The organism is Flavonifractor sp. AGMB03687 (assembly GCF_017811815.1).
In the GTDB taxonomy this organism is placed as follows: Bacteria; Bacillota; Clostridia; order Oscillospirales; family Oscillospiraceae; genus Flavonifractor.
Genome location: NZ_JADKZI010000004.1, coordinates 227,920 through 283,164, shown reverse-complemented (window position 1 = coordinate 283,164; position 55,245 = coordinate 227,920). Strand labels below are relative to the sequence as shown.

57 protein-coding genes, 5 tRNA genes and 2 pseudogenes (2 of these 64 cut by a window edge) are annotated in these 55,245 nt (G+C 59.7%); 41 read left to right on the top strand and 23 right to left on the bottom strand.

Annotation, left to right across the window (positions count from 1 at the left end; genetic code table 11):
- Both J9789_RS10570 and J9789_RS10565 read right to left on the bottom strand, forming a co-directional pair.
- Positions 1 to 953, bottom strand: the 5' portion of a protein-coding gene (locus tag J9789_RS10570; RefSeq protein WP_209345153.1) for a HAMP domain-containing sensor histidine kinase. Its footprint begins 157 nt before the window's first position; 953 of the gene's 1,110 nt are visible here — the first part of the coding sequence; the start codon lies at positions 951 to 953; its stop codon lies off the left edge, out of view.
- Complete coding sequence (locus J9789_RS10565; RefSeq protein ID WP_209345151.1) at positions 947 to 1,612, bottom strand: response regulator transcription factor; 666 nt, start codon at positions 1,610 to 1,612, stop codon at positions 947 to 949. The genes J9789_RS10570 and J9789_RS10565 overlap by 7 nt, the downstream gene beginning before the upstream one ends.
- Positions 1,613 to 1,764: 152 nt before the next feature.
- Here J9789_RS10565 and J9789_RS10560 point away from each other — a divergent pair, with 152 nt between their 5' ends.
- The 11 genes from J9789_RS10560 to J9789_RS10510 all read left to right on the top strand — a co-directional run bounded on the left by J9789_RS10560 (position 1,765) and on the right by J9789_RS10510 (position 12,555).
- Positions 1,765 to 2,322: a TetR/AcrR family transcriptional regulator gene (locus tag J9789_RS10560; RefSeq protein ID WP_209345149.1), complete on the top strand. Its 558-nt coding sequence runs from the start codon at positions 1,765 to 1,767 to the stop codon at positions 2,320 to 2,322.
- Positions 2,323 to 2,391: 69 nt separating this feature from the next.
- A complete protein-coding gene (locus tag J9789_RS10555) occupies positions 2,392 to 2,832 on the top strand; it encodes a hypothetical protein (protein WP_209345147.1) in 441 nt (146 codons plus the stop codon).
- Positions 2,833 to 2,846: 14 nt separating this feature from the next.
- Positions 2,847 to 3,512: a hypothetical protein gene (locus J9789_RS10550; protein WP_209345145.1), complete on the top strand. Its 666-nt coding sequence runs from the start codon at positions 2,847 to 2,849 to the stop codon at positions 3,510 to 3,512.
- 13 nt (positions 3,513 to 3,525) lie between these two features.
- Positions 3,526 to 3,933 (top strand): DUF2871 domain-containing protein, encoded by a 408-nt coding sequence (locus J9789_RS10545; protein WP_209345143.1) that lies wholly within the window; start codon positions 3,526 to 3,528, stop codon positions 3,931 to 3,933.
- 128 nt (positions 3,934 to 4,061) lie between these two features.
- Positions 4,062 to 4,508 (top strand): helix-turn-helix domain-containing protein, encoded by a 447-nt coding sequence (locus tag J9789_RS10540; RefSeq protein WP_209345141.1) that lies wholly within the window; start codon positions 4,062 to 4,064, stop codon positions 4,506 to 4,508.
- Positions 4,495 to 5,559, top strand: coding sequence for an FUSC family protein (locus J9789_RS10535; RefSeq protein WP_209345139.1), 1,065 nt, complete (start codon positions 4,495 to 4,497; stop codon positions 5,557 to 5,559). Before J9789_RS10540 ends, J9789_RS10535 begins: the two co-directional genes overlap by 14 nt.
- A gap of 342 nt (positions 5,560 to 5,901) precedes the next feature.
- Positions 5,902 to 6,459 (top strand): LuxR C-terminal-related transcriptional regulator, encoded by a 558-nt coding sequence (locus tag J9789_RS10530; protein WP_209345137.1) that lies wholly within the window; start codon positions 5,902 to 5,904, stop codon positions 6,457 to 6,459.
- A 10-nt stretch (positions 6,460 to 6,469) separates the two neighbouring features.
- Positions 6,470 to 7,804 carry an MFS transporter gene (locus J9789_RS10525; protein ID WP_209345135.1) on the top strand — a complete coding sequence of 445 codons (1,335 nt, stop codon included), beginning with the start codon at positions 6,470 to 6,472 and terminating at the stop codon, positions 7,802 to 7,804.
- Entirely contained in the window at positions 7,801 to 9,324 is a 1,524-nt protein-coding gene (locus J9789_RS10520; RefSeq protein WP_209345133.1) for a carboxypeptidase M32, read from the top strand. Before J9789_RS10525 ends, J9789_RS10520 begins: the two co-directional genes overlap by 4 nt.
- A gap of 14 nt (positions 9,325 to 9,338) precedes the next feature.
- Positions 9,339 to 10,607: an MFS transporter gene (locus J9789_RS10515; RefSeq protein ID WP_209345131.1), complete on the top strand. Its 1,269-nt coding sequence runs from the start codon at positions 9,339 to 9,341 to the stop codon at positions 10,605 to 10,607.
- 25 nt (positions 10,608 to 10,632) lie between these two features.
- On the top strand, positions 10,633 to 12,555 hold the full coding sequence (locus J9789_RS10510; protein ID WP_209345129.1) for a Xaa-Pro dipeptidyl-peptidase: 1,923 nt from the start codon (positions 10,633 to 10,635) through the stop codon (positions 12,553 to 12,555).
- A gap of 120 nt (positions 12,556 to 12,675) precedes the next feature.
- Here J9789_RS10510 and J9789_RS10505 read toward each other — a convergent pair.
- A tRNA-Ser gene (locus J9789_RS10505) sits at positions 12,676 to 12,767 on the bottom strand.
- A 450-nt stretch (positions 12,768 to 13,217) separates the two neighbouring features.
- Here J9789_RS10505 and J9789_RS10500 point away from each other — a divergent pair.
- The 3 genes from J9789_RS10500 to J9789_RS10490 all read left to right on the top strand — a co-directional run bounded on the left by J9789_RS10500 (position 13,218) and on the right by J9789_RS10490 (position 14,378).
- On the top strand, positions 13,218 to 14,033 hold the full coding sequence (locus tag J9789_RS10500; RefSeq protein WP_209345127.1) for a cell wall hydrolase: 816 nt from the start codon (positions 13,218 to 13,220) through the stop codon (positions 14,031 to 14,033).
- Positions 14,034 to 14,169: 136 nt separating this feature from the next.
- A tRNA-Ser gene (locus J9789_RS10495) sits at positions 14,170 to 14,257 on the top strand.
- Between the two features lie 30 nt (positions 14,258 to 14,287).
- Positions 14,288 to 14,378: transfer RNA gene (locus tag J9789_RS10490), tRNA-Ser, on the top strand.
- A 39-nt stretch (positions 14,379 to 14,417) separates the two neighbouring features.
- Here J9789_RS10490 and J9789_RS10485 read toward each other — a convergent pair.
- From J9789_RS10485 to J9789_RS10460, 6 genes are all read right to left on the bottom strand, one after another.
- A complete protein-coding gene (locus J9789_RS10485; RefSeq protein ID WP_209345125.1) occupies positions 14,418 to 15,335 on the bottom strand; it encodes a hypothetical protein in 918 nt (305 codons plus the stop codon).
- Positions 15,310 to 15,552, bottom strand: coding sequence for a helix-turn-helix transcriptional regulator (locus J9789_RS10480; RefSeq protein ID WP_209345124.1), 243 nt, complete (start codon positions 15,550 to 15,552; stop codon positions 15,310 to 15,312). The genes J9789_RS10485 and J9789_RS10480 overlap by 26 nt, the downstream gene beginning before the upstream one ends.
- A gap of 9 nt (positions 15,553 to 15,561) precedes the next feature.
- Positions 15,562 to 16,530: a hypothetical protein gene (locus J9789_RS10475; RefSeq protein ID WP_209345122.1), complete on the bottom strand. Its 969-nt coding sequence runs from the start codon at positions 16,528 to 16,530 to the stop codon at positions 15,562 to 15,564.
- 130 nt (positions 16,531 to 16,660) lie between these two features.
- Positions 16,661 to 17,242 carry a hydrolase gene (locus tag J9789_RS10470; protein ID WP_209345120.1) on the bottom strand — a complete coding sequence of 194 codons (582 nt, stop codon included), beginning with the start codon at positions 17,240 to 17,242 and terminating at the stop codon, positions 16,661 to 16,663.
- A 100-nt stretch (positions 17,243 to 17,342) separates the two neighbouring features.
- The gene (locus J9789_RS10465; protein WP_209345118.1) at positions 17,343 to 17,570 is read right to left on the bottom strand and encodes a hypothetical protein; all 228 of its coding nucleotides are present in this window, start codon (positions 17,568 to 17,570) and stop codon (positions 17,343 to 17,345) included.
- Between the two features lie 68 nt (positions 17,571 to 17,638).
- Positions 17,639 to 19,039, bottom strand: coding sequence for a PLP-dependent aminotransferase family protein (locus tag J9789_RS10460; RefSeq protein ID WP_209345116.1), 1,401 nt, complete (start codon positions 19,037 to 19,039; stop codon positions 17,639 to 17,641).
- 185 nt (positions 19,040 to 19,224) lie between these two features.
- On the opposite strand from J9789_RS10460, the pseudogene J9789_RS10455 reads away from it, so the two are divergent.
- The 13 genes and pseudogenes from J9789_RS10455 to J9789_RS10400 form a co-directional block, all read left to right on the top strand.
- Positions 19,225 to 19,518 (top strand): annotated as a pseudogene (locus J9789_RS10455) (sigma-70 family RNA polymerase sigma factor); the annotation flags it as partial.
- A 126-nt stretch (positions 19,519 to 19,644) separates the two neighbouring features.
- Positions 19,645 to 20,847, top strand: coding sequence for an iron-containing alcohol dehydrogenase (locus J9789_RS10450; RefSeq protein ID WP_209345114.1), 1,203 nt, complete (start codon positions 19,645 to 19,647; stop codon positions 20,845 to 20,847).
- Between the two features lie 72 nt (positions 20,848 to 20,919).
- Positions 20,920 to 21,348 (top strand): 4Fe-4S binding protein, encoded by a 429-nt coding sequence (locus tag J9789_RS10445; protein WP_209345113.1) that lies wholly within the window; start codon positions 20,920 to 20,922, stop codon positions 21,346 to 21,348.
- On the top strand, positions 21,345 to 23,243 hold the full coding sequence (locus J9789_RS10440; protein WP_209345111.1) for an aldehyde ferredoxin oxidoreductase family protein: 1,899 nt from the start codon (positions 21,345 to 21,347) through the stop codon (positions 23,241 to 23,243). The genes J9789_RS10445 and J9789_RS10440 overlap by 4 nt, the downstream gene beginning before the upstream one ends.
- 1 nt (position 23,244) lies before the next feature.
- Positions 23,245 to 23,493, top strand: coding sequence for a MoaD/ThiS family protein (locus J9789_RS10435; RefSeq protein ID WP_209345109.1), 249 nt, complete (start codon positions 23,245 to 23,247; stop codon positions 23,491 to 23,493).
- Between the two features lie 9 nt (positions 23,494 to 23,502).
- Positions 23,503 to 24,219 carry a HesA/MoeB/ThiF family protein gene (locus J9789_RS10430; protein WP_209345107.1) on the top strand — a complete coding sequence of 239 codons (717 nt, stop codon included), beginning with the start codon at positions 23,503 to 23,505 and terminating at the stop codon, positions 24,217 to 24,219.
- A gap of 89 nt (positions 24,220 to 24,308) precedes the next feature.
- The gene (locus J9789_RS17305) at positions 24,309 to 24,434 is read left to right on the top strand and encodes a hypothetical protein (RefSeq protein ID WP_280842681.1); all 126 of its coding nucleotides are present in this window, start codon (positions 24,309 to 24,311) and stop codon (positions 24,432 to 24,434) included.
- A 76-nt stretch (positions 24,435 to 24,510) separates the two neighbouring features.
- A complete protein-coding gene (locus J9789_RS10425) occupies positions 24,511 to 25,908 on the top strand; it encodes a recombinase family protein (protein WP_209345106.1) in 1,398 nt (465 codons plus the stop codon).
- Between the two features lie 24 nt (positions 25,909 to 25,932).
- A pseudogene (locus J9789_RS10420) lies at positions 25,933 to 26,424 on the top strand (sigma-70 family RNA polymerase sigma factor); the annotation flags it as partial.
- 74 nt (positions 26,425 to 26,498) lie between these two features.
- Positions 26,499 to 27,581 (top strand): hypothetical protein, encoded by a 1,083-nt coding sequence (locus tag J9789_RS10415; RefSeq protein ID WP_209345104.1) that lies wholly within the window; start codon positions 26,499 to 26,501, stop codon positions 27,579 to 27,581.
- Between the two features lie 205 nt (positions 27,582 to 27,786).
- Positions 27,787 to 28,623, top strand: a complete 837-nt coding sequence (locus tag J9789_RS10410; RefSeq protein ID WP_209345102.1) for an N-acetylmuramoyl-L-alanine amidase — start codon at positions 27,787 to 27,789, stop codon at positions 28,621 to 28,623.
- Between the two features lie 94 nt (positions 28,624 to 28,717).
- Positions 28,718 to 29,038, top strand: coding sequence for a putative heavy metal-binding protein (locus tag J9789_RS10405; RefSeq protein WP_209345101.1), 321 nt, complete (start codon positions 28,718 to 28,720; stop codon positions 29,036 to 29,038).
- A gap of 77 nt (positions 29,039 to 29,115) precedes the next feature.
- Complete coding sequence (locus J9789_RS10400) at positions 29,116 to 29,556, top strand: GNAT family N-acetyltransferase (protein WP_209345099.1); 441 nt, start codon at positions 29,116 to 29,118, stop codon at positions 29,554 to 29,556.
- A gap of 63 nt (positions 29,557 to 29,619) precedes the next feature.
- On the opposite strand, the gene J9789_RS10395 is transcribed toward J9789_RS10400, so the two are convergent.
- Positions 29,620 to 30,648 carry a S66 peptidase family protein gene (locus J9789_RS10395; RefSeq protein ID WP_209345097.1) on the bottom strand — a complete coding sequence of 343 codons (1,029 nt, stop codon included), beginning with the start codon at positions 30,646 to 30,648 and terminating at the stop codon, positions 29,620 to 29,622.
- A 125-nt stretch (positions 30,649 to 30,773) separates the two neighbouring features.
- Positions 30,774 to 30,860, bottom strand: a tRNA-Leu gene (locus J9789_RS10390).
- A 153-nt stretch (positions 30,861 to 31,013) separates the two neighbouring features.
- Between J9789_RS10390 and J9789_RS10385 the strand changes: the two genes are divergently transcribed.
- The 11 genes from J9789_RS10385 (at position 31,014) to J9789_RS10335 (ending at position 41,460) form a co-directional block, all read left to right on the top strand.
- Positions 31,014 to 32,402: a hypothetical protein gene (locus J9789_RS10385; RefSeq protein ID WP_209345095.1), complete on the top strand. Its 1,389-nt coding sequence runs from the start codon at positions 31,014 to 31,016 to the stop codon at positions 32,400 to 32,402.
- Positions 32,403 to 32,428: 26 nt separating this feature from the next.
- Entirely contained in the window at positions 32,429 to 33,115 is a 687-nt protein-coding gene (locus J9789_RS10380) for a response regulator transcription factor (protein ID WP_209345093.1), read from the top strand.
- A 36-nt stretch (positions 33,116 to 33,151) separates the two neighbouring features.
- Entirely contained in the window at positions 33,152 to 34,570 is a 1,419-nt protein-coding gene (locus J9789_RS10375; protein ID WP_245185203.1) for a HAMP domain-containing sensor histidine kinase, read from the top strand.
- Positions 34,571 to 34,694: 124 nt separating this feature from the next.
- Complete coding sequence (locus J9789_RS10370) at positions 34,695 to 35,675, top strand: DUF1385 domain-containing protein (RefSeq protein WP_209345091.1); 981 nt, start codon at positions 34,695 to 34,697, stop codon at positions 35,673 to 35,675.
- Positions 35,676 to 35,730: 55 nt separating this feature from the next.
- Positions 35,731 to 36,594 carry a peptide chain release factor N(5)-glutamine methyltransferase gene (gene prmC, locus J9789_RS10365; RefSeq protein ID WP_209345089.1) on the top strand — a complete coding sequence of 288 codons (864 nt, stop codon included), beginning with the start codon at positions 35,731 to 35,733 and terminating at the stop codon, positions 36,592 to 36,594.
- 43 nt (positions 36,595 to 36,637) lie between these two features.
- On the top strand, positions 36,638 to 37,750 hold the full coding sequence (recA, locus tag J9789_RS10360) for a recombinase RecA (RefSeq protein ID WP_209345088.1): 1,113 nt from the start codon (positions 36,638 to 36,640) through the stop codon (positions 37,748 to 37,750).
- Positions 37,737 to 38,387 (top strand): regulatory protein RecX, encoded by a 651-nt coding sequence (locus tag J9789_RS10355; RefSeq protein ID WP_209345084.1) that lies wholly within the window; start codon positions 37,737 to 37,739, stop codon positions 38,385 to 38,387. Before recA ends, J9789_RS10355 begins: the two co-directional genes overlap by 14 nt.
- Positions 38,387 to 38,962, top strand: a complete 576-nt coding sequence (locus J9789_RS10350; RefSeq protein WP_209345082.1) for a nitroreductase family protein — start codon at positions 38,387 to 38,389, stop codon at positions 38,960 to 38,962. Before J9789_RS10355 ends, J9789_RS10350 begins: the two co-directional genes overlap by 1 nt.
- A 12-nt stretch (positions 38,963 to 38,974) precedes the next feature.
- Positions 38,975 to 40,294 carry a 30S ribosomal protein S12 methylthiotransferase RimO gene (gene rimO / locus J9789_RS10345; RefSeq protein ID WP_209345080.1) on the top strand — a complete coding sequence of 440 codons (1,320 nt, stop codon included), beginning with the start codon at positions 38,975 to 38,977 and terminating at the stop codon, positions 40,292 to 40,294.
- A gap of 6 nt (positions 40,295 to 40,300) precedes the next feature.
- Positions 40,301 to 40,828, top strand: a complete 528-nt coding sequence (pgsA, locus tag J9789_RS10340) for a CDP-diacylglycerol--glycerol-3-phosphate 3-phosphatidyltransferase (RefSeq protein ID WP_209345078.1) — start codon at positions 40,301 to 40,303, stop codon at positions 40,826 to 40,828.
- A complete protein-coding gene (locus J9789_RS10335; protein ID WP_209345076.1) occupies positions 40,828 to 41,460 on the top strand; it encodes a DapH/DapD/GlmU-related protein in 633 nt (210 codons plus the stop codon). The genes pgsA and J9789_RS10335 overlap by 1 nt, the downstream gene beginning before the upstream one ends.
- 54 nt (positions 41,461 to 41,514) lie before the next feature.
- Here the strand turns inward: J9789_RS10335 and J9789_RS10330 are convergent, their stop codons facing one another.
- The 9 genes from J9789_RS10330 to J9789_RS10290 form a co-directional block, all read right to left on the bottom strand.
- Positions 41,515 to 41,955, bottom strand: a complete 441-nt coding sequence (locus tag J9789_RS10330; protein ID WP_245185202.1) for a hypothetical protein — start codon at positions 41,953 to 41,955, stop codon at positions 41,515 to 41,517.
- A 1-nt stretch (position 41,956) separates the two neighbouring features.
- A complete protein-coding gene (locus J9789_RS10325; RefSeq protein ID WP_209345074.1) occupies positions 41,957 to 42,496 on the bottom strand; it encodes an FMN-binding protein in 540 nt (179 codons plus the stop codon).
- Positions 42,493 to 43,467 carry an RnfABCDGE type electron transport complex subunit D gene (locus J9789_RS10320; RefSeq protein WP_209345072.1) on the bottom strand — a complete coding sequence of 325 codons (975 nt, stop codon included), beginning with the start codon at positions 43,465 to 43,467 and terminating at the stop codon, positions 42,493 to 42,495. Before J9789_RS10320 ends, J9789_RS10325 begins: the two co-directional genes overlap by 4 nt.
- Positions 43,464 to 44,771 carry an electron transport complex subunit RsxC gene (gene rsxC, locus J9789_RS10315; RefSeq protein WP_209345070.1) on the bottom strand — a complete coding sequence of 436 codons (1,308 nt, stop codon included), beginning with the start codon at positions 44,769 to 44,771 and terminating at the stop codon, positions 43,464 to 43,466. Before rsxC ends, J9789_RS10320 begins: the two co-directional genes overlap by 4 nt.
- 31 nt (positions 44,772 to 44,802) lie before the next feature.
- Positions 44,803 to 45,837, bottom strand: a complete 1,035-nt coding sequence (locus J9789_RS10310) for an FAD:protein FMN transferase (RefSeq protein ID WP_209345068.1) — start codon at positions 45,835 to 45,837, stop codon at positions 44,803 to 44,805.
- A gap of 118 nt (positions 45,838 to 45,955) precedes the next feature.
- The gene (locus J9789_RS10305) at positions 45,956 to 47,029 is read right to left on the bottom strand and encodes a hypothetical protein (protein WP_209345067.1); all 1,074 of its coding nucleotides are present in this window, start codon (positions 47,027 to 47,029) and stop codon (positions 45,956 to 45,958) included.
- Positions 47,030 to 47,046: 17 nt separating this feature from the next.
- Positions 47,047 to 47,376, bottom strand: a complete 330-nt coding sequence (locus J9789_RS10300) for a DUF1622 domain-containing protein (RefSeq protein WP_209345065.1) — start codon at positions 47,374 to 47,376, stop codon at positions 47,047 to 47,049.
- A 55-nt stretch (positions 47,377 to 47,431) separates the two neighbouring features.
- Positions 47,432 to 47,914, bottom strand: a complete 483-nt coding sequence (locus J9789_RS10295) for a cytidylate kinase-like family protein (protein WP_209345063.1) — start codon at positions 47,912 to 47,914, stop codon at positions 47,432 to 47,434.
- A 136-nt stretch (positions 47,915 to 48,050) separates the two neighbouring features.
- The gene (locus J9789_RS10290) at positions 48,051 to 49,727 is read right to left on the bottom strand and encodes a HAMP domain-containing sensor histidine kinase (RefSeq protein WP_209345061.1); all 1,677 of its coding nucleotides are present in this window, start codon (positions 49,725 to 49,727) and stop codon (positions 48,051 to 48,053) included.
- Between the two features lie 169 nt (positions 49,728 to 49,896).
- On the opposite strand from J9789_RS10290, the gene J9789_RS10285 reads away from it, so the two are divergent.
- A complete protein-coding gene (locus J9789_RS10285; RefSeq protein ID WP_209345059.1) occupies positions 49,897 to 50,583 on the top strand; it encodes a response regulator transcription factor in 687 nt (228 codons plus the stop codon).
- 141 nt (positions 50,584 to 50,724) lie between these two features.
- Here J9789_RS10285 and J9789_RS10280 read toward each other — a convergent pair.
- Positions 50,725 to 50,801: transfer RNA gene (locus tag J9789_RS10280), tRNA-Pro, on the bottom strand.
- Between the two features lie 249 nt (positions 50,802 to 51,050).
- Here J9789_RS10280 and J9789_RS10275 point away from each other — a divergent pair.
- Both J9789_RS10275 and J9789_RS10270 read left to right on the top strand, forming a co-directional pair.
- A complete protein-coding gene (locus tag J9789_RS10275; protein WP_209345057.1) occupies positions 51,051 to 51,629 on the top strand; it encodes a sugar O-acetyltransferase in 579 nt (192 codons plus the stop codon).
- Positions 51,629 to 52,171, top strand: coding sequence for a flavodoxin family protein (locus tag J9789_RS10270; RefSeq protein ID WP_209345055.1), 543 nt, complete (start codon positions 51,629 to 51,631; stop codon positions 52,169 to 52,171). The genes J9789_RS10275 and J9789_RS10270 overlap by 1 nt, the downstream gene beginning before the upstream one ends.
- Positions 52,172 to 52,244: 73 nt before the next feature.
- Here J9789_RS10270 and J9789_RS10265 read toward each other — a convergent pair whose 3' ends face one another.
- Together J9789_RS10265 and J9789_RS10260 are read right to left on the bottom strand one after the other, a co-directional pair.
- Entirely contained in the window at positions 52,245 to 53,999 is a 1,755-nt protein-coding gene (locus tag J9789_RS10265; RefSeq protein WP_209345054.1) for an NADH-dependent [FeFe] hydrogenase, group A6, read from the bottom strand.
- Positions 54,000 to 54,013: 14 nt separating this feature from the next.
- Positions 54,014 to 55,245 carry the 3' portion of an NADH-quinone oxidoreductase subunit NuoF gene (locus tag J9789_RS10260; protein ID WP_209345052.1) on the bottom strand. It continues 571 nt past the right edge of the window, so the window shows 1,232 of its 1,803 coding nt (coding positions 572-1,803); its start codon lies beyond the right edge, outside the window; it ends in the stop codon at positions 54,014 to 54,016.

The following is a 55,245-nucleotide window of genomic DNA, read 5'->3' as shown; positions in this document are numbered from 1 at the left end:
GGTTCAAAAATGCTGCGCCGGAAGGCCTCCGGAATGCCTTCTCCCTGGTCGGCTACCTGCACCCGCACAGAGCCCGTCTCTTGTTTGGCTGAAAGGGTGACCTGTGTATGGGATGGACTGTACTCCACTGCATTTTCCAGCAGATTATAAAAGACCCGCTCCAGCAGACGGTCCTGCCCCAATACATAGCAGTCCGTGGGCTCAATCTGAATCTCTATTTCTTTTTCATCCGCTAAGCCGGAAAGTTCCTCGGCAATGTCACAGAACAGGGGAAAGAGGGGCACCGGCTCGGTTTTGTCCAGAGGCAGGTCCTGGCTGAAGCAAAGCAGATCTTCAATCAGTCTGGATAGGCGCTCCAGCTGTCGGCTCATGGCGTGGATCATGTCCCTGGTTTCCGGGTTTTCGGTTTGAGACAGGGAAAAGACGTCCAGTTTTGCCTGCATGATGGTAAGAGGGGTCCGCAGCTCATGGGCAGCATTGGCGGAAAACTCTTTTTGCAGCAGAAACGAATGCTGCAGATCGGCCATCATCTGGTTAAAGGATACCGTCAGCTGCCGGATCTCATCCGCACTTTGGGGGAGGGCAATGGGCTCCCCCAGGTTTTCTACGTTACGTCTCTGCACTTCACTGGATAAATCGCGGATGGGTTTTAAGACATACCCGGCGGCGAAGTAGGTAGCTACACTTCCAACCAGAATAATCAAAACCGTGGCTACTACAGTCTTCTGCTGAAAAACATGATAGTAGAGTTCATTGGCAGGCTCAGTGGGTGCGGCAGGCTCCAAATCCAGGATGGGAGTGGAAGTGCCCCCCATGGACGGCATAACCGTGACAGCTTCGATCATGTGAGCGGCCGACACATTGGAGAGCAGTGTTAATGTGACACAGGAGACCAGCAGAAACAAACTGGCCACCAGAGTAAACCGAATCCGCAGCGGGATTTTTTTCAGCATAACAGATAGCCCTCCCCGATTCTAGTTTGGATGGGGTCGTGCCCCAAAGCACCCTTCAGTTTTTTGCGCAATGCGGACAGATGTACCCGCACAGAGTTGCTGAACGGATCGGCGTCACCGTTCCAGACGTGTTCAATCAACTCCTGTTGGGTAATCAAACGGCCCTGATTCAAAAGGAAATACTCCAGAATAGAGCATTCCTTCGTCGTAAGAGCAACGGGCAGGCCGTTTACTTCCACGGTACGATTCAGGGTGTTCAGTGAAAGAGCCTCATAGGTCAGACAGTTGGATTGCTGAACAAATTTACGATTTAACAGGACCCGGATTCGAGCCTCCAGCTCCGCAAAGTGAAACGGTTTTGTCAGATAATCGCTGGCCCCCAATTCAAAGCCGGACAGTTTGCTGTCCAGTTCGGAATTGGCCGACAAAATCAAAACCTTTGTCTGAGGGCGTTCCTGCCGCAGTTCCTTCAAAAGAGAGAACCCGTCCATGCCGGGCAAATTCAAATCCAATACGATCAGGTCATAGGCCTCGTCAATGGCCATTTGACAGCCCAGGGTACCGTTGTCCGCCTGATCCACCGCATAGCCCTTCAACGTCAGGCCCTTGGCGATGTCCTGCAGGAGTTCCCGCTCATCCTCAACAATTAAAATCCGCATCGAAGTTGGTCCCCTTTGCTTCTAAGTCTCTCCATTATAGCAATTCCTCCGGATCTGTCTACCCCTGTTAAAACGCAATATGCCGGAAAACAGCACTTGACAAGTGAGCATAATGCTTTATAATGAACGATGTTCATATTGGGGGTGATTGGATGAATACCGTGGTCACATCAAAAGAGGAGATCCTGAAGGCCAGCCGGGAGCTGATCCAGCGGGAGGGCTGGTCGGCTGTCAATATCCGCTCGGTGGCGGCGGCCTGCGGGGTGTCTGTTGGCTCCATCTATAACTACTTCAATTCCAAGGCTGCCCTCATCGGCGCCGCGGTGGAAAGCGTCTGGTGTGAGATCTTCCACCGGCCGGAGGATGGAGCGGTGTTTCAGGACACCCAGGCCTGTCTTACCTGGCTGTATGGACGGATGGAGTACGGCTGCAAACAGTATCCTGGATTCTTTAGTCTCCACTCTCTGGGCTTCATGGGAGAGGACAAGGCGGACGGGAGAGAGAAGATGCAGCAGACCTGGCAGCACATTCTGGAGGGGCTGTGCGCCGTTCTGCGGCGGGACACCAAGGTGCGGCCTGACGCCTTCAACGACCAATTTACCGCGGAGAAATTTGCGGATCTTCTGTTCTCCCTGATGTTGTCCGCCCTGCTGCGGCAGGACTATGACCCCTCGGCGGTGCTGGAGATCGTCCGCAGGACCCTCTATTAAAATTCCCACACCATTGTGGGAATTTTATATCCCTGAAATTGAACATTGTTCATCAAAAGGAGGCAGATGATGAAAGTAAAACGAAATACCCTGCTGCTTCTGGCCTGTCTGGTGTGGAGCGCTGCGGGGTTCAATATCCTCCGCATTGGGCTGATGGCCTATCCGGCCTATGTGACGGTGCTGAATGTTCTGCTGTCTGTGCTGGTGTTTGCCGTGTTCCAGTATTTTATCTTTGGAAAACTGGTCAAGAAGCACACCACCAGAATCCATTCTTATCTGGAAGAGCGGCATTTCTTCCTGAAATTCTTTGATAAGAAAGCCTTTGCCATCATGGCGGTTATGATGACCGGCGGCATCGGCCTGCGGGCGAGCGGGCTTGCCCCGGAGCGGTTTATCGCCGTCTTCTACACCGGCCTGGGTGCCGCCCTTCTGCTGGCCGGGCTGCTGTTTGGCAGAAACTTTGGTAGGGCGGTCCTTGCAGTGGGCGCGGCCAAAAACAATATGGAGTAAAAGGAGCATAAACCATGCAGGCAATTATGGAAACGCTGTTTGACGCGGTCTATCTGTTCTCGGTCATTACCATCGGGGTCCTGATGATCCGGGGCAGCAAGGGAAACGGACAGTTCCGTCTGTTCGGTGTTATGGCGGTGGTGCTGGGTGCGGGCGACGCCTTCCATCTGATCCCCCGGGCCTATGCCCTGTGTACCACAGGCCTGGAACATTACACCGTTGCCCTGGGACTGGGAAAGTGGATCACCTCGGTCACCATGACCATTTTCTACGTGCTGCTCTACTATGTGTGGCGGAAGCGGTACGGTATCAGAGGCCAGGGCGGGCTTACTGCCGCGGTATATCTTCTGGCCGGTCTGCGGATTGTTCTGTGCATGCTGCCGCAGAATCAGTGGTTCAGCGATAACGCGCCCCTCTCCTGGGGGATCTACCGCAACATCCCCTTTGCTCTGCTGGGCCTGCTGGTGATCGTGCTCTTTTACCGCAGCGCCAGAAAACAGGGGGACCAGGCGTTCCGCTGGATGTGGCTGACCATTGTATTGAGCTTTGGTTTTTACATCCCGGTGGTACTGTGGGCGGATACCATCCCCATGATCGGGATGCTGATGATCCCCAAGACCTGCGCCTATGTGTGGACGGTACTCATCGGATATTTTGCCATGAAAAAAGAATGCAGATAAAGGAGAAAAAGCTATGAAACGTTATGTAAATACCGCGCTGCTATATGCCATCCTGGCCATGGTGGGCGGCGTGTTTTATCGGGAGTTTACCAAATTCAACGGCTTTACCGCCAAGACCACCCTCTCCGTGGTGCATACCCACTATTTCCTGCTGGGTATGGTGTTCTTCCTTCTGCTGCTTGTGCTGGAGAAGAACTTTTCCTTCGCCGGCCCCAAGACCGGGCGGGTGTTGGTCCTCTATCATGTGGGCCTAAACCTGACCGCCGCGATGCTGGTGGTGCGGGGTGTGTTCCAGGTGCTGGGTACCGCGCTCTCCTCCGACATGAGCGCAGCGATCTCCGGCATGGCTGGGATCGGCCATATCCTGCTGGGCATCAGCCTGGTCCTGCTGCTGGTCCAGATCAAGCGCAGCGTAAAGTAACGAAAAGGGTGGTACTGCAACGCGGTACCACCCTTTTTTGATCAAGTTGGTCTGTTCAACCTATTGACACACAAGGACTTTTGATATATACTTAACAAAGTTAAATAGTTGGAGGAATTTGTGCTAGTATGGAATGGACCGATATGATGCATTTTCAACAGCAGATGCAAAAGGTCATGCGCTCCCTGAAGCCGGTGGGCAAATCGGTGCTGACTGGCAGCGAGTGTGAGCTTCTGGCCCACCTGTATCTGAAGCCGGAGCAGAACACGCCCGTGCTGCTCAGCCAGGGCAGCGGCATGAAGATAGAGGCGGTGAGCCGCTGCCTGAAGTCGCTCTATGAAAAAAACTGCATCACAAAGCGGCGGCAGGCCGCCGACGAGCGCAGCTATCAGCTGTTTATGACAGAAATCGGCCTGGCCGAACTGAAGCGGGGCTATGAGCGCATTTTGCAGCCCTTCTACGACCTTTGGCGGAGCTCCAGTGAAGACTTTGAGGCATTTATGTATTACGCGGACCGGCTGGCCGCACACATTGAGAAAGGACAGGGAAAGACCCGTGACCATGAGATTTTATGACGCGCTGCAGATGGACCCCTCCGTGCTGAAACGGAAGAGCGCTGCCTGTGACACAAAGAAGGAGAAGGCCTATTACTGGACCGCCATCGCGGTGCGCTCGGTGCTCATCGTGGCCTTTGCCATTGTGTTTATCAGCCTGCTGTCCGGCGTGTTTGGTTCGGACAACACCCCGCTGGCGGTGGCGCTGTTCTGCATGATGCTGGGCATCCGGTTTGTCAACTTTGAATACTGCATCGGCGACTCCCTTATAACCCTGGCGGCGGTGCTGGCCATTCTGGTGCTGGTGCCCAGCGCGGCCGTGGTGGCCCCGCCGGTTTTGCTGATCCCACTGCACTTCGCCGCCTTTTTTGCCATCCTGTACATGACAACCCAGCGGCCGGAAATGGGCAACGGCGGCCTGTACAGCTTTGCGTATATCTATCTGACGGGCAATCCGGTGATGGGAGAGGCTCTGGTCCGCCGCGGCCTGATGGCGGTGGTGGGCTATCTGATCTGCGGCGCCATCCTGTTTGCCAAGCACCGCCATCAGCATAAAACCACCCGCTTCCATCATGTGATGCGGAAGTTTGACCTTTCGGGCCCGGTCCACCTGTGGCAGCTACGCATGGCCCTTGGTGTGAGCCTGGTGATGACCGCCGGGCAGCTGTTTGGCGTGGAGCGGTTTATGTGGATGGGTTTTGCCTGTGCGTCTCTGCTGTCCGAATATCCCTACTCTAGCAATACGGTGACCCGCTTCTGGCAGCGGCTGGTGGGTGCGGTGGCCGGTTCCTGTGCCTTCTTTGTGCTCTATCTGGTGACCCCCGAGGCCTTCCATCCGCTGATGGGACCACTGGGCGGCCTGTGCCTGGGCTTCTGCACCGACTACCGATATAAGACGGCCATGAACTGCTTCGGCGCGCTGATGCTGGGCGCTGGGATCTACGGTCTCCAGGGTGCGGTGATCCTGCGTGTTGTGGATACCTTCCTGGGTGTGGTATTCGGCCTGGTGTTTGCAACGGTATTCCACTACCTGGCAGCGGTAAGACTTCAGCCTGCTCTGAAAGAAAATTGAAGAGGTATATGATAAAACAGCGTCTCCGGGTAAGCCGGAGACGCTGTTTTTGTGCTGTTTATCGCTGTGCCGGCGTGGGCATGGTGGAAAACAGTGCGGGTTAGAGGTGGATAATAAGAAAAATTGTATATTATGACCAAAGACGAAAAAAGGGGCTTTCCGTTGTGTGGCAAGTGTTTGAGCGTGCGGGGTTGCCCACAGGAACGAAAAAACAGCAAAATGTTCAGCGTACTGCTGAAAATCTCTTTCTCTTTCATTACATATTGACATATAAACGATGAGACATTATCATTCATTTTGAAATAAACGTTTTTTAAAAATGATTAAAAACGGGGTGTAAATATGGCAGGAGGAGCGAAGGAAACCGGCAAAACTGAAATGCGGGATTTCAAGGAACTTTCGCTGGAGGAGCTGCGCCGTGGCTATGTGACCCAGGCGGACGGTACCCACACCTGTATCTTCTGCGGCGAGACCTTTGAGTCCGGCGTCATCTATCACAGCCATGGCCGGGATGTAACGGCCGAGCGGGCGGTCCGGGAGCACATGGAGGACGTCCACTCCGGCACATTCTGGCCCATGATCGAGCTGGAGAAGACCCTCAATGGTCTTACCGACGTGCAAAAGACCATGCTGGCCTGTCTCTATGAGGGAAAGAGCACCGACGAGATCGGCGAGCTGATGGGCATCAGCCCGGCCACCGTACGTGCTCACAAGTTCAATTTGCAGAAGGCAAAGCGGGAGGCCAAGATCCTTCTGGCGCTGCTGGAGCTCATTGAAGGAGATGAGCCGCCTATTCCCAGACCGGCAGGAGGCCAGGGAGAGAAGGCCCCCTCTCAGACGGACGACTTGTTCTCCCTGAATATGCTGCATCCGTTCTTTACACAATTCCGGTACAAGTAGGGGGGAGGACATGGAACGACCAAACCTAGGTCGGAGAAAGACCTGGAACATTACCATGTTCATCATCAGCTACGCCCTGAACAACCTGATCAGCGGCATCATCTATGATACCTATGTCAACTACATGCAGGAAATGGCCCGCTCGGTGGCCACGTCCTTCTGGGCGTTTTACGGCTATGCCACCTTTATCAGTGCCCTGCTGCTGCTTTTGGTCCCGAAGGTGGGCTACAAAAAGCTGCTGGTGTTTTGCTCGGGTTCCTGCGCGGTGGCGCTGCTGAGTGCGGTGTTTCTGCAGGCGGAGCCGGTCTTTTTTCTGACGACCCTCCTGGCTCTGGTTGGCATCCAGCTCCACTATGTCATGCTGGCGCCCTATGTGGCGGTGTTTACCGACCGGAGCAACAACATCAACTGGTACACGCGGGCCTATTATCTGGGCTACCTGGGATACTTCCTCACCACCTATCTTGGCGGTGTGCTGACGGTAAAGATGTTCTCCCTGCGGGCAGGAATGACCTATCAGGCGGCCAAGACCATGACCGAGCGCATCGAAGAGATGGCGCCCGGTGTGCGGGAGAGCTACCTGCAGGGCAACCGGGATGTGCTGCTGATCATGGCGGTGGTGGCACTGATCGGTCTGATTCCGGTGCTTCTGATCCGGGAGGAGCGGGAGGACCATTGCTTTGCCACGTCCGAGCATGTGCCCTGGCGGCAGCGGCTGCGCGAGATGGGCCAGGCGTTGATCCATCGGGACGCGGTGATCTACCTGGTCTACTGGGTGCTGATCTCCTTCGGTATGGGCCTGTTTACCTCCTATTATTCCATCTTCCTCAACCGGAACCTGCACATTGACCGGGCAACCTCCTCGCTGCTGGTATCCCTGTCCTACTTGGCCATTGTGATTTTCCTGCTGTTTACTCCGGCGGTGGTCCGGAAGTTCGGACAGATCGTTACACTGGGCGGTGTGGCCCTGCTGTCGGTTCCGTTTATGCTCCTCATCGCCAACGGCGACAAATTCGGCCAGTTCACCGTACCGGTGGTGGGTGTCGCTCTGTTTATGCGTTCCGGTCTGATCAACCTCAGCTCTCCCGTGGACAGTGCTCTGTCTATGGAACTGGTTCCGGACCGGCTGCGCCCGGCCTTTGCCTCGCTGATCAATCTGGCGGCGGGCGGGGTCAGCATCCTCAGCGGGTGGTTTACCGGCAACATCCTGTTTGTGGAGCAGGAGGGATACCGTACCGCCTACTATATCGCGTCCGCCATCTATGTTGTGGCCTGCGTTCTGCTGATGGCAGGCCTGTGGAAGTATAACCGCCCCACACAGAAGGAGGAGGTGCAGACACAGTGAAGAACGCTGCGGATACACAAAAGCTGGAACAGCTTCGGGCTCGCATCCGGGAGATCGAATACCTGAAGTACACCCTCAATTCCACCCTCTACTGGGATAAGTCCACCTATATGCCGGAAAAGGGACTGTCCTATCGCAGTGAGGTGATGTCCTTTCTGGGTGCCCAGCTCTATGAGCGCTTTAGTGCGCCGGAGCTGCGGCGGCTGGTGGACCATTTTGCCCGTCAGAAGGACGCTCCGCCGGAGATCGCTGCCATGGTGCGGCGGGTCCAGAGCAACTACATTTATATCAACAAGATCCCCCGGGAGGAGTACAGAGCTTATATTTCTCTCATAGCCAAGGCAGAGCAGGTCTGGGAGCAGGCCCGGGAAGCCAACGACTTTAAGCGCTTTGCACCTTACCTGGAGCAGATTGTGGATACCTTCCGGTCATTTGCCGACTATTGGGGGTATGAAGAGGACCCCTATGACGCGCTGATGAGCTTTTATGAGCCGGGGAGCACGGTGCGGCAGATGGACCGCCTGGCGGATGAGCTGCGAACCTTCGTTATTGACCTGCTTCAGGAGCTGCGCACCCACGGCAAGGCGTGCGGCGAGGCGCAGGAGGAGCACTTCGCGCTCCCGCTGGAGGAGCAGCGGGCTCTCTCCCGGTTTGTGCTGGAGACCGTCGGCTTCGACTTTGCAGCTGGCCGGCTGGATGAGGGGCCGCATCCCACCACGCTGGCGGCCTCGCCCGGGGATGTGCGGGTGATCACCACCTATCAGCCGGATGATTTCCGTTCCGGTCTATTCAATACCCTGCACGAGGGCGGCATGGGTCTCTATGAGCAGGATATCGACCCGGCCCTGCTGGGGATGCTCCTGGGGGAGGTGGCCTCCTTCGCCACGGAACTGGCGGAAGCTCGCCTCTATGAGAATATCATTGGCCGCAGCGCCGGTTTCTGGGCCTATCTGTTCCCCAGAATGAAGAAGATTTGCCCCTCGTTGGCGGTAAGGGACGGAGAGGCCATGTTCCAGGCCGTCAATCAGGTGAGCCCCTCGCTGATCCGGAACGACGCAGACGAGCTGACCTACATCCTTCACATCCTGATCCGCTATGAGGTGGAGAAGGATCTGATCGGCGGGAAACTGGCGGTGGCCGATCTGCCTGAGGTATGGCGGCAGAAATACACCGAGTATCTGGGGATCACCCCGCCCAATGACCGGGAGGGTGTCCTCCAGGATATCCAGTGGGCTGCCGGGTACATGGGATATTTCCCCGGTTATCTCACCTCCAATCTGATGGCGGCTCAGTTTGCCGCCGCGCTGGAGCGGGAGCTGGGCCCCCTCCGGGGTCTGCTGGCTGCCGGACGGTTTGAGGAGATCCATCAGTGGCTTGCCCAACATATCCACCGCTTCGGCGCCATTTATGAGCCCGGGGAGCTGGTCCGCCGGGCCACTGGAGAGCCCCTCCGGTCCACCTATTTTATCAACTATCTTCGGGACAAATATACCGAAGTTTATCAGTTGAAAAAGAGATAAGGAGAGTATGAAAGATGTCCAAACTGTTTTCCAAGCTTGGGATGGGAGAAAAAACCGCGCGGAACTTCATTACCATCCTGCTCATCGCCGCTGGCGGTGCCATCATCTACGGTCTGCCCTACTTCCGGTATGACTACTATGATGCCTATCTGGAGGTCTACAATCTGACCAACGTTCAGATGGGTGTGTTCGGTAGTATTTTTGGTGTGTTCGGTATGATCTCGTACCTGTTCGGCGGTTATCTGGCCGACCGGGTCAGTATCCGTATCCTGCTGACGGCCTCCCTGGTGGGAACCGGCCTGGGCGGCTTCCTGCACCTGCTGCCCCTGTCTTTCCCCATGCTGGTGGCTCTGTATGCCTTCTGGGGATTTACCTCTCTGTTTGCCTTCTGGCCTGCCTGTGTGAAGGCGGTCCGTGTCCTGTCCAGCCCTGAGGACAAGGGCAAGTCCTTCGGCTGGTTCGAGGGCGGCCGCGGTATAGCTGCTGCCGTTATGGCTCCTCTGGCCGTGGTGGCTTTCCGGATCGGCCTGAGTGCCAGCAACATGGACGACAAGGTCGGCATGCGCTACGTTATCGTGTTCTACTCTGTGCTCACCGTGCTCAGCGGTCTGCTGGTCTTCTGGAAGATGCGTGACGAGTCCTCCATCGAGAAGAGTGAGCAGATCACCTTCAAGGACCTGGGTAAGGTCCTTAGAATGCCGGCTATCTGGATCATCGGCCTGGTAACCTTCTGCAACTACGTCTTCACCCTGTCCCTGTACTACTTCACCCCCTACGGCACCTCCATCCTGGGCATGAGCGTTACCTTCGGCGCTATTCTGGCCGCCTGCAAGCGTTTCCTGTGCCCGGTCTCCAACGTGGGCGGCGGCTACCTGGCCGATAAGGTGGGCACCAGCTCTCTGCTGTTTACCTCCTTCATCGCCATGGCGGTGGGTACGGCGGCCATTCTCTTCCTGCCTCAGAACGCCGCTTCCGTCCTGCCCTTCGTGATCCTGTTCCTGGTTATCTACTTCTTCTACAACGTCAACTATGCCCTGACCTGGGCCATGATGGACGAGGGCAAGATCCCCGAGCAGTACTCCGGCACCGCTGCCGGTATCATTTCCACCGTGGGTTACCTGCCTGAGATCTTCTGCTCTCTGCTGGCTGGCGTGCTCATCGATGGCTATCCCGGTGCGACCGGTTACCGCTACTATTTCTCCTTCCTCATCGTGATGCTGCTCCTGGGCGCCGGCATCGTGCTGGTGTGGAAGCGCTTCCTGAAGAAATCCCAGAGTAAGTGAGCCCCTTGTGAAAGGAGTAGGTTCTGTGGAACAACATATACCCAGCATCGTGCTGAAGGACGGCCTGACACAGCCGGTCTTCGACTATCAGAAATGCCTGTTTGAAAAGGTCTATGTAGAGACACCGGTGGATACAGACGGGGACGGCAAGCTGGACCTGATCGCGGTGTACATCCGCCGCCCGCTGGAGACCACGCAGGGCATGAAAGTGCCGGCCATCTATGTGGCCAACCCCTATATGCTGGAGTGCAATGAGGGCTGGTATGTCCCCCATTCTGTGGACAAGGACGTGAAGCCCTACCCCCAGCAGCATATCTCTGAGGAGGACGTCACCTTTGATCCGGCCTCTGTGACCTTCCCGGCGCCCCGGTATCCCCGGGTCACCGCCGGGCTGGCCGATTGTGCGCCTACAGAGGAGATCCCTCTGGACTGCATCAGCGACTGGTACAGCTACTTTAATTCCCGCGGTTACGCCTCGGTCTTCTGCGGCGGCCTTGGTACCCGTGGCTCCCAGGGCTTCAACTGCTGTGGTTCTCCGGAGGAGACGGCGGCGTTCAAAGCGGTCATTGACTGGCTCAACGGCCGCTGCCGTGCCTTTACCAACCTCACCGACAACATCGAGATCCGGGCCGACTGGTGTACCGGCAAGGTGGCCATGTCGGGCAAGAGCTACCTGGGTACCATGTGTATTGCGGTGGCTTCCACCGGCGTGGAGGGCCTGGAGACCATCATTCCGGAGGCCGCTATCTCCAACTGGTACGACTATTACCGCTGCAATGGACTGAATCTGCCTGCCATCGGTTGGCAGGGCGACGACCTGGATATCCTGGCCAAATATTGCTTCAGCCGTGCCAAGGACCCGGAGGACTATGAGCCGGTCAAGGAGGCCTATGCCGCCTGGCTGGACCGCATGGAGGCCGATGAGGACCGTGACAGCGGCAATTACAGCCGCTGGTGGGATATGCGCAATTATCTGAAGTCTGCCGATGCGTTCAGGGCCTCGGTGTTCCTGGTGCACGGTCTGGCGGACTGGAATGTCAAGCCCACCCACTGTGCCAATCTCTTTGCCGCTATGGAGGCCCGGGGCATTCCCTGCAAGATGATGCTTCACCAGGGGGCCCATATCTACATCCATGATCTGCAGGGGAGTCGGTTCAATGAGATCCTCCACCTGTGGCTGGACCACTGGCTCTATGGCATCGACAACGGCGCTGTGGAGCGTATCCCCAACGTTCTGGTGCAGAGTAACCTGAATCAGGAGCTGTGGCAGGCATCGGATTCCTTCCCGACCGTAAAGGGGTATGAGTCGCTGGCCCTGACGCCTGCGCAGGAGAGCGGTCGCCTGGTGGACGATCTGTCCGCCACTGTCTACGACCGGACCAAGGACAATGCCGCCGAGTGGCTGTCTGAACTGGTGCTGAGTGAGAAGCACGGGCACTGCCTGCGCTACCTGGCTGCTCCTGTGGCGGAGGATACCAGAATCAGCGGTACCATCCGTGTGTCCTTCCGTGCGGCCTGTCAGGCGCCTACAGCCATCCTCAGCGCCATGCTGGTGGAGCTGGGCGAGGAATGCCGCCTTACCCCTGAGCAGGAGACGGTCCAGCCCGGCGGGCTGGTATGGGGCCTTAACACGCCTACAGGTGACTGGAAGCGCTTCCGGGTGGAAAATACCCCCTCGTCCTTTAAAGTGATCTCCCGGGGCTGGATGAACGCCCAGAACCGGCGGAACAACTACTGCAAGGACGAGATTGAGCCCGGCGTCTTCTACGACTATGCGTTTTCCATGGTGCCTATGGACCATACGGTGCCCGCAGGACGGCAGCTGTGCCTGATCCTGTACGGGACGGATGTGGAAGCCACCCAGCGGCCCTTCGCTGTGACAGAGCTTTGCGTGGAGCAGGACTCTGTCCGTGTGGAGGTGCCCATGATGCCTGTGGCCAATTCCTAATATTATAAGGTATAAGAAAATGGCGGCGCTTTTCAGACCATTCGGTCGAAAAGCGCCGCCGCTTTTATAAGCATGATGTTAAAAAAGAAAAACGGAGCAAGCATTGCGCTTGCTCCGTTTTGGCGGAGAGAGAGGGATTCGAACCCTCGAGACGCTATTAACGCCTACACGATTTCCAATCGTGCGCCTTCGACCAACTCAGCCATCTCTCCATGGTGAGTGCTCTACCGGGTTGCCGCTTGGGGCGAGCAACGGATTATATTATAGCAGGTTTTTCGCATACGTCAAGGGGTAAAACGAAAAAAATCAAAAAATTTTTCCGATGGCTTACGCCTAGGAAAACGGGCTACATAACTATCATAATAGGGTAAACCAGGGGCGGGAAAACAGGTGGTTGGAGAAAGGCCCCGAAGGAGAAAAAAGGAGAGGAGAGGGGCGCGGGACTTGTTTCTTTTTGTTATTATTTGTATCCAGTTATGTCGACAAAAACGGCAAAAAAGTTGCAATGACAAAAAATATTTTAAGGATAAAACCGTTGTGGCACAAGGGATTCAGGATATCATGCAAAATTTCCTATTGACTTTTTGAACGGAAAGAGGTTACAATACGGTTACAAAAAGATGACCAACAAGTAACAGTCTGTAACAGGAGGAATCCTAACAATGAAAAAACGAGCCCTTTGCGCGCTCGCGAGCCTGGTCCTTTGTGTGTCTCTGACCGGCCCCGCGTACGCTGCTGAGAGCGGCGTCAGCTTTGAAGTTAATGGTACGTCCCTGGTGACTGAGTTTGCCACCAAGGTAGAGAACGAAATGACGTACGTGTCTTATTGGCCCATCGTGCAGGCCCTCTATCCCGAGGCTGTCGCCGTGTGGAGCAACGGCCAGGCGGTCGTGACCGCCAACGGTCTGAAGCTCGAGATGAAGCCCGGTGCCAAGTATATCGTGGCCAACGGCCGCTACCTGTATGTGCCCAACGGCGTGAAGCTGCAGGACGGCGTGGTGCTGGTGCCTGTGCGTACCCTGTGCCAGGCCCTGGGCGCCCAGGTCACCTGGAACGGCGCTGAAGGCGTGATCTCCATCACCTCCGGCAGCGGCCCCATCACTTCCGGTGACAGCTTCTACGATCAGGAGGATCTGTACTGGCTCTCCCGCATCATCTACTGCGAGAGCGGCAATCAGTCCCTGGAGGGCAAGATCGCCGTGGGCAATGTGGTGCTCAACCGTGTGGTCAGCCCCCAGTTCCCCAACACCGTGTACAGCGTGATCTTCCAGCGCAACCAGTTCACCCCGGCCTCCAACGGCCGGATCCAGCGGACACCCCCCGCTGACTGTGTGGTTGCCGCCAAGCTGGCCATGGAGGGTGTCAACACCGCAGGCAACGCCCTGTACTTCATCAACCCCTCCATCTCTTCCAGCAGCTGGTTCAGACGCAACTGCACCTATGTGGCCACCATCGGTGCCCACGCTTTCTTTGCCTAATAGCAATCCCCGCCGCGCAGATACGCGGCGGGGATTTTTTATGGCTGCCGGATACAAAAAGAAAATTTAAAAAAAGCGTTGACAAGGGCGGGAGCCTATAGTATAATCTTTTTTGCATTTGACCTGGACAGGACGTGGAGAGATGTCCGAGTGGTTGAAGGAACCGGTCTTGAAAACCGGCGATGTGGAAGCATCCGTGGGTTCGAATCCCACTCTCTCCGCCACACTTTTCATATGTCAGATTCATTCGGCACGCAGAAGTACCCAAGTGGCCGAAGGGGCTCCCCTGCTAAGGGAGTAGGGCGGGAAACCGTCGCGAGGGTTCAAATCCCTCCTTCTGCGCCAACAAGCCGCAAGCGATTTCGCTTGCGGCTTGTTTTTTGTTTAGTCGGCTTGAACCGAGATCTGGATCCCAACCCCGCGCTCATCCAGGAACCAGAGATCTCCGGTGAAGCTGCCGTCGGCCTGGGGGGAGAGGGTGGTATAGGTCGTGCCGTCCCGCTCCTCATCCTGACGGATCAGAATGCAGGCTGTTCCCTCCGCCAGAGGGATCTGATAGCTGCCGTCGGTAAGGGCCAGGGCCTCGGCCTCGGTCAGTGTGCTTTGGTCCAGAAGCGTGCCGTTCTCATCTAGTTGGAAGAAGGTGCAGGATTCCACACGGGGGATCATCTCCATACGCAGTTTTACGGAGAGTGCATCTTGTGTCGTGGTCCCGTTGGTGGTAGAAGCGTATTTGGTTTCCTGCTTAATGGTAAAGCCACCGCCGCCATAGGACTGTCCCCGGGTCAGATAGAGAGAGCCATCCTCCCGCTGATAGACCAGACAGGCTGTCCAGATATAATCCTGCTGGCTCAGAGCTGGGGTGGCGGGGGCACCAAAGTACAGGACACCGGAGAGCGTTTCAGTGGTCCCGCTTTCTGTGATGTTTGCGTTATGAACGACCTCTGCCGCATCGCTCTGGAAGGCCACGACAGCGGAATAGGAGTCCTCCGGATCAGTGGGGGGAAGAAAGTCAAAGAATAGAGCCTGTCCGTCCAGCTCGGTGAAGGCGTATCTGCCGTTGTCCTGAAGCTGGGCATTGAGAATCTGGGTGTCTCCGTAAGTCTCCCAGTTCTGGCCAAAGTCCCAATTATCGATGGGCCGGTAGATCATATAGTAGCCCACCCAGCGGTCCTGTGCTGGGCTTTGTGTTTCGGGGCGGGCCAGGCTGACCGGCCGGAGCAGCACCAGCAGCAGGACAAGGGCGATCCCCATAACGGGGATCAGGAGCCGGCGGTCAGGGCGTCTCTTTGTTGTCATCATCCTCATCCTCCAATCGTCCGTCGAAGCGCAGGATATCCCCCACGTCGCAGTTGAGGTAGTAGCAGATTCTATTGATGGTGTGAAAGCGCACGCCGTTGGCCTTGCCGGAGCGCAGAATGGACAGGTTGGCCTCGGTGATGCCCACCTTGGCGCACAGCTCCTTGGCGGTCATGTGGCGGTCTTTCAGGATTTCACTCAGATGTACGGTAATGGCCATAGCGGCACCTCAGATAATGGATTGGTTGTCCTCCTGGAGTTCTTTGCCCTGCTGGAGACAGCGGCACAGCAGATAGAGGGCGGCGGCCAGCACCAGGGAGGACAGGGGGATATACACCTGAAAATCGGACTGGAGCGGGAACGCCAGGAAGGTAAGCTGAAGCAGGTTCTTCAAAGCGGTGAGCAGGGCGGACCACACCACTGTTTGTCGGCAAAAGCGGGCGGTGATGTTGCACCGCTCCACGGCCTCCTGGCTGAACAGGCCCTCTTTCAATACAGCGGTAAGGGAGGCCGCCTGGGCCAGCAGAAAAGCGGTGAACAGATCGGCCGCCAGCGGGAGGAGCAGCAGGATGAACTGGAGAATGAGACCGCCGATGACGGTGTCGGTCATGCTGTTGCCCATCCCAAACAGATCGGGACCGTCAACACCGGAGAGTGCCTGACTGGCCTGAGCGGCAAAACCGGCGATCCGAATGTATGCCGTTCCAAAGGCCGCCAGCAGGGCGCAGGCCCACAGCAGAACCCGGAGTGCCCCGGCCAGCCGGCCCGTCTCCTGATCCTCCAGCCGCCGCAACACCCGCAGAACCAGCCAGGCCACCGGCAGAGAGCAATAGACGCACAAAGAGGCGAAGGGCCAGACCTCGGGCAGAATCAGGGGGAGCAGCGTGGGATTGACGGAGAAAAACACCATGAAGAACCCCACTGCGCCGGTGAGAGGCAGCAGCCAGTCCTCCCACACCAGCGGCCCACGGCCCTTGGGCAATACCAGTAGCAAGAGGGGCAGAAGAGTGACCGCCAGAGTAATGGTCCAGGCCCCCAGGTTGCCCCAGGGACCAGACAGGGAGAGCTCCCGCAGCCCCTGGCCCGGCGCGGACAGCAGGCCCATCAGGCCATTGGGATTGACGGCCTGCCCGGCCAGCCCCAACAGGGCGCCCGCCAGGGCGGCACACAGCAGGATTACGATGTGCTTGCGTGTCATTGTCCCTCACCTCAAATTATTGTTTTATTTAAGTTCATCTTGAGCATAGCAGGTAAATTATTGTTTGTCAATAATTTTGGAGAAAAAAGAAACTCCGCAGCATGCTGCGGAGCTTCTCAGTTTTAATGGGTCACAGCCCGGCGCACTGGGCCTCGATGTCGGCCTCGCAGTCCTTCATGGCCTGGAGGGTGCGCTCCAGCAGGTCGTTTAGCTCCCAGCCCAGCATCTGGGCGCCCTGGGCGATGGTCTCCCGGGAGCAGCCGGCGGCAAAGCGCTTATCCTTGTACTTCTTCTTCAAGCTGGATAGCTCCATGTCCTGCACGCTCTTGGAGGGGCGCATCAGAGCGGCGGCGCCGATGAGGCCGGTAAGCTCGTCCACGGCGAAGAGGACCTTCTCCATCTGGTGCTCCGGCTCCACGTTGCCCTCGGTCATGCCCCAGCCGTGGCTTACCACCGCGTGGATAAGGGCGGGGTCCAGGCCCTGGCCCTCCATAATTTCCCGCACCTTGACGCAGTGCTCGTCGGGGTACTGCTCAAAGTCCAGGTCGTGGAGCAGACCGGCGGTAGCCCAGAAGTCGGCCTCGTTCTCATAGCCCAGCTGGCGGGCGAACCAGCCCATGACGGCCTCTACGGTAAAGGCGTGGCGGAGGTGGAAGGGCTCCTTGTTGTATGTTTTCAGCAGGTCCAATGCCTGCGCGCGGGTCAGTTCCATGGCGGACAGCCTCCTTTTTCTGCTTTGCTGCATTATAGCACAGAAGTGGAGGCAATGCAAAGCCCGCCGGACCTGATTGGGGCCTGGCGGGCGTTTGGATTCACGGCTGCACCGGCGGAGGCAGGAAGGTCTGGCCCCCGATGCCCTCCAGCGGAAAGAGGGGGGCATGATACCGGGCGGCAAAGTGCTGGAGCCGGTCCAGTGAGTCGATCTGGCGGTACTGAGCGCTGATGCGGTCCTGCACGTGGGCAGGCAGGTGGTCAAAGTATTCCTGGGCCCGGGAATCGTGGCGGAACAGCACATAGAGATCGGTGTACGGTTGGCGCATACAATCACCCCGCACCTAGGATGCCGGGATTGATGTGTTTCTACACCAGAAAAGCTCTGGAAAAGATATTAAAAATTCCACGCCGATTTCAATAGGGCCAGGGCGGGAGCCATGTCCTCGGCGGCCACCCGGGTGTAGCCCCAGATAAGGGCGGGTGGACGGTCGGGGGGCGGCGGAGTCAGGTCGCAGATGGACAGGGGGGAGACTCCCACGCCTACCTCTGCCGCCCGGGCGGCCAGCTCCTGTTCGTTCCACCGCTTGTCCATCCACAGCAGCAGGTGAAGACCGGCGTCGCCTCCGGCAAAAGAGCCCACCTGGGTGAGGCCGGTGTCTCGGGCGGCGGCCAGCAGGGCCTCCCGCCGGGCCTTGTACCGGGTGCGGGTGCGGTTCAGGTGCCGCTCGAAGTGGCCCCGATCCATGAACCGGGCCAGGGCGTACTGCTCAAAGGAGGGAACGGTGGAGGAGTAGAACCAGAACTCCTTCCGCCACCGCTCCAGCAGGTGGGGAGGCAGCACCATGTAGCTGATGCGCAGGGAGGGGGCCAGACTTTTGGCGAAGGTGTTGAGGTAGATGACCCGCTCCATGCTGTCCAGACTTTGGAGGGCGGGAATGGGGCGGCCGGAGAAGCGGAACTCACTGTCGTAGTCGTCCTCCAGAATATAGCGCCCCGGCTTCTGAGCGGCCCAGCGCAGCAGAGCCTGCCGCCGGGTCACCGGCATGATGATGCCCAGCGGGAAGTGATGGGAGGGGGTAACGTGGACCACCTGGACCTTGTGCTCGTCCAGGGCATCCACCACCAGCCCCTGGCTGTCCAGGGAGATGGGCTCCACCGCCACGCCGCAGCTGCCCAGAATGCGGTGGGTCTTCGTGTAGCCGGGATTTTCCACTCCGTAGCGGCCCTCCCGGCCCAGCAGCTGGACCAGCAGGTTGGTGAGTACCTCGGAACCGGCGCCCACTATGATCTGGGCCGGATCAGCTCGGATGCCTCGGAACCGGTACAGATGGGCGGCAATGGCCTCCCGCAGTTCGGGTATCCCCTGGGGATGAGGAGTGTTGAGCAGGGTGTCCTCCTGCTGGGAGAGTACCTCCCGCATCAGCTTGGCCCAGGTGGCAAAGGGGAAGAGGGCGGTATCCACTGCGCTGGTGGAAAAGTTATAGCGGAAGGTGGGCCGGGCGGGCTCCTCGGTTGGTGGAAGGGGAGATGGAGTGACTCTGGGCGGGGCCGCCTCTGCCGCCTGCACAAAAAAGCCCCGCTTGGGCTGGGACTGGAGGTAGCCCTCGGCCAGCAGCTGGTTATAGGCTCCCTCCACCGTCACCACGCTGATTTTCAGGTGGGCGGCCAGGGTGCGCTTGGAGGGCAGCCGCTCTCCCGCGGCCAGCCGCCCGACCTCGATCTCCCCTCGGATGTGGCGGTAGAGCTGCTCGTACAGGGGCATGGGGGAATTGCTGTCCAGAATAGGCGTAAGCATAGGCAACCTCCTTCTGACCTGATTCTTCTTTTTGCTCAGTATAGCGGAAATAAGGTCAGAGTACAAGGGGCACCGAAGTCCATCGAAAGCGGTCCCACGATAAAAAATATAGGGACTAGGGCCGCCGTATGAAAGGGGCTGCCAGGGACATACTGAACACAGACACAGAGAAGGAGGCACGGCCCATGCAGGGAAAGGTTGAGATCTGCGGCGTCAACACGGCAAAGCTGAAAGTACTGAAGAACGAGGAGACCATGGAGCTGCTCCGGCGGGTGAAGCAGGGAGATATGGAAGCCCGGGAACAGCTCATCGCGGGCAACCTGCGGCTGGTGCTGTCGGTGATCCAGAAATTCTCCAACCGGGGAGAGAACGCCGACGATCTGTTTCAGGTGGGGTGCATCGGTCTCATCAAGGCCATCGATAACTTCAACACCGATCTGGACGTGCGTTTTTCCACATACGGCGTGCCGACGATGGTACACCTGGGGAAAAGATAGGGATGAAAATCCGAACCGGTGGTTTCAGAATCTTGATTCCTAAGTAGCTTGGTGGTAAAATAAAGAAAACAAGCCGCGGACTGCGGACGGTCAGGAGGAGAGGATGTTATGAATACCACCATGTCAAAGCTGAGCATTGCTGTGCGCAAGCCGGTGATCAAGATCGTCACCAAGCCCACGCCGGTGACCTACATTGGTCCGGGCCGCGCCAAGGAGGCGGGCCGTCTGCTGCGGATGCTGGGTGCCAGAAAGGCTCTGGTGATCACCGACTCCTTCCTGCACCAGTCCGGTCTGCTGGATGGTCTGCTGGAGAGCATCCGGGAGGCCGATGTGGAGTATGACGTGTTCGACGGGGTGCAGCCCGACCCCACCTTCGCCATCGTGGCTAATGCCAAGCAGGCCTGTTCCGGCTGTGACGCGGTGGTGGCGGTAGGCGGCGGTTCCGTGCTGGACACCGCCAAGGCGGTGGCTGCCGCCGTGGCCAACCACACCAGCGCCGAGTCCCTGGCTGGTATGCTGAAGGTGCGCCGCCGTCCTCTGCCCTTGATCGCGGTGCCTACCACCGCCGGTACCGGCAGCGAGACCACCGTGGCCGCCATCATCTCGGATACCGCTACCCACAGCAAAAAGCAGCTGCTGGATCCCAAGCTGGTGCCCATGTTTGCCATTCTGGACCCGGAGCTGACGGTGGGCCTGCCCAAGCACACCACCGCCCATACCGCCTTGGATGCCCTGACCCACGCCCTGGAGGCCTATGTGGCGGGCTACGCCGATGAGGAGACCGACCGCCAGGCCCGCATCGCCGTCCGGCTCATCTTCAAGTATCTGCCCAAGGTGCAGGAGGATCCGACGGATCTGGAGGGCCGTGAGGCCTTGCTCACTGCATCCTTCTTTGCGGGTATGGCCTTTACCCGTACCTATGTGGGCTATGTCCACGCCTTTGCCCACACCATCGGCGGCAAGTTCGGCGTGCCCCACGGGCTGGCCAACGCGGTACTGCTGCCCCATATCATGCGCTACTACCTGCCGGTGAGCTACAAGCGGTTTGCCGAGCTGGCCAAGATGCTTGACATCGGCACGCCGGGGGACACCGACCAGGTGCGTGCCACCCGCTTTGTGAAGGTGCTCTACCAGCTCAACCGTCAGCTGGAGATCCCCGCCCGGTTTGAGAAGTTCCCCGCCTCCGCCATCGAGGAGGTCATCGACATGGCCTTCCAGGAGTGCCACGGCACCTACCCGGTGCCCCGGTACTTCACCCGGGAGCACGCCCGCAAGCTGATGGAAGCGGTGTGCGCCAAAGAGGACGCCTGAGGACTGCCACAGCCCGCCCGCCCCGACCGCGGGGCGGGCGGGCTTTTTGATCACAGGGAAGGAGGGCTCTGGATGCCATACCAGATCACACAGGACTGCATCGGCTGCACCCTGTGCGCCAAGAACTGCCCGGTGGGGGCCATTGCCGGAGTGGTAAAGCAGGTACATACCATCGATCCCATCCGCTGCACCCAGTGCGGTGTGTGCGGCCGGGTGTGCCCCCGGGGGGCCATTGAGGGGCCGCTGCCCGGCCTGTGCAGCCAGAAAGTACCCAAGGACCAGTGGCCCAAGCCTCATGTCGACACCAGTCTGTGCACCGCCTGCTCCATGTGCGTGCTGGCTTGCGGGTTTCACTGCCTGTCCATCAGCCTCCCCCGGGAGAAAGGGGACCTGGCGGTCTTTGCCCAGCTGAGCGCACCGGAGAAATGCGTGGGCTGCGGCCTGTGTGCCAAGGCCTGCGGCATTGGGGCCATCACCATGGAAGGAGGGGAGGCGGTATGATCCTGCCGGTCTATGCCCAGGTGGATCTGACCAACGGACGGTGGCGGAAGTGTACCATCTCCGCCAAGCTCTTTGAGCAATATCTGGGGGGCAAGGCCCTGGGGGCTCGCCTGCTTACCGATCTGACCCCAGCGGGGCTGGACCCTCTGAGCCCGGAGGCCATGCTCATTGTCAACACCGGACCCATGAACGACACCGGTGCGCCCAGCTCCAGCCGGTTCAATATGACCTTCAAGAACGTCCTCACCGGCGGCATCGCCTCCTCCAACTGCGGCGGACCCTTCGGTATGCTGCTGAAGAAGGCGGGCTTTGACGGGCTCATCCTGTGCGGCAAGGCCCCGGAACTGAGCATGGTGGTGGTGGAGGACGGCAAGATCCGCATCGAACCCTGTCCCCAGCTCCAGGGCCTGGACACCGAGCGCACCCAGGAGGAGCTGCCGGAGCGGTATGGCAAGCTGGTCATCGGCCCCGCCGGAGAGAACGGGGTGCGCTTTGCCTGCGCCGCCAGCGGCGAGCGAGTGGCCGGGCGCTGCGGCGCCGGAGCCGTTATGGGCAGCAAGAACCTGAAGGCCGTCATCGCTTTCGGTACTCGTGAGGTGGTGAAGGCCGATCCGGAGGGTTTCGAGGCCCATACCCGCAAGTGGGTGAAGCTGCTGAAGAAGCACCCCATGACCGGGGACAGCCTGCCCCGGTATGGCTCGGCGGGCCTGGTAAGCAAGGCCAACGCCTCCGGCGTTCTGCCCACCCGCAACTTCACCCGTGGCCGGTATGAGCACTACGAGGACGTCAGCGGCGAGACTTTGGCGGACACCAAGCTAACCCGCAACAGCGGCTGCGTCAGCTGCCCCATCCGCTGTGAGCGGCGGGTGAAGGTGAAGGGCAAGGACGTGAAGGGCCCGGAGTACGAGACGTTGGGTCTCTTTGGCCCCAATGTGGAAAACAACAATCTGGATCTCATCAATGAGCTGAACTACCAGTGCGACCTGCTGGGCATGGACACCATCTCCCTAGCGGGCACCATCGCCTTCGCCATGGAACTCCAGGAGAAGGGCATGGGCGACTTCGGCCTGAAGCCGGACCAGCCCGACGACCTGCTGCGGGTAGTGGAGGACGTGGCATACCGCCGGGGCCCCGCCGGGGAACTGGCAGTGGGCAGTAAGGTGCTGAGCGAGAAGTACGGCGGCGCCGACTTTGCCATCCACTCCAAGGGCCTGGAGCTGGCCTCCTATGAGCCCCGGCGGAGCGTGGGCATGGGCCTGGGCTACGCCACCGCCAACCGGGGGGGCTGCCACCTGAACGGCGGCTACCTGGCCCTGCTGGAGTCGGTGGGCGTCATCAGCATGGACGCCCAGACCCCCAAGGGCAAGCCGGAGCTGACGGTATTCTTCCAGAACGGCATGGAGGCGGCCTCCGCCGCCGGGTTCTGCCTGTTCACCATGCAGGCCATGATCCCCGGCATTCTGTTCCACTTCGGTCCGGCCAGCTTTGCCTGTCGGGCGGCAGGCACGGGCCTGCTGGCCGCCCGGCCTGTGCTGGGACAGATCTGGAAGTTCATGCCCTGGGCTATGCCCATCAACTGCATGCTGGTGCCCCACAGCAAGTCTATCGCCCTGGCCACCGGCCTGCCCATGACCATCGGCAAATTCTTCACCGTAGGCGAGCGCAGCTACAACGTGGAGCGGCTCTATAATCTGCGGGAGGGCCTGACGGCGGCGGACGACGCCCTGCCCGGACGGCTCACCAAGACCCCGCAGGACCTGGACCGGCCGGACACCGTGGTGCCCCTGGACCAGATGCTGCCGGTGTACTACAAGGTCCGTGGCTGGGACGCCAACGGCGTGCCCACGGCCAAGCGGCTGAAGCACCTGGGCATCCCTCTGCCCAAGGAGGGATAGCATGGCCACAGTGCGCTATCACGGCCGCTTGGCGGAGCTCACCGGCTGCCGGGAGGAGAGCCTGGACGGGGCCAATGTGTCCAAGGTGCTGGATCAGATCAAAAAGCGCCACGGGGCGGAGGCTGGCAAGCTGGCCAAGCGGAGCCACATCCTTGTAGACAAACGCTCTGCCGGAGCGGAAAAGGGCTTTCGTACCCCGGTGGGGGTGGACAGCACCGTGGAATTCATTCCCGTGTGCGGCGGCGGATAGGAGGGCGCTGTGGACCTGGAGCGATACCGACGGCAAGTAGTCATCCCGGAGATCGGGGAAGAGGGCCAGCACAAGCTGGCCGCCTCCTCCGTGCTGGTGGTAGGGGCCGGGGGCCTGGGCGGCCCGCTGCTCTACGCCCTGGCGGGGGCCGGAGTGGGTCGGCTGGTGGTGGTGGACGGCGACACCGTCTCCCTCAGCAACCTGAACCGGCAGTTCCTCTTTGAACAGGACGATTTGGGCCGCCCCAAGGCGGAAGTGGCCGCCCGGCGGCTGTCTGCCTTCAACCCGGAGATCACAGTGGAGGGGATACCCCTCCAACTGGAGGAGCAAAATGCAGCGGAGCTGCTGGCAGGCTGTCAGCTGGCGGTAGCGGCGGTGGATAATCTGCCTGCCCGGCTGGCCCTCAACGCCGCCTGCGCTGGGCGGAACATCCCCCTGATCAACGGCGGGGTGGAGGGTTGGTACGGTTCAGTGCAGGCGGTGGAGTTTGGAAAAACGCCCTGTCTGGCCTGCTGCTATGCCGGAACAGACCCGGAAGTGGGCGGTCAGGCCTTGGGGGCGGTCACCGGCACGGTGGCCTCTCTGATGGCCTCCGTTGCCATCCAGATGCTGTTGGGACACAACCCCATCCCGGGAGAGCTGCTGCTCTATGACGGGAAGCGGATGGCTCTGGAGAAGGTGCCGGTGGAACGCAGCCCCGGCTGCCCCGTATGTGGAAAAGGTTAAAGAAGGACTGGGAATCGGATGATCCGGTTCCCAGTCCTTTTTGTCTGTTTTTTCTCGGAAGTGGGCACACTGAACCAGGAGGCGATACCATGGAAGTGCGGCGCTACGTCAACGGAAAGCAGGTGCCCGGTAAGGGACTGCCCCCTCAGCAGGTGGACAACCCGGTGCTGGTGCGGCTGCTGCGGCAGGCCAGAGCCAGGAGTCAGAAACGGTGATTCCAGGAAAAGGAATTGCGGCAGATAGGTTCCTTCCGGTACAATGGAGCCCATGACACAGCATCAGGAGAGAACCATGACGGAACTTGCGGAACATCAGCCCTTGCGGGCCCTCTATATCCGGGTGTCCACCGAGGCCCAGGCGGAGGAGGGCTACTCCATTCAGGCTCAGACCGAGCGGCTGGAGGCCTACTGCAAGGCCATGGGGTGGACCAACTACCGTTTTTACACCGACGGCGGCTACAGCGGCAGCAACCTGGACCGGCCGGAGATGACCAAACTGATTGCCGACGCCCGGGGCAGGCAGATAGCCACGGTGGTGGTCTTCAAGCTGGACCGGCTGTCCAGAAGTCAGAAGGACACCCTCTACCTCATTGAGGACGTATTTCTGCCCAACGGGGTGGACTTCATCTCCCTCAACGAGAGCATTGACACCTCCACTCCCTATGGCCGGGCCATGATCGGCATTCTGTCCGCCTTCGCTCAGCTGGAGCGGGAAAACATCTACCTGCGTACCCGCATGGGCATGGTGGAGCGAGTGCGGCAGGGCTACTGGATGGGGGGCGGCGGGGTGCCCTTCGGCTACGACTATGACCAGAGTGCCGGTATCCTGGTGCCCAACGCCGATGCTCCCAAGGTGCGGCAGATGTACGACCTCTATCTGAAGGGGTGGTCCGCCCAGCGGATCGCCGATCTGCTGGGGCTGAAATACGATAAGCTGGTGACCCAGATCCTCACCCGTAAGAGCAACATCGGCATCATCACCTACAAGGGGGAGGAGTACAAGGGGCTCCACCAGCCCATCGTACCGGAGGAGCTGTTCTACCTGGTCCAGGACCGGATGCGGGACCGGGCGGTGAAGAACCGCACCGCCGCCGGAGGGCGGCACCTGCTCACCGGGCTGGTGTACTGCGGCGCCTGCGGGGCCCGGATGCGGTACATCCGCTGGGGCAAGAACGGCTATAAACTGCGCTGCTATGGCCGGGACCCCTCCAAGCCCCACATGAAGAAGGGGGCCAACTGCCAGGCGGAGGCGGTGTGGGCGGAGGACCTGGAAGAGCAGGTGCTTCGGGATTTGTTTCAGGTGTCTGCCCGGCTGGGGGAGGGGGGTGACCCGCTGCCCGATCCCCTGGCCCAGCTGGAGGGGGAGATGGATAAGCTGGAGAGCAAGCTGCGGCGGCTCTACCAGCTCTTTGCCGAGGGGGAGGACCCGGTGCTGGTGGATGAGGTGCGCCAGGTGCGGCGGCAGCTGGAGCTACTGCGGAAGGAGCACGCCGCCGAGGAGGCCACCCGCCGCCGGGCCGCCCGGCTGGAGGACCTGCGGGAGCAGGCCGCCGGCATCCGGGAGGCCTGGCCATGCCTGACCCCGGAGGAGCGGCAGGCGGTGATCCGGGACTGTGTGGAGCGCATTGTGGTGGACGGCCCCAAGGTGGAGATCTACTACACCTTTTTGCAGCAGGGGGATCATTTATAGGCGGTTTTCCCCAATCCTATGCTCATGCCGATGATCGTTGGGGAAATCCGCCGCTATCTCCGGGACAATTCCTCCCTCCGGGTGTCCCGTTCCATGCGGGATACCGCCTACCGGGTGCTTCAGGCCAAGGAGAAGTTCATGAATGAACACCAGCGGGAGCCCAGCATTGAGGAGATCGCTAAGATGCTGGAGCTGAAGCGGGAGGAGGTAGTCTTTGCCCTGGACGCCATCGTGGACCCGGTGTCCCTCTATGAGCCGGTGTATGAGCACGGCGGAGACACCATCTGCGTCATGGACCAGGTGAAGGACTCCAAAAACACCGATGAGAGCTGGCTGGAGCACATCGCCCTGAAGGAGGCCATGGAGCGGCTTACCGACCGGGAGAAGCGGATATTGCGGATGCGCTTTTTCGAGGGCAAGACCCAGATGGAGGTGTCCGCCGAGGTGGGTATCTCCCAGGCACAGGTGTCAAGATTGGAAAAAAGTGCAATAAATCGGATTAAAAAGGATCTCTGAAGAACCGATTGCGTATCTGAAAGGGCCATGATACAATGAAGGGGAGAAAACGACGGAAAGGAGTTCTGATCCCCATGAGCTTTGTGCTTCCGCAGTATCATGCCCCTGATTTTGACCAGCCTCTGTTCCAGAACGCCCCCAGTGTGACCTTCAGCCCCGCGCCCCGGGACGGTGTGGCCCCGGAGGGCTACCATGCCACCAGTATCTTCCCGGAATACTTCAAGGTGAACGGTGATTGGCTGCTGGCCGAGGAGAGCCGCATGGACTGTGTGGCCGTCCTGCGGGAGGGCCGGATCGCCGTGGTGGAATTCCGCAACCTGAAAGAAGGAGAGCCGGTGGTAGTGGGCCGGACGGAGGATGCCTCCCAGGGCATCTATATCCACGCCGACGGCTTTGAGAGCGACAAGGGGGAGCAGGAGACTTTCTCCTTCCGCCAGGGCCGCTCCCGGGAGACCGCCTACTCCATGGATTATGACTCCATTTATGAGCTGCTCAAGCATGAGAAGGACCACGGCCGCATCCTGTGGGTCATGGGTCCCGCCTGTGCCTTTGACCATGATGCCCGGGACGCCTTTGCCGCCCTGGTGCGCGGGGGCTATGTCCACGGCCTGCTGGCGGGCAATGCCCTGGCCACCCACGACCTGGAGGCGGGCTATCTCCGTACTGCTCTGGGTCAGGATATCTATACCCAGAAGAGCATGCCCAACGGCCACTACAATCACATCGACACCATTAACGCTGTCCGACTGGCGGGCTCCACTGCCGCCTTCGTCCACTCCGGTAAGGTGAAGGACGGCATCATCTACGAGTGCGTCAACCACGATGTGCCCTTCGTGCTGGTGGGCTCCGTCCGGGATGACGGCCCCCTGCCTGAGGTCTACGGCAACGTGTACGAGGGCCAGGACGCCATGCGTGCCTTGGTGAAGGACGCCACCACCGTCATCTGTATGGCCTCTACTCTCCATACGGTGGCTACCGGCAACATGACCCCCTCCTACCGTGTGGTGGACGGGGTGGTGCGTCCGGTGTATTTCTACTCGGTGGACGTGTCCGAGTTCGCAGTGAACAAGCTGCGGGACCGTGGCAGTCTGTCGGTACGCACCATCGTCACCAACGTCCAGGACTTTGTGGTCAATGTCCGCAAGGGCGTGATGTAACAGACAGAAGAATGACCACCTTCGGATGTTCGGATCCGAAGGTGGTCATTTTTTGTGCGGCGGCAAAAAAATTTTTGGGGATTGACGGAGAATCCGGTCATGCATTATCCTTTTTTGTGGGACGGGTGGGCACCACCATGACCAGCCGCAGAGGCCGACGCACCTGTTCCCACCTACCGGCGCGGCAGAACCAGGAGACTACTACATGGAGATACAGAATAAAAACCGACAGGGGGCGGAAAATGCCCCAGATCCATCTGTACCCCCCAAGAAAAAGCGCAGACGGCGGAAGCAGGGGCGGCAGCTGCTGCTGGCATATGCCATCCGCGGCCTGATGGTGTTGGCAGCGGTCCTGTGCGTTGTTTTGGCGGTCCAGGGTGTACGTTTCCTCATTTCGCTGTCCTCCCCGACGGAGGCACAGGTGGATACGGGAGAGAATACCGGCGGACAGGACATACAGACCGGCGGAGAGCCGGAACCAGTGGAATATACCATCCAGCCCCGTGGACTTACAGTGGTATTGGACCCGGGCCATGGCGGAGCGCAGCCGGGCTGTGTGATTGGTGATCTGGAGGAGAAGGACATCGCCATGTCCATCACCCAGCAGCTGAAGGGAGAACTGGAGCTGCTTGGTTTTGATGTGGTGCTGACCCGCAGCACTGACGCGGATGTGGACTTGTCGGAGCGGGCCAGGATCGCCAATGAGGCGGAGGGAGACTGCTTTGTCAGCATCCACTGCAACTCCTACGAGGATGACTCAGTGTCCGGCCTGGAGTGCTACTATTTCCGGTCGGAGGCGGGCGAGCAGCTGGCGGAGCTCATCTCCAAGGCCACTGACGAAAGTAATATCGATACCCGGGAGGTCAAAGAGGGGAACTTCCAGGTGCTGCGGGAGACCGTTATGCCCTCTGTGCTCATCGAGGTGGGCTACATGACCAATCCGGAGGAGCTGGCCAGTTTGGCCTCCCAATCTTATCAGCAGACCCTGGCCCAGGCCATTGCGGAAGGAATCGTGGAGATGATGGAGGGCCAGCCCGCCTAAAAAGCGGAGCCTGTCTTTTCAAAGGCATGGAGCTGTGATACAATCGGCCTGTAACGTCCGGGCGTAAACCTGTTTATGAAAGGGGCATCAAGCTATGATTGTCACTACCACGCCCTCGGTGGAGGGTCGTACCATCCGTACCTATCAGGGCATCGTATTTGGCGAAGTGGTCTCCGGTGTGGACTTTTTCCGGGATTTTGGCGCGGGCCTGCGCAATTTCTTCGGCGGCCGGAGCGCCGGCTATGAGGAGGAACTTCAGAAGGCCCGGGAAGAGGCCATCGCGGAGATGTGCGACCGGGCGGCCAAGCTGGGTGCCGACGCTGTGGTCGGCGTGGATGTGGACTATGAGGTGCTGGGCGCCAACAACGGCATGCTGATGGTCAGCGTCTCAGGCACAGCGGTACAGCTGGATTGAACCGGACAGATATTGTGACAGAAGGGAAGTAGGAGTACGTGGAAGCAATTTGCATACGGCCTATGGAGGACAGCCAGGTGGCGGATGTCTCGGCTCTGATCGGACGGGTCCTGCTGGAGGTCAACATCCGGGACTACCCCAGAGAGGCCCTGGAGGAATTTGTGGAGTACTACAGCCCGGAAGGCGTGGCTGCAATTCCGCAGAAGGGCGGCCACAGCTATGTGGCCATGCTGGGCGAGGAACTGCTGGCCTGCGGTTCGGTAGTGCCGGTAGAAGGCCATCCCGATGAGGCCATGATTCAGGCCCTGTTCGTCCGGCCCGACTGGGAGGGCAAGGGGGTTGGCAGACAGCTGGTGCAGACCCTGGAGGCCGATCCCATGTTCCGGGCCGCCCGGCGGGTGATCGTCTCCGCCTCCCTCACGTCCCATGAGTTTTACCTCAAGCTGGGCTACCGGTACGAGAATAACGTCAAGGTGTGCGAGGACCACGACCACTACTGGATGGAAAAGTTCAACTGACACAAAAGAGCCCGCCTTCGGCTTAAGCCGAAGGCGGGCTCTTTGATTGCAAATACGTATAGCTCAAGGCTCAAAGCAAATCACTTGCTTATTTGTATCAACAACTGCGTGAACGCCAAACGGAAGGATGCATCTGGGCTGTGCGTGGCCAATGTTTATATTACATACGATGGGCAGGTTCGGGTCGGCAATCACATCCACCAGGATTTGCTTATATTCCTGGGCGTATGTCTCATCCATTGGTTTGCCGATCAGAACACCGGAGACCATATGGAAAACGCCTGCTTCTTTTAGTGCCTCGATGGCCTTTCTGTACGTGGGAGGAGGCATTTTTTCCTCGCTGGATTCCAACAGAAGGATCTTGCCGGCCCATTCCTCCCTTTGGGGGAACAGTTCGTACTTCCTGCACAGCAGCGGCATATCCGCATAGCGGTCTGAGCTGAAACAATCATAGATGGAGTCAATACAACCACCCAGGATCTCGCCGGAAAAAACAGGACTGCCTTGCAGCAATTCAAAGCCATGGTCAGGGTGGGACTTCAGCGGTGTGCCGATTTGATCCGTACCAAAAGAGGTTCTCTCTTCATACCAGATGGGGCTGGGCCGGATCTCCTTGATGGTTCCGGTGGCAATCAATTCTTCAAAATAGGTTCTTGTATAGGGGAGCATATCCTTGCCCAGTTCACAAACATCCGCAAGAAATGACTGCCCATAAAAAGTCTGGAGACCAACTTTGTGAAGCATGAAGTGGTTGATGGTGGTATCAGAAAAACCGAGAAAGATTTTGTTTGAAACCGCCGTTGCCAATTCATTGTGTTCAAACAGATACGGAAGCAGCCGGTAGGTGTCGTCGCCACCGATGGCGCAGAGGATCATATCAATGTCCTGGTCCTGAAAGGCTTGGATCAAATCGGCCGCACGCTCGGCAGGGTGGTTTTTGACGTATTCGATTCCTTCCAGGGCGTGAGGCATAAAGCGAACGGTCAGCCCCAAGTCTTTTAACCTCTGTATGCCGATCTCCACCTCGTGCTTTACAAAATCTTCTCCGATTGTTCCGGCAGACAAGCTGACAATTGCAATGGTTTGAATCATAATAATTTCCCCTCTTTTGTGCGTTAAGAAACGGCATTAGGAGTAAAAAACTGGCGTTAGAGGTTGCCATCAAGTTTGAAATGCATATAAAAAGACGTGGTCGCAAAGCATGCTTTGCGACCACGTGGTGCCGGTGACCGGACTCGAACCGGTACGCTGTCGCCAGCGGTGGATTTTGAGTCCACTACGTCTACCAATTCCATCACACCGGCAGGTGCCCCAAGTTGGGCTGAAAAGTATTATACACGACTTGCCGGCAATTGACAAGCCCTCACGCTCCAATAAATTCGGAAAACGGCATACCATTTCCCTGAGAGATGTGTTATGATAACAATATTGAAAACTCCCATGGAGGGCGAAGCAACATGAAAAAATTCAGACTGCTCCTGGCGGTGGGAATGCTCCTGCTGCTGACGGGCTGTTTTTCGCAATCGGTGGAGGAGTTGTACGCGCCGCCTAGAGCGCCGGACGACTACCTGAAGCTGGACAACAAGATCAATGAGGTACTCAGCGCCGGGGGCGAATATGCCGCCCCGCTCACCGGAGAATACACCCAGAAGGTACAGCTCCAGGACCTGGACGGCGACGGGGTACAGGAGGCCATCGCCTTCTTCCGTGTGACCTCGTCGGAGCGGCCTCTGAAGATCTATATCTATCGCCAGACCGGCGACAACTACGAGGTGGCCGCTATCATCGAGGGCGAGGGCTCGGCCATCAACTACGTGGCCTATGCAAATCTGGACGACAGCCCCAGCAAGGAGATCATTGTCAGCTGGCAGATGATGAGCGACCAGAACCACTCTCTGGCGGCCTACTCCATCCACAACGACCACGTTCTGGAGCTGATGCGCACCAGCTACACCAGCTTCCAGGTGTGCGACCTGGACCGGGACAGCCAGGATGAGATTGTGGTGGTCCAGACCGGAGCTACGGATGAGAGCAACCGGGTGGAGTTCTATAACTATCGGGACGGGATGCTGGAGCTGGATTCCAGTGCCCCCCTGTCCCACAATGTTACTGGTCTGCCCGACGGCGGGGTCAAGACAGGCTACCTGCAGGACAACATCCCGGCAGTCTTTGTCAGCTCCACCTATGGCCACAGCGGCACATCCCAGAGCTATACAGATACCACCTACAGCGAGTCCGGCCATATTACCGATATTTTTGCCTGGAAGAACGGGCGGATTCAGAATATCACGCTGAACCCCGAAACGGGGGAGAGTGACAGTACCATTCGGTGGTACACCGCTGTGTCGGCCAAGGACATCAACAACGACGGAATTCTGGAACTGCCCGATCCCTACGCGCTGCCCGATCCCAGCAGCACCAGCATCGCGGTCAACTTCTGGGCCATCCGCTGGCGGCAGTATGACATCAACGGACAGTCCCATCTGGTCTTTACCACCTATTACAACGACCGGGATGGCTGGTACTTCATTCTGCCCGACGCCTGGGACGGCAAGATCACCGTCTCACGCAACGACGTGGCTGGCGGCGGCGAACGGGCGGTCCTCTTCTCCTACTGGGAGGGGGATTCCAGCGAAGACCCGACGCCCTTCCTGGTCATCTATACCCTCAGCGGAGACAACCGGTACATGCGGGCCAATATGTCGGGCCGCTTCCGGCTGCTGGAGGAAGTCGGAGAAAGCGATACTATCTACGCCGCCCGCTTTATCCAGAACGACTGGGACTGCGGACTGGATGAGGGCGGCGTCAAATCACATTTTGCCCTGATCACCAATGATTGGTCCTGACGGACCTGAGAGAAGGAGGGAACGGGATGAAAAAGGTACTCGTGCTGGAGGACGAGGCCAACATCCGCAGTTTTGTGGTTATCAACCTGAAACGGGCCGGTTATGAGGCCATTGAAGCGGAGACCGGCGAGGAGGCTCTGGCCCAGCTCAAGCGCAACCCGGATATCAAGGTGGCGCTGCTGGATATCATGCTGCCCGACATGGACGGCTTTGAGGTCTGCCGCCGCATCCGGGCCGGGGACAACAACATCGGCATTATCATGCTCACCGCCCGCACCCAGGAGATGGACAAGGTCACCGGCCTGATGACCGGCGCCGACGACTATGTGACCAAGCCCTTTTCCCCTGCGGAGCTGACGGCCCGCATTGACGCGCTCTACCGGCGTACCGGCGGGGCGGACGCGGTGGACACCGGCGAGATCAGCCAGCCGCCCTTCCTGCTCAACACCCGCAACCGTACCCTGGAGAAGAACGGACAGCGGGTCAAGCTGACCCAGGTGGAGTATTCCATCATGAAGCTGTTTATGGACAACCCGGGCAAGGCCCTGTCTCGTGAGGAGATCCTGGACTCTGTGTGGGGCCGGGACTACTTCGGCGAGCTGAAGATCGTGGACGTGAACATCCGCCGCCTGCGGATCAAGATCGAGGACGATCCCACCAATCCTACCTTTATCACCACGGTCTGGGGCTACGGCTACAAGTGGGGATTCTAACCTTTATTCTTCCACCAGGTGGTGAATGATCGACTTATGAAAAAAATCAAAGGCATCCGCGGCATCCGAAAGCGGTGGATGGTAAACTCCATCAGCGTGGTACTGTTTATCGTGCTGCTGGCGGTAACCGCTTTTTCCGCCGCCATGGGCAGCTACTACTACTCCACCCTGAGCGAGTCCCTCTCCCAGAAGGCGGAAAGCGCGGTGCGCAGCTTCAACTATTACCGGACCACCGGTGACTCCTACTATGAATATGCCCGTACCCTGGTGGGCGGCGATCAGTCCAGCGATCAGCTGGAGGTGGAGTTCCTGGACGCCAGCGGCAAGATCCGCTACTCCAGCTCCGACCTGACCGCCTTCCGGTCCCCCGGCACGCCGGATATCGAGCGGGCCCTGAGTCTGGGCCGGACCGAGGTGTGGTCGGGTTCCGACCCCAGCACCGGGGAGCACATCATGGCGGCCTCCAGCCCCCTTATCATCAATGGTGAGGTGGTGGGCGCCATGCGCTATGTGACCTCCCTGCGCAATGTGGACTGGCAGATCGTCATCGTGGTGGCCATCGCCCTGGGCGTAGGGCTGGTTATTCTGGCCTTCGTCTACTTTTCCAACCTGTATTTCGTCCGCTCCATCGTGGAGCCGGTGTCCGGCATCACCGACACCGCCAAGCGCATTGCTGCCGGCTCCTACGGTGTGCAGATCGAGAAGCAGTTTGACGATGAGATTGGCGACCTCACCGACGCCATCAACGACATGTCCCTGAAAATCAACCAGAGCGAGAAGATGAAGAACGAGTTCATCTCCTCGGTGTCCCATGAGCTGCGGACCCCTCTAACTGCCATCAACGGCTGGGCCGAGACCATTATGAACGGCGAGGTGCGGGACAGCTCCGACGTGAAGAAGGGTATGGGTATCATCGTGTCCGAGGCCCGCCGCCTGACCAACATGGTGGAGGAGCTGCTGGAGTTCTCCCGCATCCAGGACGGCCGTTTCACCCTGTCGGTGGAGCCCATGGACATCAAGGCCGAACTGGAGGATGCGGTGTACACCTACCGGGAATTCTTCCGCCGAGAGGGCATTGAGCTCAACCACTTCGACTGTGAGGAGGAGTTCCCCCCCATCGCCGGCGACCCGGAGCGGCTGCGGCAGGTGTTCTGCAACCTGCTGGACAACGCCGCCAAGCACGGCGGCTCCGGCAAGCGCATCGACACCGCCATCTTCCGGGAGGCGGACCAGGTGGTCATCACCATCCGGGACTACGGCCCCGGCATCCCGGAGGAGGAGCTGCCCCACGTCAAGTATAAGTTCTACAAAGGCTCCTCCAAGGCCAGAGGCTCCGGCATCGGCCTTGCCGTCTGCGACGAGATCGTCAGCCGCCATGAGGGCACGCTGGAGATCGGAAACGCGGAAGGGGGCGGATGTATCGTCACCGTCCGTCTGCCCATCCAGCCCCAGTGATGAGAGTTGGAAGAATCAAACATTTGTTCTAAAAAAGAGACCCGCACCCCTTGCAATCGGGGTGCGGGTCTGATACAATATATAGGATAAATCCCATTTTAACAGCAAGGAGAACAGTGACTCAATGTCAAATGAGACAAATCGTGCCTGTGCGACGCCGTATAAGACCATGATTGGCGGCCAGGCCCTGATCGAGGGCATCATGATGCTGGGGCCGGAGAAGAAGGCCGTAGTGGTCCGTAAGCCTGACGGTGAGCTGGCTGAGCAGGTGGAGGAGCGGGTACTCATCAAGGACAAGCACCCGCTGCTTGGCGTGCCCTTTATCCGGGGCGTGTTTAACTTCTGCTCCTCCATGGCCAACGGTGTCAAGGCCCTGATGTATTCCGCCTCCTTTATGCCGGAGGACGAGGAAGAGCCGGAGGACCCCTCCAAATTTGAGCAATGGCTGGACAAGCACCTGGGCAGCGAGAAGGCGGCCTCTGCGCTGGTCACGGTGGCGGTGGCTCTGGGTATCCTCTTCTCGGTGGGCCTCTTTATTCTGCTGCCCACCGCTCTGGTGGGTGTGCTGGGACAGTTCGTGCCCCTGGCCATGTGGCTGCGCAACCTGCTGGAGGGTGTGGTAAAGGTGGTCATCTTTATGGGCTATTTGATTCTGTGCTCCCACATGAAGGACATCCACCGGGTGTTCCAGTACCACGGAGCGGAACACAAGACCATCTTCTGCTATGAGCACGGCCTGCCGTTGACGGTGGAGAATGTGCGCAAGCAGCCCCGCCACCATCCCCGCTGCGGTACCAGCTTCCTCTTTGTGGTCATCGTGGTGAGCATTTTGCTGTCCAGTGTGGTTTTTTCCTTTGTGGAGGTGACCAATACCTTCCTGCGGATGGGCCTGCACCTGCTGATGCTGCCGGTGATCGTCAGCCTGACCTATGAATTTAACCGCCTGGTGGGCCGCTACGACAACTGGTTCACCCGGCTGGTTACCGCTCCCGGCATGTGGCTCCAGAACTGGACTACCTTTGAGCCGGACGACTCCATGATCGAGGTGGGCATCCGGGCCTTTACTCTGGTGCTGCCGGAGGAACAGGGCAAGGATCAGTGGTAACACGCCAAGAGGCGTTTTGAGAGAGAAACAAAGAGAGACGAGGAGTGGTTTCGATATGGCGACCACCTACAACAACCTCTACCTGGACGCGCGCCATCGCCTGCGGGAGGCTGGTGTGGAAGGTGCTCAGCTGGAGGCGCGGGAGCTGGTGTGCGCCGCTGCCGGCAAGAGCCGGGAGCAGTACTACCGGGATATGGCGCTCTATGCCTCCGACGCGGTGGAGGAGAAGCTGAAAACCCTGGTGGAGCGGCGTCTGGCCGGAGAGCCGGTGGCCTACATCATCGGAGAGTGGGAGTTTTACGGCCTGACCCTGGCGGTGAATCGGGATGTGCTCATTCCCCGCATGGACACTGAGCTGCTGGCCGAGCGGGCCATCCTGCTGGCACGGGCCGCCGGAGAGGGCGCCCGGGTGCTGGACCTGTGTGCCGGCAGCGGCTGCGTGGGTCTGGCGGTGGCCTCCAACGTGCCCGACTGCCGGGTGGTGCTGGCCGACCTCAGCGAGGCGGCCCTTAAGACCTGCAAGCAGAACATCCGTCGGTGCGACCTGAACGCCCGGGTGACCTGTTTCCAGGCCGACGCCCTTCAGCCCCCCGACGGGGCTTTATGGGACTTTGACGTGATCGCCTGCAATCCCCCCTATATCCCCACTGGGGACATTGCCGGGCTGGACAAGTCCGTGCGGGACTATGAGCCCCGCTCCGCCCTGGATGGGGGCGCCGACGGACTGGACTTCTACCGGGCCATTGCCAGCCAGTGGGCTCCGGCCCTGCGGCTGGGCGGCTCCCTCCTCTTTGAGGTGGGCATCGGCCAGGCCAACGATGTGGAGCAGCTGCTGATCGAGCACGGATTTTCCGACGTGCGCTCCAGTCAGGACACCCAGGGCATCTGGCGTGTGGTGGAAGGTGTTATGAATCGGTAAGGGCGGGGCCGCCGGGCCCGCCGTGAAAGGATGCGAGATACACATGGCAGACAAGAAGAAAGCTGTGGTGGAGAGCGCTGCTCCCGCCTCGGATAAGAAGAAGGCCCTGGAGACCGCCATGGCCCAGATCGAGAAGGCCTATGGTAAGGGCTCCATCATGCGCCTGGGCGACAACGCCGACATCGTGGTGGAGGCCATCCCCACCGGCTCCCTGTCCCTGGATCTGGCGCTGGGCATCGGCGGCGTTCCCAAGGGCCGAATCATTGAGATCTACGGTCCCGAGTCCTCCGGTAAGACCACTCTGGCCCTCCACATTGTGGCCGAGGCCCAGAAGCGGGGCGGCGAGGTGGCCTTCATCGACGCCGAGCACGCCCTGGACCCCTACTATGCCCGGGCTCTGGGCGTGGATATCGACTCCATGCTCATCTCCCAGCCGGACACCGGCGAGCAGGGCCTGGAGATCTGTGAGGCTCTGGTCCGCTCCGGCGCCATTGACGTGGTGGTGGTGGACTCGGTGGCAGCCTTGACCCCCCGTGCGGAGATCGAGGGCGACATGGGTGACTCCCACGTGGGCCTGCTGGCCCGTCTGATGAGCCAGGCCCTGCGCAAGCTGGCCGGCTCCATCGCCAAGACCAACTGCGTGGTCATCTTCATCAATCAGCTGCGTGAGAAGGTGGGCGTCATGTACGGCAACCCGGAGGTCACCACCGGCGGCCGCGCCCTGAAGTTCTACGCCTCCGTCCGTATGGATGTGCGCCGGGTGGAGTCCCTGAAGAACGGCTCCGAGATCATCGGCAACCGGACCCGGGTCAAGGTGGTCAAGAACAAGGTTTCTCCTCCCTTCAAGGAGGCGGAATTTGATATCATGTACGGCGAAGGCATCTCCAAGGTGGGCGAGATCCTGGATCTGGCCACCAAGCTGGACCTGGTGCAGAAGTCGGGCTCCTGGTTCGCCATGGGCGAGACCCGTCTGGGTCAGGGCCGCGACGCCGCTAAGCAGTACCTGAAGGACAACCCGGAGGTGTGCGACCGGCTGGAGGCCGACATCCGCAAGAACTCCTACAAGCTGATGAGCAGCCAGGCTCGGGCCGCCGCCCGCGCCGCCGGCCGTGCGGTGGATGTGTCCGCCGAGGATTTTGAGGATGCGGATCAGTAAGCTGGCCCCCTCCCAGCGGGTGGCAGGCCGCTGGCTGTGCCACCTGGAGGACGGGACCATCCTGCGTATCACGGAAAATGAGATCGTGGCCTTTGGCCTGTGCTCCGGTCTGGAGCTGACCACAGAGCAGCTGGAGGCGGTGGAGCGTGCCGCCAAAGCCGCCGCGGTGCGGGACAAGGCTATGGACCTGCTGGCTGCCCGGCCCCTATCCCGGAAGGAGCTGGTGGACAAGCTGACTGCCCGGCCGCGGAACAAGGATAAGGAGCCCCTGGCCGACCGGGAGACCGCCGAGGCGGCCGCCGACCGGCTGGAGGAGCTGGGCTATCTGAACGACGAGAGCTATGCCCGCACGGTGGCCGACCACTATGCCGCCAAGGGCTGGGGGCCTTCCCGTGTCCGGGAGGAGCTCTACCGCCGAGGCGTGCCCCGGGAATACTGGGACGGCGCCCTGGAGGACCTGGACGCCCCCGACGATGCCATCGACACCTTTTTGCAGAAAAAACTCCGGGGGGCGGATCTCACCGACCCCAAGACCTACCAGCGCGCCGCCAATGCGCTGGCCCGCCGGGGCTTCCGGTGGGAGGATATCAAGGAGGGCCTGCGCCGGTACGGCGCGGCCATGGAGGAGGAATTCTGATGGACACCCGCGAGGCCCTGATGACCCGCCGCAGCATCCGCCGCTACAAGGCTGACCCCATTCCGGAGAGCGATCTGAAGGAGATCCTGGAGGCTGGGCTGGCCGCGCCCTCTGCCATCAATCTGCAGCACTGGTACTTCGTTGCCGTCCAGAGCCCGGAGGCGCTGGAGAAGGTGCGGCAGATCATGGGCGGGGTGGTGGAGAAGTTCACCCCGGTGCTGGAGCAGCGCTTTGCCCGCCATCCGGAACAGGTGGGCATCACCAACAAGTTCCTGTCCACCCTGGGAGGCGCGCCGGTGTGCGTGCTGGTGTTCCTCTTGAAACCCGACTATCCCGACCGGGACGGCGCCATGCAGAGCGTGTCCGCCGCCATTGAAAATGTACTGCTGGCCGCCTGGGACAAGGGCATCGGCTCCTGCTGGCTGTCCGCCCCCCAGCGGATGGGTTTCGGCCCTGCCTTCCAGAGCCGCTTCGCCCCCGACAAGGGAGAGTTTGTGGCCGCCATTACCCTGGGCTATCCAGATCAGCAGCCCAAGATGCCGCCCCGCCGTGAGGGCAGATATACCATCGTGTAAGGAGGCAGTCTTTTGAAGATTGCATTTGTTTCGCTTGGCTGTGCCAAGAACCTGGTAAATACCGAGCAGATGATGGCCCTGGTGAAAGCCGCCGGCCATACCGTTACCGGCGACCCCGAGGGGGCCGACGTAGCGGTGCTCAACACCTGCGGCTTTATCGATTCCGCCAAGAGCGAGGCCATCCAGAACATCCTGGAGCTGGCTGCCCTGAAAGAGCAGGGCAAGCTGGGCAAGCTGCTGGTGGCTGGCTGCCTGACCCAGCGCTACCGGGACGAGATCCTGGAGGAGCTGCCCGAGATCGACGGCATCTTGGGTACCGGCAGCTACACCGATATCGTGCCCGCCATCGACTCCGTCATGGAGGGGGACACCCCCACCTATTTCGGGGATATCGACCACACCATTGAGGACGGCGACCGGGTGGTGTCTACGCCCCCCTATACCGCCTTTCTGAAGATTGCCGAGGGCTGCGACAACCGGTGCGCCTACTGCGTCATTCCCTCCCTCCGGGGCCGGTACCGCAGCCGCACCATGGAGTCCCTGCTGGCCGAGGCCAAAAAGCTGGCGGACGACGAGGTACAGGAGCTCATCGTCATTGCCCAGGATATCACCCGGTACGGCACAGACCTGTACCACAAGCGGATGCTGCCCGAGCTGCTCACAGAGCTGTGCAAGCTGCCCTTCCACTGGGTGCGGCTCCACTACCTGTACCCCGATGAGCTGGATGACGCTCTCATCGATGTGATTGCCCGGGAGCACAAAATCCTCAAGTATATCGACATCCCTCTCCAGCATATCAATGACCGGATCCTGAAGGCCATGAACCGCCGCTCCACCAAGGCCGAGATCATCGCCCTGCTGAAGAAGCTACGGGACCGTCTGCCCGGCCTGGTGCTGCGTACCTCCCTCATCTGCGGCCTGCCTGGTGAGACCGAGGAGGAGTTCGAGGAGCTGTGCGACTTTCTGCGGGAGAGCGGCATTGAGCGGGCAGGTATCTTCCAGTTCTCCCCCGAGGAGGGCACTCCCGCCGCCGTTATGCCCGACCAGGTGGACCCGGATACCGCCAAGCGGCGGGTGGAGCTGCTGGTGGAGCTCCAGAGCCGGGTAATGGACGCCTGGAACGAGAGCCGTCTGGGGGAGACCCTGGAGGTGCTGTGCGAGGGCTTCGACCCAGATATGGGCTGCTATGCCGGCCGTTCCTACGCCGATTCCCCCGATGTGGACGGAAAGGTGTTCTTTACCGCCGCCGGCCTGGTGCCTGCGGGAACCTTTGTCAACGTGCGGATTACCGGCACCAGCGATGGTGATCTGACCGGGGAAATAGAGGAGTGACGTATTTTGAATACCGCCAATAAGCTGACTTTGCTTCGGGTGCTGCTCATCCCCGTCTTTCTGGTGGTGCTCTACCTCCAGTTCCCCTTCCACATGTACTACGCGCTGGCGATCTTCATTCTGGCCAGCGTCACCGACTTTGTAGACGGCTACATTGCCCGGCACTACAATCAGGTCACCGATTTCGGTAAGTTCATGGACCCGCTAGCCGACAAGATGCTGGTCATGGCCGCCCTGCTGTGGTTCGTGGAGATGAATCGCTTCCCCGCCTGGGCCCTGCTCATTGTGGTGGTGCGGGAGTTTGCCGTCACCGGCCTGCGGCTCATCGCCGTGGAGCGTGGGCGGGTCATTGCCGCCGCCTGGTCGGGCAAGATCAAGACGGCCTCCACCATGGTGTGCATCTGCTTTATGCTGGTGTTCCACAACCTGACTTTGGATGTGGTGTGCGTGGCCCTGATCCTGGCCACTACCATCTACTCCGGCATTGAGTATTTTGTGAAGAACAAAAACGTGATCGACTGGAGCAAGCTGTAATGCTGGATTTTACACAGACCCTGGATGAGGAGCAACCCCTGATCCACCCCACCTGTAAGGTGAAGAGCTGTACCTTCGGCCGCTATGTGGAGCTGGGGGACCACTGCGTGGTGGAGGAAACCCATGTGGGGGACTACACCTACCTGTTCGGCTCCAACGACGTGATCTATACCGAGATCGGCAAGTTCAACTCCATTGCCACCGGTGTGCGCATCAATCCGGTGCAGCACCCGGCCAAGACCCGGGCGGCCGCCCACCATTTTACCTACCGCTGTTCCCACTACGGCTTCGGCCCGGACGATGAGGGCCTGATCCAGTGGCGGCGGGATAACCACCATGTGGTCACCGGCAACGACGTGTGGATCGGCCACAACGCGGTGATCATGGCGGGCGTTACCCTGGGAAACGGCGCGGTAGTGGGGGCAGGCGCCGTGGTCACCCACGATGTGGCTCCCTATGAGATCGTGGGAGGCGTGCCCGCCCGCCACATCGGCTGGCGGTACGATGCCGATATCATCGTTGCCCTGGAGCGCATCCAGTGGTGGGACTGGAGCCATGAGATGCTGAAGGAGCGGCTGCGGGACTTCGACGACGTGACTTCCTTCTGCAAAAAATATGATCCTCAGCCCTGATAAAAAACAGGCGGACCGCATTGCGGTCCGCCTGTTTTTTGCTTGGGTTACGGTTTAGAGGAACAGACTGCTGCATCCCTGAACGGCCAGAAAGAGGATTCCGGCGGAGAGCAGGGGAGCGATCTTGCTTGCCGTGCCGGAGGCCAGACGATCACAGATGGCCGTAAACAGGAAGGTCAGCACCAGGAACGCGGCGCAGCCCACCAGGGCAAACCGGAGCAGCGCCTGGCCGGTCAGCAGCCCGGCGGCCAGCGGCAGCAGGGCGAAGGTCACAACACTCAACACCAGTACCGCCAGCCAGTTGCGCTCCTCCGTCCGGGGCCCGGAATAGCGCTCCAGGACCAGGGCCACCAGGGAAATCGCGCTGATGAGCATCAGGTCCAGCGGTGGCAGGATAGCGGCGGGGGCAAAGGCCTGTTCGGCCAGATAGCCCAGGAATACCAGGCCTGCCACCACAGCCAGGAAGGTATTCAGACGATAGGTATTTTTCATCATATCAACCTCCCCATTCGGTAGCGCTGGAGCTGATGTCCGCACCGGTCACAAAGGCGCTGGCCGAGGTGACCGCCTTGGCGACCGCCTTCGAGGTGACTGTGGCGCCGGTGAGGGCGTCCACGTTTTCACCCACGGTAAAGGTGGTGCCGTTCCAGAGGAACTGGGACAGGAAGGATACATCGGAGAGGGCCTTCATGCCCAGCCCATAGGTCTCCTGCATGTCCCGCACCACCAGGCCGGAAATGGTGCCGTCGGTGTTGACGCCCACCAGCATGGTGATGTCACCGGCATATCCGGCGGTGACCGTCTCGATCACATAGCCGTTCTCCGCCTTGTAGACTGCGGAGATGGCCTCGTCCTCACCGGTGTATTCCTCCTGAACGAAGGACTCCGCACCGGGCAGAAGGGTGGTGAGGATGGATTGCAGTTCCTTCGCCTCGTTTTCCCGGGCAATGGGGGACAGCACAGTGGCGCCCAGGAACAAAACCAGTGCGGCCACAAGAAGGGCAGCTACAGGCTGGATCAGCTGTTTGACTTTCACTGCACGCCACCTCCTTTCACAATGCCAAAGCGCTTGGGCGGTGTGATCCGGTCCAGGGTCCAAGCACAGGCGTTCATCAACAGAATGGCATAGGTGACCCCTTCCGGGAAGAGGCCGTAATAGCGGAAGCATACGGTGAGCACACCGCATCCCAGTCCGTAGATCAGCTGACCCTTGGGGGTCACAGGAGAGGTGGCGTAGTCGGTGGCCATGAAGAAGGCGCCCAGCAGCACGCCGCCGCCCATCAGGCTGTAGAGCATCCACAGGACGGGGTCCTGGCCCTTGGAGAAGATCAGGGTAAGCACCGCCACAGAGCCCAGATAGGCTACGGGGATGCGCCAGGAGATCACCTTACGGAGCATCAGATATCCGCCGCCCAGGAGCAGGGCCAGAGCGGACACCTCGCCGATGCAGCCGCCCATATTGCCCAGGAACACATCCAGCAGGGACTCGGTGGGGAGGGCGGGCATCTGCATGTGGTGCAGGGGGGTGGCGGAGGACACGATATCCACCGAGAGCGCCAGGGGGTCCAGGGATGTGCCCGGAGCCGCGTAGCGCACCATCCAGCTGGGCCAGAGCAGGACCAGGAAGGCACGGGCAGCCAGGGCCGGGTTGAAGATGTTCTGTCCCAGGCCGCCGATGAGGCCCTTGACCACCACGATGGCAAAGACACCGCCCACAGCGGCCAGCCAGTAGGGGGCGGAGGCAGGCAGGGTCAGGGCAAGCAGGACGCCGGTCACCGCTGCGGAGAGATCCGGCAGGGTGTTGCTCTGCCGGGTGACCATGCGGTAGAGCCACTCGGACAGCAGACAGGACAGCACGGTGACCGCGGTAAGTACCAGGGCTCTCAGCCCGAAGAACCACACACCCGCAATGAGTGCGGGGAGCAGCGCCACCAGCACCGCGCCCATCAGACGGCTGGTGCGTGCACCGCTGTGAATGTGCGGAGAGGATGTCACAAGCAGATTCATGCTTTCTTTGCCTCCTTCAGCTGCTGTTTGCCTGCGCGGAAGCGCTCCACCAGGGGGAGCTGCGCCGGGCAGGCGTAGCTGCAGCTCCCGCACTCGATGCAGTCCGTCAGATGCAGCTTGTTCAGTTCCTTCCAGTTTCCGGCCTGCTCAAAGCGATACAGGTACAGGGGCTGCAGGTGCATGGGGCAGACGGAGACGCACTTGGCACAGCGGATACAGGTAGGAGTTTTGGCCTGGGGGCCCGTGTCCTTCAGACACAGGATGGCGTTGGTACCCTTCAGCACCGGCACAGACAGGTCCTTTTGGGCCTGACCCATCATGGGGCCGCCGGACAGCACCTTGCGGGTCTGGTCAGCCATGCCGCCGGCAGCGTCAATGGCGTGCTGGAAGGTGGTGCCGATGCGGAAGATCATGTTCTTGGGGGCCTTTGCGCCATCGCCGGTGACCGTCACGATACGGCGGGTGACCGGCTTTCCTTCGTATACCGCCTGATAGACCGCGGCGGCGGTGGCGGCGTTAAACACGGCGCAGCCCACGGCGGCGGGCAGCTTTCCCGGGGGAACCTGGCGGTCGGTCACCGCCTGGATCAGCTGCTTCTCCGCGCCCTGGGGATAGCGGGTGGGAAGCACCTGCAGCTGGATGGAGCTGTCCTTGGGCAGGGCGTCCCGCAGAATGCGGATGGCCTCCTGCTTATTGTCCTCGATGGCGATCACCGTGTGCTTGGGCGTAAGGGTATGGATCAGGGTTTCCGTTCCGCGGATCACCTGCTCGGGATAGGTGCAGATGAGGGTATCGTCGGCGGTGATGTACGGCTCGCACTCGCAGGCGTTGATGATGACATAGTCCACCTGACCAAGGGCGGAGAAGGCCTTCACGTCTGTGGGGAAGGCGGCGCCGCCCATGCCCACGATGCCCGCGTCCCGGATGATGCGGAGGATCTCCTCGCCGGAGAGCTCCTGGTGGGTCAGGTGGGGCTTTAAGGTATCGTCCGGCGTGTCCGTGTAGTCATTTTCAATGACCACCGACAGCACTTCGCTGCCGCCGGGATGGGGGCGGGGCTCCACGGCCACCACTTTACCGGAGACAGATGCATGGATGGGGGCGCAGATTCCTTCACCGTCGCCGATCTTCTGCCCCAGCTTGACCTCGTCGCCCACCTGGACAACAGGGGTGCAGGCCGCGCCGATGTGCTGGACCATGGGCAGGACTACCTGCGCCGGCAGGGGTGCGGGAACGGGGGCTGCGCCCCGGGAGAGAGCCTTGTGTCCCTCTGGGTGGACACCGCCCCAAAACAGTTTTCTCATTCTTTACACCTCGATCATATGAGCACTCTGATTATACTCGGATATACGCCTGAAACCCGGGGCTGTACAGGACGGTCCCGTCCCGGCATACCCACATGGCCTCTGCCTGGAACGCGTCCAGCAGGGCCTGTCCCTCCTCCTGGCGGAGGGTAAAGAGAGCGGTGGAAAGGGCGTCCGCCACGCCGGAGTCCGGACACAGAATGGTGACCGAGCGCCAGTAGTTGGCCGGGTACCGGGTGTCCGGATCAATGATGTGGTGGTATGGGACGCCGTCCACGGTATAATACCGCTGATAATCTCCGCTGGTGACCACGGAGAGATCTTTGACATAGATGGTATGGAGATATTGCTCTGCATTGTCCGGGTCCTGAATTCCCACCACCCACGGCTGGCCGTTTTCCGGCTTCGGGCCGGTGGGACAGACATTTCCGCCTACGCTGATGAGCAGCCCGGAGGGGGCGCTGCGGCACACCTGTGCCACCGCGTAGCCTTTGGCGATGGCGCCTACATCTAGTTTGACCTGAGGATCGGACAGAAAGACCGTGCCCTTTTCCTGGTCGATCTGGATGCTGTCAATGTTCATGTGGGCCGCCGCCTGCTCCAGGGCGTTGCTATCGGGCAGCGCCGCCTGCTCGGGATCGGCAATGCCGTCTTCCCGGGCGTCATGCCACAGGCTGAGTACACTGCCCATGGCGATGTTGACCTTGCCTTGGTTTTTGGCGTACAGGTCCTTGCTGAACAGCAGCAGGTCAATGATCCTCTGATCCACCTCCACCGGGTGTTCCCAGGCGTGGTCGTTGATGGTCTTGATGTTGTTGATGCCATCGTACTCGTTATAGATGTCATAGAGCTGGTGATACTCCAGCAGCTCGTCGTGGATGGCCTGGGCGGTGCCGGTAAAGGCGTCCTCCGTCTCGGCGTACCCCACAATGGTGGTGACCGTGTCAAACAGCGTGAGGAAGGTGGCCTCATAGCGCTGCAAGGACGTATCGCCCGATTGGGAGGGGGCTGCTGTGCACCCGCAGAGCAGGGCCAGCAGAAGGATCAAAGTGGCCGTTCGCTTCATAGAACCTCTACTTTCCAAATAACAGGCATTCAAATGGTTGGGAGCCGCCATAGACGGCCGCTCCCAACCATGGATGGGGAGGACGGACGCTGAGTTTCAGCGTACCGCAGGGAAAAACTCAGGAGGCAGCCTTTGCGATGAGGGACTGGAGCTCTCCGATGGCGATGGTGACAGAGGCGGCCAGATCGGCGTCGGCAGCAGCGCCTTTTTCGGTCACAGCGATGCCGGCCACCTGATCCAGGGTCTTGCCGGTGATATATGCACAGAAGGCGGCTACCTGCTCGTTCCACTCCTTGCCGATGGGGCTGATCTTGCCCATGCCGTAGTTGTCGCCCAGCTCGTTCTTGGTGGGCTGCGCGGCGGTCAGGTCGGTGGTGATGACGCCGGCGGTGTCAAAGTTCACCTTGGCCTGGACAGCGTCGATGTAGCAGCTGGTGATGACGTCGCCGTTCATGGTGACGGCGGCCACGGTAGCGGAGGTCTGGATCTGGCCGGCCTCCTCCTGGGTGGCGTCCTTGCTGTCGGCCACGTTGGTGGAGGTGGTCAGGACCAGACGGTCCCCCTGCTTGGCACCCAGGTGTGTGGCGTTGGAAGCGGCCTGCTCAATGGCGTCCAGATAGCCGGCGATGGAGACGGTGACGGAGGCGGCCAGGTCGGCGTCGGCGGCCTTGCCCTGCTCGGTGACGGCGATGCCCTTGATCTCCTCCACAGTCTTGCCCTTTACGTAGTCGGCCAGAGCCTGGGCCTGCTCGTTCCACTCCTTGCCGATGGAGCTGACCTTGCCCATACCGTAGTTGCTGCCCAGCTCATTTTTGGAGGCTATCGGGGCGGTCAGGTCGGCGGTGACCTTTCCGGCGGCGTCAAAGGTGGCCTTTGCCTGGATGGAGTCGATCACGCAGGAGTCGATGACCCCTTCGTCGGTAACGGTGACCGCTACCAGATCAATGTTGGCCTGGCTATATCCGTCCTCGCCGTCGGCAGCACTCTTGCTGTCGGACAGGCTGGTGCCCATATAGAGACCGGTCTTGACCGCGGTATCCGAGGAGCCCTGGGGATTTTCCAGTACCGGCTCGGTGGCGGCGGGAGTGGATTCCTCGGGCTGAGGGACGGCGACCACTGCGGTGCTGCCGCAGGCGGACAATAGGCCCATGGTCAGCGTACCTGACAGGATCAGTGCAAGCAGTTTCTTCATTGGTGATACCTCCTGAATTATGATTCGGTGTGATGTATCTGCTTCATTTCAAAATGAATGAGAAATGATAACAGCGCCCGCAAAAGGATGACCGCGCCCAGCACCATCAGCTCATTGAGCTCGTGGACCAGGACTGTTTTCAAAATCTCCGCGGCCATTTTGAATTCCAGACTGATGGCCAGACCGTTGGCCAGGGCAAACTTGACGTCTGTCTCCGATTTTGTGAAGAGGCCCTTCAGGTAATGCACAAAGGCGCGTGCTGCTGAGACGGCCACCACAAAGATTCCCATCAGCTCCAGAATAGCAATGATGGTGGGTAATGTGGCTTCAATGAATTTCTCCAGCATAAGTTACCTCCATGGCAGATGGAAAGGGCGGCAAGGCCGCCCTTTTGCTGTTCTTTTATGGCCCCCTGCGCTTGCGCATCACATTGAGGGCAACAAATTGCCCCAGCAGCTCCACCGTTCCGGTTGTGCCCAGAAGGCCGCTGTTTACCGTCAGGTCATACCGGTCCAGGTTGGCCCATTTTTCCCCGGTATAGAAGCCGTACAGCCGGGCCCGCTCCCGGTCCTGATAGAGTGCCTCCCGCTGGGCCTGGTCCCGGGAGAGGTGATTTTCTTCCATGATCCGCTGGAGGCGGTGCTCCATGTCGCAGTGGATGAAAATGCGCATGAGCCCTTCCTGTCCGGCCAGCACATGATCGGCACAGAAGCCCACCATGACGCAGGGCCCCTGCTGGGCCAGCCGGAGGATCTCCTCCTGCCAGTTCTCTCTGGTGTGGGGCAGGGCGTCCACATTGTAGTATGGGATGTCCAGATGCTTCGCCAGCCGCCGGCCGATCTCCCGTCCGCCGCTGCCGTACTTCCGTGCAATCGTTATAATCATCTGCGTGCTCCATTTCACGGGGAAAATTGCTTTGTCAAAATTATAACAATCTCTCCTTAATACGAAATTACTCCTCCCTTAATATTTATTAAGAAAGAAGGATGGGTGCTTTCCCCTGGAAAGCATCCATCCTTGGTTAGGATATGCAGTTGTCGTCGGTTCCATCCTCCTCGGTGGGGAGGGGCAGACGAACGATGAACGTGGTACCATGCCCCACTTCGCTGTGAACAGACACGGTGCCCTGATGTTCCTTCACTACCTGCTGTACGATGGCTAGGCCCAGGCCGGTCCCTTTTCCGCGCTCCTTGGTAGTAAAGAAGGGTTCAAAAATGCTCTCCAGCAGCTCAGGAGCGATGCCCGGGCCGGTGTCGGCCACGTGGAAGCAGATGGCATCCTCCTCCTGCTGGGTGGTGACGGTCAGGGTGCCGCCGTTGGCCTCCATAGCCTGATAAGCATTCAGGACCAGATTGAGCAGCATCTGTGACAGCTGGATCTCATTGCCGTGTACCCAGAGATGTCGGCACTGGAGCTTGCTGTCCACCCGTACTTTGGGCGGCTTGGCCGGCGCGGCGATCTCCAGAACACGCAGTACCAGATCGTCCGGGGAGACGTACTGGAAGGTGAGAGGGGTATTTTTGCGGGAGAGGTCCGAGAGGCGGGAGATGATGGTCTTTGCCTTTCTGGATGCCTCATAGATCTCCAGCACATTGTCGTAGGTCTCCTCCGCGTCCGGCGGAAGCTTCTCCAGAACCAGAATGGAATAGCCCATGATGGGTGTCAGCAGGTTGTTGAATTCATGGGCGATGCTGGAGGTCAGGGCCCCGATGATCTCCAGCCGCTGATGGTGAGCCAGAGCCTGAGACTTCTTGGTGACCTCTTCCAGAGCGAGGTTGCGTTCCCTGAGGAGAAGTACTTCCTGCTGGGCTCTGGCGCTGCGCCGGGCCATCAGCAGGAGGGTGCCTGCCAGCAGCAGGATACCCACCACGATCATGCTGCTGTAGGCAGTCAGCCGGATGGTGGACATGTGGATGGGATGCTTGATAGTCTCATAGTTTAAAGAGGCCCCAACCGAGAAAACGCCGTTGTTTCCAGAGGCGGGAATGGCCACCATGCGGGCCGTATATCCTTTGGTTCCTTCCGTGGCTTTGGCCTTATAAAAGAGAGACACCTGATCCTCGCTGCTCTGGCAGCTGAGCAGCGCATCCAGCTCGTCTGGGTTGACAGTTTCTCCTTGGCTATCCTCCACCAGAACCGCCTGAATCCCCTCCTCGGTCTGGTAGAGCAGGGCCCGCCCGCCGGCATCCAGAAGTAGGATGCGGTCCTGGGTCCCGGCAATGAGGTTTCCCGCCACAGCCTGATAGAAAGCCGTCAGCTCCACCAGCACCGCATATTGCAGGTCATCTTGGATGGTTTTCACAAAGGAGAGATAGATGTTCCCGGAGCCGTCCACGCAGGGCCTGATGGAGACCGAGCCGTCCAGACCTGCGTCGGGAGGGAAGGTGTAGTCGGTCTTTCCTCTGGAGGAATAGAGGATGGTCCCGCCGTCCATACAGAGCATGTCGTAGGTCAGGGGATGATCCGCCAGGATGCTCTCCTCCATCTGCTGGATGAGCCTGGAGTCCTCTCCCTTTTCCCGGAATTCCACTTCCGCCTCGGTCAGGCCATCCCGCCGCAGCGTGTGTTCCAGATCCCGTGAAAACTGCTGAAGGTAGCTGGTGATGCTGCGGTCCACCGAGCGGGCCAGGCCTAAAAGCTGCCGGTCCTCATTTTCAATGATGATCGCTTCGTACTGCCGGAAAACACGAAATACCATAAAAATACCGGCAAATATGAGAACAAGGGTCAGCAGTACAACGAGCAAAAATTTGCGATCCTGCTTGACTGCGCGCTTCAATCAAATTCCCCCCTTGCCAAATTGCGTATCTGTCTTATATACTGGATATCATACTGGAAGAAACAAGCCGTGTAAAGGGGGATGCACAGTGGCTGATCTTGTGCTCATCGTTGATGATGACAAAGCCGTGCTTACCATGCTGTATAAGGTGATCAGCAGCAACGGCATTCAGGCGGATACCGCAGACTCCGGCGAACAGTGCCTTGAAATGCTGACCAAGAAAAAATACGATCTCATCCTGCTGGATATCAACCTGTCCGGAATGGACGGCTTCCAGGTGATCCAGCAGATCCGGCGAAACGGCAGCAAGGTCCCCATTATCATTGTCAGCGGACGGAAAGAGGATTATGATACCCTCTATGGCCTGGATATCGGCGCGGATGATTATATCACCAAGCCTCTGAACCCTGTTACCCTGGCGGCCAAGGTGAAGGCGCTGATCCGCCGCAGCCGGGGCAATCTGCCCGGAGCGGATCAGGTCATTACAGCCGGCCCCTTTCAGTACAATACCAGCACACTGCGTTTCTATAAAAATGGGGAGGAGATCATCCTCTCCTCTAAGGAAAACGCCATTATCAAGCTCTTTATGGACAACGTCAATCATATCTTTTCCAAGGATATGATTTACGATTTGGTGTGGGGTTCTGCTATCATTGATGAGAATGCCATCATGGTCTACATCAACCGCATCCGTGCAAAGATCGAGGAAAACCCATCCAAGCCGCAGTATATCCAGACCGTGCGCGGCCTGGGTTATCGGTTTGTGATCCCGTAAACGACTGGGCGAAATGGGATATGTATCTATGGAATATGGAGCATTTATTATCCGGCTGTGGTGCATATTCCTCCGTTGATAAAAATAAATAAAGACGATAAAAATCCGCAATCCATTGCCACACAATGGATTGCGGATTTTTGGTCCGAGTGGCGGGATTTGAACCCACGGCCTCTTGGACCCGAACCAAGCGCGATACCAAGCTTCGCCACACCCGGATATAAAATTGGACCAGCGCTCTGCAGATCATATATCCACAGGGAGCGCTATTGGATATTATAGTGATTTTAGGGTTGATTGTCAAGGCAAAATCAAAACAAAGTGGGCGTCCGGAAAGACGAGGGCTTTTTGCCAAAACTCGTTTATTATAGCTCCTGAGCATAGTGATATATTCTTTATAAGTATTTGTTATTGTAAATGTGCAGTGTTACAATTGGAGTACAAATCACTGTCAACAGGAGCGAAAAATGGAACTGAAGGACTATTTAAACTATCTCAACAGCGGAAAACCGGTGGAGGGCGGCGGCGAGGTCCACCAGTTTATGCACACCGTCAGCCAGGAAGCCCTGAAGATCACCGCCGAGATCAACAGCGGCTACCACGAACCGGCGGAGCTGCGGGCCTTGTTTTCCAAGCTGATTGGCAAGCCGGTGGATGAGAGCTTTGCTTTCTTCACGCCCTTTTACACCGACTGTGGAAAAAACATCACCATTGGTAAGAACGTGTTTCTCAATATGGGGTGCAAATTTCAAGACCAAGGCGGCATCTTCATTGACGATGGGGCCCTGATCGGACATAATGTGGTACTGGCCACACTGAACCATGCCATGGATCCGGAGGATCGGGCCACCATGATCCCTGCGCCCATCCATATTGGAAAACGGGTGTGGATCGGCGCTAATGCCACCGTTCTCCCCGGTGTGACCATCGGGGACGGCGCTATTGTGGCCGCCGGTGCGGTGGTGACCAAAGACGTTCCGGAAAACACGGTGGTGGGCGGCGTTCCCGCCCGTGTGATGCGGAAAATCGGTAGGGAGGAAGCATAATGAGCAAGAAGGTATTGGTGATCTCAACCAGCCCCCGAAAGGGTGGAAACTCCGAGCAGCTGGCGGATGCCTGCATCCGGGGTGCCCAAGAGGCTGGAAATCAGGTGGAGAAGATCACCCTGTATGACAAGACCATCGGATTTTGTAAGGGATGCCTGGCCTGCATAAACACCCAGCGCTGCGTGATCCGTGATGACGCGGACACCATTGTGCAGAAGATGCTGACCGCTGACGTGATTGTCTTTGCCACGCCCATCTATTACTATGGCATGTGCGGCCAGATGAAGACTCTGCTGGACCGGGCCAACCCCCTCTATTCCGCCGATTACAGCTTCCGGGACATCTACATGCTGGCTGCGGCCGCGGAGGAAGAAGAGAGCACCGTGGACGGGGCAGTCACCGGACTAGAGGGCTGGATCGTCTGCTTTGAGAAGGCGCGGCTGGCCGGAACGGTCTTTGCCGGAGGTGTGACCTCCGTGGGGGAGGTCGAGGGGCATCCCGCCCTGAAGCAGGCCTATGAGCTGGGTGCTTCTATTGAGTAAAACATAGATGATATAAGAAACCGCCCGCCGCAGTATGTTCTGCGGCGGGCGGTTTTTGTGTTTAGGAATCTGCTCACACCCGATAGCGCTTCTGCTTAATGTAAGAGCAGTGGAGCAGGGAGTGGGCCAGGGGGCTGCCCGGCTCGCCCAGATAGCTGTGATAGACGATCTGGACCAGGGGGTTCTTATGGCTGCGGCGGTACTCCATGTTCTCGTCCTGCTTGTACAGGGCGGCGGCACGGAGGGCCTTGATGTCGGTGAAGTTGCGCACGTCGGCGTGCTGAATAGGCTGGCCGCCGCCGTTGATGCAGCCGCCGGGGCAGGCCATGAACTCCACAAAGTCATACTGGAGGGAGCCGTCCTTGATGCCGTCCAGCACCAGCTTGACGTTGTGGAGGCCGGAGGCCACGCACATACGGACGGTACGGCCGGGCAGCTCGTAGCTGGCCTCCTTGACGCCCTGCATACCACGGACTTCGTGGTACTCCAGGGGAGCCATGCCGTCGCCGGTCAGCTGCTCCACCACCGTACGGAGGGCGGCTTCCATCACGCCGCCGGAGGCGCCGAAGATGGCGGCAGCGCCGGTGGAGATGCCCAGCATCTCATCAAACTGGCCGTCAGGCAGGTGATCGAAGAGCATGCCGGCCTGGGTGATCATGCGGCCAAGCTCACGGGTGGTGAGGGAGACGTCCACGGGCATGCAGCCGTTGGGCAGCCGCTGCTCCTCCCGGCGCACTTCGTACTTCTTGGCGGTACAGGGCATGATGGACACCACGAAGATGTCGTGAGGATCGATTCCCATCTGCTCGGCGTAGTAGGTCTTGACCAGAGCGCCGAACATCTGCTGGGGGGAGCGGCAGGTGGACACGTTGCGGATCATCTCGGGGGCGTGCTGCTCCATGTAGCGGATCCAGCCAGGGGAGCAGGAGGTGATGAGGGGCAGAGTTCCGTTGCTCTGCAGCCGGTGGAGAAACTCGGTGCCCTCCTCCATGATGGTGAAGTCGGCAGCGGTGTCCACGTCAAATACCTTATCAAAGCCCAGGCGGCGCAGGGCGGTGACCATCTTGCCCTCCACGTTGGTGCCGATGGGCAGGCCGAAGCACTCGCCCAGGGTGACACGGATAGAGGGAGCCGGACCCACCACCACGTGCTTGGTGGGATCGGCCAGGGCGGCCAGCACCTGAGCGGTGTCATCCTTCTCAGACAGAGCGCCGGTGGGGCAGGCCACGATACACTGGCCGCAGGAGACGCAGTCCACTTCGTTTAGGTCCCGGTCGAAGGCGCAGCCGATGTGGGTGGCAAAGCCGCGGTCATTGGGGCCGATGACGCCCACCTCTTGGGTGGCCCGGCACACGGCGGTGCAGCGGCGGCACAGGACGCACTTGGAGTTGTCCCGCACCAGGTGGGGGGCGGAGTCCTCGATCTGGGGATACATGTTGTCGCTGGCGTAGCGCACCGCGTCAATGCCCAGGTCACTGGCCAGCTGGCGCAGCTCGCACTGGCTGTTGCGGGGGCAGGTGAGGCAGTCCATCCGGTGGTTGGACAGGATGAGCTCCAGGGTGAGCTGGCGGGACTTGCGGACCCGCTCCGTATTGGTGTACACCTCCATGCCCTCGGCCACGGGGTAGACGCAGGAGGCTACCAGGCTCTTGGCGCCCTTGACCTCCACCACGCAGATGCGGCAGGCGCCGATCTCGTTCACGTCCTTCAGGAAGCAAAGCGAGGGGATGTTGAAGCCCGCGGAACGGGCGGCTTCCAGCACCGTGGTCCCGGCGGGAACGGTGACGGGAATATCGTTGATGCGCAGAGATACCATCTTTTCGTCCATGTCCGTTCCCTCCCTTACTGCTTGCTGATGGCGCCAAAGCGGCAGTGATCCATACAGGCGCCGCACTTGATGCACTTGGACTGGTTGATGATATGGGGGGCCCGCACCGCGCCGGAAATGGCGCCGGTGGGACAGCCCTGGGCGCAGCGGGTACAGCCCTTACACTTGGCGGGATCCACCACGTACTGGATCAGGGCCTTACACACGCCGGCGGGACAGCGCTTCTCATAGATGTGGGCCTCGTACTCCTCACGGAAGTGCTTCAGGGTGGAGAGCACCGGGTTGGGGGCGGTCTGGCCCAGGCCGCACAGGGCGGACTGCTTGATGTGGTTGCACAGCTCCTCGATGGTGTCCAGATCCTCTGGATCGCCGTTGCCCTCGGTGATCTTGGTCAGCAGGCCCAGCAGACGCTTGGTGCCGATCCGGCAGGGGGCGCACTTGCCGCAGGACTCGTCCACAATGAACTCCAGGTAGAACTTGGCGATGTCTACCATGCAGTTGTCCTCGTCCATGATGATGAGGCCGCCGGAACCCATCATGGAGCCGATGGAAGCCAGGGACTCATAGTCGATGGGGGTGTCGATGAGGGAGGCGGGAATACAGCCGCCGGAGGGGCCGCCGGTCTGGGCGGCCTTGAACTTCTTGCCGCCGGGCACGCCGCCGCCGATGTCTTCCACCACCGTGCGCAGGGTGGTGCCCATGGGGACCTCCACCAGGCCGGTGTTGGTGATCTTGCCGCCCAGAGCAAAGACCTTGGTGCCCTTGCTCTTCTCGGTGCCGATGGCGGCGAATGCCTCCGCGCCGTGGTTGAAGATCCAGGTGATGTTGGCGTAGGTCTCCACGTTGTTCAGCAGGGTGGGCCGGTCAAACAGACCCTTCACAGCGGGGAAGGGGGGACGGGTCTTGGGCTCGCCCCGGTGTCCCTCGATGGAGCGCATGAGGGCAGTCTCCTCGCCGCAGACGAAGGCACCGGCGCCCAGCCGCAGCTCCAGATCAAAATCGAAGCCGGACTCAAAGATGTTCTTGCCCAGCAGACCATACTCCTTGGCCTGGCTGATGGCGGTCTCCAGTCGCTTGACGGCGATGGGGTACTCGGCACGGACGTAGATGTAGCCCTGGTGAGCGCCCACAGCGTAACCGGCGATGGTCATGGCCTCGATGATGGTGTGGGGATCGCCCTCCAGCACAGAGCGGTCCATGAAGGCGCCGGGGTCGCCCTCGTCGGCGTTACAGCAGACGAACTTAA

Excerpts from the sequence above, each read along its gene's own strand:
- J9789_RS10380 (WP_209345093.1), top strand. The coding sequence starts at position 32,429 with ATGAAAAAGGTACTCGTGCTGGAGGACGAGGCCAACATCCGCAGTTTT.
- J9789_RS10480 (WP_209345124.1), bottom strand. The coding sequence starts at position 15,552 with ATGGCCATTACCGTACATCTGAGTGAAATCCTGAAAGACCGCCACATG.
- J9789_RS10470 (WP_209345120.1), bottom strand. The coding sequence starts at position 17,242 with ATGGAACTGACCCGCGCGCAGGCATTGGACCTGCTGAAAACATACAAC.
- J9789_RS10565 (WP_209345151.1), bottom strand. The coding sequence starts at position 1,612 with ATGCGGATTTTAATTGTTGAGGATGAGCGGGAACTCCTGCAGGACATC.
- J9789_RS10270 (WP_209345055.1), top strand. The coding sequence starts at position 51,629 with ATGAGCAAGAAGGTATTGGTGATCTCAACCAGCCCCCGAAAGGGTGGA.
- J9789_RS10265 (WP_209345054.1), bottom strand. The coding sequence starts at position 53,999 with ATGGACGAAAAGATGGTATCTCTGCGCATCAACGATATTCCCGTCACC.
- J9789_RS10485 (WP_209345125.1), bottom strand. The coding sequence starts at position 15,335 with ATGATGACAACAAAGAGACGCCCTGACCGCCGGCTCCTGATCCCCGTT.
- J9789_RS10515 (WP_209345131.1), top strand. The coding sequence starts at position 9,339 with ATGTCCAAACTGTTTTCCAAGCTTGGGATGGGAGAAAAAACCGCGCGG.
- rsxC (WP_209345070.1), bottom strand. The coding sequence starts at position 44,771 with ATGAGAAAACTGTTTTGGGGCGGTGTCCACCCAGAGGGACACAAGGCT.
- J9789_RS10405 (WP_209345101.1), top strand. The coding sequence starts at position 28,718 with ATGATTGTCACTACCACGCCCTCGGTGGAGGGTCGTACCATCCGTACC.
- J9789_RS10395 (WP_209345097.1), bottom strand. The coding sequence starts at position 30,648 with ATGATTCAAACCATTGCAATTGTCAGCTTGTCTGCCGGAACAATCGGA.
- J9789_RS10540 (WP_209345141.1), top strand. The coding sequence starts at position 4,062 with ATGGAATGGACCGATATGATGCATTTTCAACAGCAGATGCAAAAGGTC.
- prmC (WP_209345089.1), top strand. The coding sequence starts at position 35,731 with ATGGCGACCACCTACAACAACCTCTACCTGGACGCGCGCCATCGCCTG.
- J9789_RS10465 (WP_209345118.1), bottom strand. The coding sequence starts at position 17,570 with ATGCGCCAACCGTACACCGATCTCTATGTGCTGTTCCGCCACGATTCC.
- J9789_RS10500 (WP_209345127.1), top strand. The coding sequence starts at position 13,218 with ATGAAAAAACGAGCCCTTTGCGCGCTCGCGAGCCTGGTCCTTTGTGTG.
- J9789_RS17305 (WP_280842681.1), top strand. The coding sequence starts at position 24,309 with ATGGAAGTGCGGCGCTACGTCAACGGAAAGCAGGTGCCCGGTAAGGGA.
- J9789_RS10275 (WP_209345057.1), top strand. The coding sequence starts at position 51,051 with ATGGAACTGAAGGACTATTTAAACTATCTCAACAGCGGAAAACCGGTG.
- J9789_RS10330 (WP_245185202.1), bottom strand. The coding sequence starts at position 41,955 with ATGATGAAAAATACCTATCGTCTGAATACCTTCCTGGCTGTGGTGGCA.
- J9789_RS10320 (WP_209345072.1), bottom strand. The coding sequence starts at position 43,467 with ATGAATCTGCTTGTGACATCCTCTCCGCACATTCACAGCGGTGCACGC.
- J9789_RS10550 (WP_209345145.1), top strand. The coding sequence starts at position 2,847 with ATGCAGGCAATTATGGAAACGCTGTTTGACGCGGTCTATCTGTTCTCG.
- J9789_RS10545 (WP_209345143.1), top strand. The coding sequence starts at position 3,526 with ATGAAACGTTATGTAAATACCGCGCTGCTATATGCCATCCTGGCCATG.
- J9789_RS10425 (WP_209345106.1), top strand. The coding sequence starts at position 24,511 with ATGACGGAACTTGCGGAACATCAGCCCTTGCGGGCCCTCTATATCCGG.
- J9789_RS10355 (WP_209345084.1), top strand. The coding sequence starts at position 37,737 with ATGCGGATCAGTAAGCTGGCCCCCTCCCAGCGGGTGGCAGGCCGCTGG.
- J9789_RS10295 (WP_209345063.1), bottom strand. The coding sequence starts at position 47,914 with ATGATTATAACGATTGCACGGAAGTACGGCAGCGGCGGACGGGAGATC.
- J9789_RS10370 (WP_209345091.1), top strand. The coding sequence starts at position 34,695 with ATGTCAAATGAGACAAATCGTGCCTGTGCGACGCCGTATAAGACCATG.
- J9789_RS10560 (WP_209345149.1), top strand. The coding sequence starts at position 1,765 with ATGAATACCGTGGTCACATCAAAAGAGGAGATCCTGAAGGCCAGCCGG.
- J9789_RS10460 (WP_209345116.1), bottom strand. The coding sequence starts at position 19,039 with ATGCTTACGCCTATTCTGGACAGCAATTCCCCCATGCCCCTGTACGAG.
- J9789_RS10335 (WP_209345076.1), top strand. The coding sequence starts at position 40,828 with ATGCTGGATTTTACACAGACCCTGGATGAGGAGCAACCCCTGATCCAC.
- J9789_RS10290 (WP_209345061.1), bottom strand. The coding sequence starts at position 49,727 with ATGGTATTTCGTGTTTTCCGGCAGTACGAAGCGATCATCATTGAAAAT.
- J9789_RS10440 (WP_209345111.1), top strand. The coding sequence starts at position 21,345 with ATGATCCTGCCGGTCTATGCCCAGGTGGATCTGACCAACGGACGGTGG.
- J9789_RS10415 (WP_209345104.1), top strand. The coding sequence starts at position 26,499 with ATGAGCTTTGTGCTTCCGCAGTATCATGCCCCTGATTTTGACCAGCCT.
- recA (WP_209345088.1), top strand. The coding sequence starts at position 36,638 with ATGGCAGACAAGAAGAAAGCTGTGGTGGAGAGCGCTGCTCCCGCCTCG.
- J9789_RS10385 (WP_209345095.1), top strand. The coding sequence starts at position 31,014 with ATGAAAAAATTCAGACTGCTCCTGGCGGTGGGAATGCTCCTGCTGCTG.
- J9789_RS10300 (WP_209345065.1), bottom strand. The coding sequence starts at position 47,376 with ATGCTGGAGAAATTCATTGAAGCCACATTACCCACCATCATTGCTATT.
- J9789_RS10530 (WP_209345137.1), top strand. The coding sequence starts at position 5,902 with ATGGCAGGAGGAGCGAAGGAAACCGGCAAAACTGAAATGCGGGATTTC.
- J9789_RS10445 (WP_209345113.1), top strand. The coding sequence starts at position 20,920 with ATGCCATACCAGATCACACAGGACTGCATCGGCTGCACCCTGTGCGCC.
- J9789_RS10450 (WP_209345114.1), top strand. The coding sequence starts at position 19,645 with ATGAATACCACCATGTCAAAGCTGAGCATTGCTGTGCGCAAGCCGGTG.
- J9789_RS10555 (WP_209345147.1), top strand. The coding sequence starts at position 2,392 with ATGAAAGTAAAACGAAATACCCTGCTGCTTCTGGCCTGTCTGGTGTGG.
- J9789_RS10410 (WP_209345102.1), top strand. The coding sequence starts at position 27,787 with ATGGAGATACAGAATAAAAACCGACAGGGGGCGGAAAATGCCCCAGAT.
- J9789_RS10350 (WP_209345082.1), top strand. The coding sequence starts at position 38,387 with ATGGACACCCGCGAGGCCCTGATGACCCGCCGCAGCATCCGCCGCTAC.
- J9789_RS10310 (WP_209345068.1), bottom strand. The coding sequence starts at position 45,837 with ATGAAGCGAACGGCCACTTTGATCCTTCTGCTGGCCCTGCTCTGCGGG.
- J9789_RS10375 (WP_245185203.1), top strand. The coding sequence starts at position 33,152 with ATGAAAAAAATCAAAGGCATCCGCGGCATCCGAAAGCGGTGGATGGTA.
- J9789_RS10305 (WP_209345067.1), bottom strand. The coding sequence starts at position 47,029 with ATGAAGAAACTGCTTGCACTGATCCTGTCAGGTACGCTGACCATGGGC.
- J9789_RS10475 (WP_209345122.1), bottom strand. The coding sequence starts at position 16,530 with ATGACACGCAAGCACATCGTAATCCTGCTGTGTGCCGCCCTGGCGGGC.
- J9789_RS10535 (WP_209345139.1), top strand. The coding sequence starts at position 4,495 with ATGAGATTTTATGACGCGCTGCAGATGGACCCCTCCGTGCTGAAACGG.
- J9789_RS10525 (WP_209345135.1), top strand. The coding sequence starts at position 6,470 with ATGGAACGACCAAACCTAGGTCGGAGAAAGACCTGGAACATTACCATG.
- J9789_RS10435 (WP_209345109.1), top strand. The coding sequence starts at position 23,245 with ATGGCCACAGTGCGCTATCACGGCCGCTTGGCGGAGCTCACCGGCTGC.